This window comes from Piscinibacter defluvii, assembly GCF_004011805.1.
GTDB lineage: Bacteria > Pseudomonadota > Gammaproteobacteria > Burkholderiales > Burkholderiaceae_C > Piscinibacter > Piscinibacter defluvii.
The window spans coordinates 113,512-169,596 of sequence record NZ_ML137196.1 but is presented as its reverse complement, the minus strand read 5'-3'; the positions used below and the strand labels follow the sequence as shown (position 1 = coordinate 169,596).

The 56,085-nt window shown below is 70.9% G+C and carries 53 protein-coding genes (2 of these 53 cut by a window edge); 49 read left to right on the top strand and 4 right to left on the bottom strand.

All coding sequences use genetic code 11. The annotated features are described in order from the left end of the window. The 9 genes in view from D9C15_RS00755 to D9C15_RS00715 are tightly spaced (at most 32 nt apart) and all read left to right on the top strand, a layout consistent with a single transcriptional unit that may run on beyond the window. Positions 1–721 carry the 3' portion of an isovaleryl-CoA dehydrogenase gene (locus D9C15_RS00755; protein WP_127995518.1) on the top strand. It extends 458 nt beyond the left edge of the window, so only the last 721 of its 1,179 coding nucleotides appear in the window; its start codon lies beyond the left edge, outside the window; the stop codon is at positions 719–721. Between the two features lie 23 nt (positions 722–744). Then, positions 745–1,428: a carbonate dehydratase gene (gene can / locus D9C15_RS00750; RefSeq protein WP_127995517.1), complete on the top strand. Its 684-nt coding sequence runs from the start codon at positions 745–747 to the stop codon at positions 1,426–1,428. Next, the gene (gene aceK / locus D9C15_RS00745) at positions 1,425–3,215 is read left to right on the top strand and encodes a bifunctional isocitrate dehydrogenase kinase/phosphatase (RefSeq protein ID WP_127995516.1); all 1,791 of its coding nucleotides are present in this window, start codon (positions 1,425–1,427) and stop codon (positions 3,213–3,215) included. Before can ends, aceK begins: the two co-directional genes overlap by 4 nt. A gap of 7 nt (positions 3,216–3,222) precedes the next feature. Then, positions 3,223–3,714 (top strand): hypothetical protein, encoded by a 492-nt coding sequence (locus D9C15_RS00740; protein WP_127995515.1) that lies wholly within the window; start codon positions 3,223–3,225, stop codon positions 3,712–3,714. 18 nt (positions 3,715–3,732) lie between these two features. Beyond that, a complete protein-coding gene (locus D9C15_RS00735) occupies positions 3,733–4,911 on the top strand; it encodes an acetyl-CoA C-acyltransferase (RefSeq protein ID WP_127995514.1) in 1,179 nt (392 codons plus the stop codon). After that, on the top strand, positions 4,908–5,573 hold the full coding sequence (locus D9C15_RS00730; RefSeq protein ID WP_127995513.1) for an SDR family oxidoreductase: 666 nt from the start codon (positions 4,908–4,910) through the stop codon (positions 5,571–5,573). Before D9C15_RS00735 ends, D9C15_RS00730 begins: the two co-directional genes overlap by 4 nt. A gap of 4 nt (positions 5,574–5,577) precedes the next feature. Further along, positions 5,578–6,717 (top strand): acyl-CoA dehydrogenase family protein, encoded by a 1,140-nt coding sequence (locus D9C15_RS00725; RefSeq protein ID WP_127995512.1) that lies wholly within the window; start codon positions 5,578–5,580, stop codon positions 6,715–6,717. Between the two features lie 32 nt (positions 6,718–6,749). Further along, positions 6,750–8,165: a Trk system potassium transporter TrkA gene (trkA, locus tag D9C15_RS00720; protein ID WP_127995511.1), complete on the top strand. Its 1,416-nt coding sequence runs from the start codon at positions 6,750–6,752 to the stop codon at positions 8,163–8,165. Continuing rightward, positions 8,165–9,622, top strand: coding sequence for a TrkH family potassium uptake protein (locus tag D9C15_RS00715; RefSeq protein ID WP_127995510.1), 1,458 nt, complete (start codon positions 8,165–8,167; stop codon positions 9,620–9,622). The genes trkA and D9C15_RS00715 overlap by 1 nt, the downstream gene beginning before the upstream one ends. Here D9C15_RS00715 and D9C15_RS00710 read toward each other — a convergent pair. Continuing rightward, positions 9,617–11,146, bottom strand: a complete 1,530-nt coding sequence (locus D9C15_RS00710; RefSeq protein ID WP_127995509.1) for a CoA-transferase — start codon at positions 11,144–11,146, stop codon at positions 9,617–9,619. The two genes, D9C15_RS00715 and D9C15_RS00710, sit on opposite strands and share 6 nt — an antisense overlap. Positions 11,147–11,261: 115 nt before the next feature. On the opposite strand from D9C15_RS00710, the gene D9C15_RS00705 reads away from it, so the two are divergent. The 19 genes from D9C15_RS00705 (at position 11,262) to D9C15_RS00615 (ending at position 30,102) form a co-directional block, all read left to right on the top strand. Further along, positions 11,262–12,395 (top strand): acyl-CoA dehydrogenase family protein, encoded by a 1,134-nt coding sequence (locus tag D9C15_RS00705; protein ID WP_127995508.1) that lies wholly within the window; start codon positions 11,262–11,264, stop codon positions 12,393–12,395. Continuing rightward, positions 12,392–13,174 carry a 3-ketoacyl-ACP reductase gene (locus D9C15_RS00700; RefSeq protein WP_127995507.1) on the top strand — a complete coding sequence of 261 codons (783 nt, stop codon included), beginning with the start codon at positions 12,392–12,394 and terminating at the stop codon, positions 13,172–13,174. The genes D9C15_RS00705 and D9C15_RS00700 overlap by 4 nt, the downstream gene beginning before the upstream one ends. Before the next feature lie 10 nt (positions 13,175–13,184). Beyond that, positions 13,185–14,030: a sugar phosphate isomerase/epimerase family protein gene (locus D9C15_RS00695; RefSeq protein ID WP_127995506.1), complete on the top strand. Its 846-nt coding sequence runs from the start codon at positions 13,185–13,187 to the stop codon at positions 14,028–14,030. A gap of 108 nt (positions 14,031–14,138) precedes the next feature. Continuing rightward, entirely contained in the window at positions 14,139–15,302 is a 1,164-nt protein-coding gene (locus tag D9C15_RS00690) for a dihydrodipicolinate synthase family protein (protein WP_127995505.1), read from the top strand. Positions 15,303–15,313: 11 nt separating this feature from the next. Then, positions 15,314–16,069, top strand: a complete 756-nt coding sequence (locus D9C15_RS00685; RefSeq protein ID WP_127995504.1) for an enoyl-CoA hydratase/isomerase family protein — start codon at positions 15,314–15,316, stop codon at positions 16,067–16,069. 18 nt (positions 16,070–16,087) lie between these two features. Then, positions 16,088–17,575, top strand: a complete 1,488-nt coding sequence (locus D9C15_RS00680; protein ID WP_240668242.1) for an aldehyde dehydrogenase family protein — start codon at positions 16,088–16,090, stop codon at positions 17,573–17,575. Position 17,576: 1 nt separating this feature from the next. Continuing rightward, entirely contained in the window at positions 17,577–19,178 is a 1,602-nt protein-coding gene (locus tag D9C15_RS00675; RefSeq protein ID WP_127995503.1) for a GMC family oxidoreductase, read from the top strand. Further along, positions 19,175–19,477 (top strand): Dabb family protein, encoded by a 303-nt coding sequence (locus D9C15_RS00670; RefSeq protein WP_127995502.1) that lies wholly within the window; start codon positions 19,175–19,177, stop codon positions 19,475–19,477. Before D9C15_RS00675 ends, D9C15_RS00670 begins: the two co-directional genes overlap by 4 nt. Next, a complete protein-coding gene (locus D9C15_RS00665; protein WP_205854698.1) occupies positions 19,474–20,508 on the top strand; it encodes a zinc-dependent alcohol dehydrogenase in 1,035 nt (344 codons plus the stop codon). The genes D9C15_RS00670 and D9C15_RS00665 overlap by 4 nt, the downstream gene beginning before the upstream one ends. A 13-nt stretch (positions 20,509–20,521) precedes the next feature. Then, on the top strand, positions 20,522–21,340 hold the full coding sequence (locus D9C15_RS00660) for an aldo/keto reductase (protein WP_127995501.1): 819 nt from the start codon (positions 20,522–20,524) through the stop codon (positions 21,338–21,340). A gap of 19 nt (positions 21,341–21,359) precedes the next feature. Next, positions 21,360–22,385 carry an aldo/keto reductase gene (locus D9C15_RS00655; RefSeq protein ID WP_127995500.1) on the top strand — a complete coding sequence of 342 codons (1,026 nt, stop codon included), beginning with the start codon at positions 21,360–21,362 and terminating at the stop codon, positions 22,383–22,385. 151 nt (positions 22,386–22,536) lie between these two features. After that, positions 22,537–23,640, top strand: coding sequence for a sugar ABC transporter substrate-binding protein (locus tag D9C15_RS00650; RefSeq protein WP_127995499.1), 1,104 nt, complete (start codon positions 22,537–22,539; stop codon positions 23,638–23,640). A gap of 22 nt (positions 23,641–23,662) precedes the next feature. Continuing rightward, complete coding sequence (locus tag D9C15_RS00645) at positions 23,663–24,691, top strand: ABC transporter permease (protein WP_127995498.1); 1,029 nt, start codon at positions 23,663–23,665, stop codon at positions 24,689–24,691. A gap of 7 nt (positions 24,692–24,698) precedes the next feature. Then, on the top strand, positions 24,699–26,201 hold the full coding sequence (locus D9C15_RS00640; protein WP_127995497.1) for a sugar ABC transporter ATP-binding protein: 1,503 nt from the start codon (positions 24,699–24,701) through the stop codon (positions 26,199–26,201). Positions 26,202–26,214: 13 nt separating this feature from the next. Further along, the gene (locus D9C15_RS00635) at positions 26,215–27,156 is read left to right on the top strand and encodes an ABC transporter permease (RefSeq protein WP_127995496.1); all 942 of its coding nucleotides are present in this window, start codon (positions 26,215–26,217) and stop codon (positions 27,154–27,156) included. A gap of 16 nt (positions 27,157–27,172) precedes the next feature. Further along, positions 27,173–27,922: an electron transfer flavoprotein subunit beta/FixA family protein gene (locus tag D9C15_RS00630; RefSeq protein WP_127995495.1), complete on the top strand. Its 750-nt coding sequence runs from the start codon at positions 27,173–27,175 to the stop codon at positions 27,920–27,922. Positions 27,923–28,015: 93 nt separating this feature from the next. After that, on the top strand, positions 28,016–28,957 hold the full coding sequence (locus D9C15_RS00625) for an electron transfer flavoprotein subunit alpha/FixB family protein (protein WP_127995494.1): 942 nt from the start codon (positions 28,016–28,018) through the stop codon (positions 28,955–28,957). An 8-nt stretch (positions 28,958–28,965) separates the two neighbouring features. Continuing rightward, the gene (locus D9C15_RS00620; RefSeq protein WP_240668241.1) at positions 28,966–29,391 is read left to right on the top strand and encodes a MaoC family dehydratase; all 426 of its coding nucleotides are present in this window, start codon (positions 28,966–28,968) and stop codon (positions 29,389–29,391) included. Positions 29,392–29,448: 57 nt separating this feature from the next. Further along, on the top strand, positions 29,449–30,102 hold the full coding sequence (locus tag D9C15_RS00615; protein WP_127995492.1) for a TetR/AcrR family transcriptional regulator: 654 nt from the start codon (positions 29,449–29,451) through the stop codon (positions 30,100–30,102). 30 nt (positions 30,103–30,132) lie between these two features. Here D9C15_RS00615 and D9C15_RS00610 read toward each other — a convergent pair whose 3' ends face one another. Next, positions 30,133–30,750, bottom strand: coding sequence for an energy-coupling factor ABC transporter permease (locus D9C15_RS00610; RefSeq protein WP_127995491.1), 618 nt, complete (start codon positions 30,748–30,750; stop codon positions 30,133–30,135). 115 nt (positions 30,751–30,865) lie between these two features. Here D9C15_RS00610 and D9C15_RS00605 point away from each other — a divergent pair, with 115 nt between their 5' ends. Further along, positions 30,866–31,477, top strand: coding sequence for a 2-hydroxychromene-2-carboxylate isomerase (locus D9C15_RS00605; protein ID WP_127995490.1), 612 nt, complete (start codon positions 30,866–30,868; stop codon positions 31,475–31,477). Beyond that, positions 31,477–32,034: a DinB family protein gene (locus tag D9C15_RS00600; protein WP_127995489.1), complete on the top strand. Its 558-nt coding sequence runs from the start codon at positions 31,477–31,479 to the stop codon at positions 32,032–32,034. The genes D9C15_RS00605 and D9C15_RS00600 overlap by 1 nt, the downstream gene beginning before the upstream one ends. On the opposite strand, the gene D9C15_RS00595 is transcribed toward D9C15_RS00600, so the two are convergent. Continuing rightward, on the bottom strand, positions 32,022–33,032 hold the full coding sequence (locus D9C15_RS00595; RefSeq protein WP_240668240.1) for an AraC family transcriptional regulator: 1,011 nt from the start codon (positions 33,030–33,032) through the stop codon (positions 32,022–32,024). The two genes, D9C15_RS00600 and D9C15_RS00595, sit on opposite strands and share 13 nt — an antisense overlap. 133 nt (positions 33,033–33,165) lie before the next feature. On the opposite strand from D9C15_RS00595, the gene D9C15_RS00590 reads away from it, so the two are divergent. From D9C15_RS00590 to D9C15_RS00570, 5 genes are read left to right on the top strand one after another with little or no spacing between them, the layout of a single operon-like run. After that, positions 33,166–34,788, top strand: coding sequence for a carboxyl transferase domain-containing protein (locus D9C15_RS00590; RefSeq protein WP_127995488.1), 1,623 nt, complete (start codon positions 33,166–33,168; stop codon positions 34,786–34,788). A gap of 5 nt (positions 34,789–34,793) precedes the next feature. Continuing rightward, positions 34,794–35,927, top strand: a complete 1,134-nt coding sequence (locus D9C15_RS00585) for an acyl-CoA dehydrogenase family protein (protein WP_127995487.1) — start codon at positions 34,794–34,796, stop codon at positions 35,925–35,927. A 7-nt stretch (positions 35,928–35,934) separates the two neighbouring features. Continuing rightward, positions 35,935–36,723: an enoyl-CoA hydratase/isomerase family protein gene (locus tag D9C15_RS00580; RefSeq protein ID WP_127995486.1), complete on the top strand. Its 789-nt coding sequence runs from the start codon at positions 35,935–35,937 to the stop codon at positions 36,721–36,723. Then, complete coding sequence (locus D9C15_RS00575; protein WP_127995485.1) at positions 36,720–37,337, top strand: DUF4126 domain-containing protein; 618 nt, start codon at positions 36,720–36,722, stop codon at positions 37,335–37,337. Before D9C15_RS00580 ends, D9C15_RS00575 begins: the two co-directional genes overlap by 4 nt. 7 nt (positions 37,338–37,344) lie before the next feature. Continuing rightward, positions 37,345–39,348, top strand: coding sequence for an acetyl/propionyl/methylcrotonyl-CoA carboxylase subunit alpha (locus D9C15_RS00570; RefSeq protein WP_127995484.1), 2,004 nt, complete (start codon positions 37,345–37,347; stop codon positions 39,346–39,348). 13 nt (positions 39,349–39,361) lie between these two features. On the opposite strand, the gene D9C15_RS00565 is transcribed toward D9C15_RS00570, so the two are convergent. Beyond that, positions 39,362–39,727: a hypothetical protein gene (locus D9C15_RS00565; protein WP_127995483.1), complete on the bottom strand. Its 366-nt coding sequence runs from the start codon at positions 39,725–39,727 to the stop codon at positions 39,362–39,364. Between the two features lie 107 nt (positions 39,728–39,834). Here D9C15_RS00565 and D9C15_RS00560 point away from each other — a divergent pair, with 107 nt between their 5' ends. From D9C15_RS00560 to D9C15_RS00495, 14 genes are all read left to right on the top strand, one after another. After that, positions 39,835–40,749, top strand: coding sequence for a hydroxymethylglutaryl-CoA lyase (locus D9C15_RS00560; protein WP_127995482.1), 915 nt, complete (start codon positions 39,835–39,837; stop codon positions 40,747–40,749). Beyond that, positions 40,746–41,243, top strand: coding sequence for a YbaK/EbsC family protein (locus D9C15_RS00555; protein ID WP_127995481.1), 498 nt, complete (start codon positions 40,746–40,748; stop codon positions 41,241–41,243). The genes D9C15_RS00560 and D9C15_RS00555 overlap by 4 nt, the downstream gene beginning before the upstream one ends. Beyond that, positions 41,240–41,434 (top strand): DUF1289 domain-containing protein, encoded by a 195-nt coding sequence (locus D9C15_RS00550; protein ID WP_127995480.1) that lies wholly within the window; start codon positions 41,240–41,242, stop codon positions 41,432–41,434. The genes D9C15_RS00555 and D9C15_RS00550 overlap by 4 nt, the downstream gene beginning before the upstream one ends. After that, the gene (locus D9C15_RS00545; protein WP_127995479.1) at positions 41,431–42,075 is read left to right on the top strand and encodes a 2-hydroxychromene-2-carboxylate isomerase; all 645 of its coding nucleotides are present in this window, start codon (positions 41,431–41,433) and stop codon (positions 42,073–42,075) included. The genes D9C15_RS00550 and D9C15_RS00545 overlap by 4 nt, the downstream gene beginning before the upstream one ends. 206 nt (positions 42,076–42,281) lie before the next feature. Beyond that, entirely contained in the window at positions 42,282–42,590 is a 309-nt protein-coding gene (locus D9C15_RS00540; protein ID WP_127995478.1) for a DUF485 domain-containing protein, read from the top strand. Beyond that, the gene (locus D9C15_RS00535) at positions 42,587–44,308 is read left to right on the top strand and encodes a cation acetate symporter (RefSeq protein WP_127995477.1); all 1,722 of its coding nucleotides are present in this window, start codon (positions 42,587–42,589) and stop codon (positions 44,306–44,308) included. Before D9C15_RS00540 ends, D9C15_RS00535 begins: the two co-directional genes overlap by 4 nt. 79 nt (positions 44,309–44,387) lie before the next feature. Further along, entirely contained in the window at positions 44,388–45,827 is a 1,440-nt protein-coding gene (locus D9C15_RS00530) for a putative nucleotidyltransferase substrate binding domain-containing protein (RefSeq protein WP_240668239.1), read from the top strand. A gap of 4 nt (positions 45,828–45,831) precedes the next feature. After that, entirely contained in the window at positions 45,832–46,047 is a 216-nt protein-coding gene (locus D9C15_RS00525; protein WP_127995476.1) for a hypothetical protein, read from the top strand. A 4-nt stretch (positions 46,048–46,051) separates the two neighbouring features. Then, positions 46,052–48,694, top strand: a complete 2,643-nt coding sequence (locus tag D9C15_RS00520) for a sensor histidine kinase (protein WP_127995475.1) — start codon at positions 46,052–46,054, stop codon at positions 48,692–48,694. Next, complete coding sequence (locus D9C15_RS00515) at positions 48,691–49,059, top strand: response regulator transcription factor (RefSeq protein ID WP_127995474.1); 369 nt, start codon at positions 48,691–48,693, stop codon at positions 49,057–49,059. The genes D9C15_RS00520 and D9C15_RS00515 overlap by 4 nt, the downstream gene beginning before the upstream one ends. Continuing rightward, the gene (locus tag D9C15_RS00510) at positions 49,056–51,251 is read left to right on the top strand and encodes a 3'-5' exonuclease (protein WP_127995473.1); all 2,196 of its coding nucleotides are present in this window, start codon (positions 49,056–49,058) and stop codon (positions 51,249–51,251) included. Before D9C15_RS00515 ends, D9C15_RS00510 begins: the two co-directional genes overlap by 4 nt. Positions 51,252–51,269: 18 nt before the next feature. Further along, the gene (locus D9C15_RS00505; RefSeq protein WP_127995472.1) at positions 51,270–52,457 is read left to right on the top strand and encodes a polysaccharide pyruvyl transferase family protein; all 1,188 of its coding nucleotides are present in this window, start codon (positions 51,270–51,272) and stop codon (positions 52,455–52,457) included. 145 nt (positions 52,458–52,602) lie between these two features. Continuing rightward, on the top strand, positions 52,603–54,279 hold the full coding sequence (locus D9C15_RS00500) for an MFS transporter (RefSeq protein ID WP_127995471.1): 1,677 nt from the start codon (positions 52,603–52,605) through the stop codon (positions 54,277–54,279). A gap of 87 nt (positions 54,280–54,366) precedes the next feature. Beyond that, positions 54,367–56,085, top strand: the 5' portion of a protein-coding gene (locus D9C15_RS00495; protein WP_164886605.1) for a TonB-dependent receptor. Its footprint extends 837 nt past the window's final position; the window shows 1,719 of its 2,556 coding nt (coding positions 1–1,719); the start codon lies at positions 54,367–54,369; the stop codon falls past the right edge of the window.

The window sequence follows — 56,085 nt, the reverse complement described above, 5'->3', positions numbered from 1 at the left end:
CGTGCTCAACGGCACGAAGATGTGGATCACCAACGGCCCGGACGCCGACACGCTGGTGGTCTACGCCAAGACCGAGCCCGAGCTGGGTGCACGAGGCGTCACGGCGTTCCTGATCGAGAAGGGCATGAAGGGCTTCTCCATCGCCCAGAAGCTCGACAAGCTCGGCATGCGCGGCTCGCACACCGGCGAGCTGGTGTTCCGGGACGTCGAGGTGCCGGCCGAGAACGTCCTGGGCACGCTGAACGGCGGCGCCAAGGTGCTGATGTCCGGACTGGACTACGAGCGCGCCGTGCTCGCCGCCGGGCCGATCGGCATCATGCAGGCGGTGATGGACAACGTGGTGCCCTACATCCACGAGCGCAAGCAGTTCGGCCAGAGCATCGGCGAGTTCCAGCTCATCCAGGGCAAGGTGGCCGACATGTACACCGTGCTGCAGGCCGCGCGCGCGTTCTGCTACACCGTGGGCAAGAACCTCGACCAGCTCGGCGCCGAGCACGTGCGCCAGGTGCGCAAGGACTGCGCCAGCGTCATCCTCTGGTGTGCCGAGAAGGCGACCTGGATGGCCGGCGAGGGCATCCAGGTGTTCGGCGGCAACGGCTACATCAACGAGTACCCGCTCGGCCGGCTGTGGCGCGACGCCAAGCTCTATGAAATCGGTGCCGGCACGAGCGAGATCCGCCGCATGCTGATCGGGCGGGAGCTGTTCGCCGAGACGATGTGACCGGGGCTGCGTAAACTGCCCGCATGAGCACGAACCTGGACGAACTCTTCGAGAGCAACCGCCGCTGGGCGGCCGAGACCGAGCGCCGCTCGCCCGGCTTCTTCACCAAGCTGCTGGCCCAGCAGGCGCCGCAGTACCTGTGGATAGGCTGCGCCGACAGCCGCGTGCCGGCCAACGAGATCCTCGGCCTGCTGCCGGGCGACGTGTTCGTGCACCGCAACGTGGCCAACGTCGTCGTGCATTCCGACCTGAATGCGCTGTCGGTGATCCAGTTCGCGATCGACATGCTGAAGGTGCAGCACATCATGGTCGTCGGGCACTATGGCTGCGGCGGCGTGCGCGCCGCGATGATGGGCCTGCGCATCGGCCTGGCGGACAACTGGATCCGCCACGTGCAGGACGTGCGCCACAAGCACCGCGCCTGGCTCGACGGCATGGCCGACGAGGAGCTGCGCCTGAAGGCGCTGTGCGAGCTCAACGTGCTCGAACAGTCGCTCAACGTCTGCGAATCCACCGTCGTGCAGGACGCCTGGGCGCGCGGCCAGTCGGTGGTGGTGCACGGCTGGGTGTACGGCCTGCACAACGGCCTGATCGAGGACCTGAGGATGACCGTGGCCGACGCCGCCGGCGTGGCCGCCGCCTACGGCCTGGCGCTCGGTGCGGTGAAGACGCGCTACGACGCGATCCGCAAGAACGGCAAGCCATGACCAGCTTCCCCCAGCGCCTGACCGACGCCCGCGGCTTCGACATCGCCCAGGCGCTGCTCGAGGGATTCAACCGCCACTACCGGCTGTTCCGCGAGACCAGCGCCGCCGCCAAGAAGCGCTTCGAGCAGGCCGACTGGCACGGCCAGCAGCAGGCGCAGCGCGAGCGCATCGAGTACTACGACAAGCGCGTCGAGGAGGCCGCGGAGCGCCTGCAGCGCGAGTTCCAGGCCGCGAGCCTGACGATGGACGTCTGGCAGCAGGTCAAGCTGCACTACATCGGCCTGCTGGTGAACCACCACCAGCCCGAGCTGGCCGAGACCTTCTTCAACTCGGTGACCACGAAGATCCTGCACCGCAGCTACTTCAACAACGACTTCATCTTCGTGCGCCCGGCGGTCTCCACCGAGTACATCGAGAACGACGAGCCGGCCGCGCTGCCGACCTACCGCGCCTACTACCCGACCAAGGAGACGCTGCGCGAGACGCTGCTGCGCGTGATCGACAACTTCCAGCTCGAGCGCGAGTTCGAGGACCTGGGGCGCGACGTCGACTACGTGCTCGCCGCGGTGATCAGCAAGCTCGGCGAGTTCCGCATGCGCGCGAACTTCCAGCTGCAGGTGCTCTCCTCGCTCTTCTACCGCAACAAGGGCGCCTACGCGGTGGGCAAGATCATCAACGGCTTCAACGAGCTGCCGTTTGCGCTGCCCATCCTGCACACGCCGCGCGGCCAGCTCGCCATCGACGCGGCCCTGTTCGGCGAGGACGACCTGCTGATGCTGTTCAGCTTCGCGCGCGCCTACTTCATGGTCGACATGGAGGTGCCCTCGGCCTGCGTGCAGTTCCTGCGCTCGATGATGCCGCGCAAGCCCAAGAGCGAGCTGTACAACGCGATCGGGCTGCAGAAGCAGGGCAAGAACATCTTCTACCGCGACTTCCTCTACCACCTGCGCCACAGCAGCGACAAGTTCCGCACCGCGCCCGGCATCAAGGGCATGGTGATGCTGGTGTTCGACCTGCCGAGCTTTCCCTACGTCTTCAAGGTCATCAAGGACTTCTACCCGGCGCCCAAGGAGACCACGCGCGAGCACATCCAGAGCCGCTACCTGCTCGTCAAGCAGCACGACCGCGTCGGCCGCATGGCCGACACGCTGGAGTACAGCAACGTGGCCTTCCCGCGCGGGCGCTTCGAGAACGACCTGGTGGCCGAACTGAAGCACCACTGCCCGAGCCTGGTGGAGGAGGACGGCGACACGCTGGTGATCCGCCACCTCTACATCGAGCGGCGCATGATCCCGCTGAACATCTACCTCCAGGAGGCCTCGCCGCGGCAGATGGAGCATGCCGTCGTCGAGTACGGCAACGCCATCAAGGACCTGGTGCGCGCCAACATCTTCCCGGGCGACATGCTGTGGAAGAACTTCGGCGTCACGCGCCACGGCAAGGTGGTGTTCTACGACTACGACGAGATCGAGTACCTGACCGACTGCAACTTCCGCCGCGTGCCCACGCCGCGCACCGAGGAGGAGGAGATGTCGGGCGAGGTCTGGTACCACGTCGGGCCGCACGACGTGTTCCCCGAGACCTTCGGCCCCTTCCTGCTCGGCGACACGCGGGTGCGCGAGGTGTTCATGCGGCACCACGCCGACCTGCTGGACGTGGCCTTCTGGCAGGGCCACAAGGAGCGCATCCAGGCCGGCCACGTGCACGACGTCTTCCCCTACGAGCAGCACCGGCGCTTCCGCCGGCCCCACCAGGACGCGGCCGAGGCGGCCGAGGTCGGCATGTGAGGTGCGCGTGGGCTGGAAGGACGCCTTCGAGTTCGCCAGCTACGTGGTCACCGTGGTCGGCCTGCCGTTCGCCGTCTGGGTGTTCTTCAGCGAGCAGCGCAAGGAGCGCGAGAACGAGGAGGAGGAGGCCTACCAGCACCTGTCCGACGCGTACGGGCAGTTCCTCCAGACGGTGCTTGCCAACGCCGACCTGCAATTGCGCACCAACGCCGCGCTGCCCAACCCGACGTCCGAGCAGAACGAACGCATGCTGGTCATCTTCGACATGCTGATCTCGCTGTTCGAGCGTGCCTACCTCGTGGCCCACAAGGCGCACATGACGCCCACCGAGCAGCGCCGCTGGAACTCGTGGGACGACTACATGCGCGAATGGTGCCGGCGCGACGACTTCTACAACGCCCTGCCGCTGCTGCTGCGCGGCGAGGATCCCGAGTTCCAGAACTACATCAAGCGTGTCGCGCAGGAGGAGCGCGGCAGCCCCGTCCTCACTGCCACCTGAATCCGCAAGGAGATTGCCATGTCCGAATCCATCGTCATCGCCTCCGCCGCCCGCACGCCGATCGGCGGCCTGCTGGGCGACTTCTCCAACCTCGCCGCCTGGGAGCTGGGCGCGGTGGCGATCAAGGCCGCGGTCGAGCGCGCCGGCGTGCCGGGCGACGCCGTCGACGAGGTGCTGCTCGGCAACTGCCTGATGGCGGGCCAGGGCCAAGCGCCGGCACGCCAGGCGCTGCGCCGTGCCGGCCTGCCGGACTCGGCCGGCGCGGTGACCCTGTCCAAGATGTGCGGCTCGGGCATGCGCGCGATGATGTTCGCGCACGACATGCTGCTGGCCGGCAGCGCCAACGTGATGGTGGCCGGCGGCATGGAGAGCATGACCAACGCGCCGCACCTGATGTTCGCGCGCAAGGGCATCAAGTACGGCGCCAGCGCCGTGTACGACCACATGGCGCTCGATGGCCTGGAAGACGCCTACGAGCGCGGCAAGGCGATGGGCGTGTTCGCCGAGCAGTGCGTTGCCAAGTACGGCTTCTCGCGCGAGGCGATGGACCAGTTCGCGATCGCCTCGACCACACGTTCGAAGACAGCCAACGAGGACGGCAGCTTCGAGTGGGAGATGGCGCCGGTCACGCTGCCGGGCAAGGCTGGCGACACGGTCGTGAAGTTCGACGAGCAGCCCTTCAAGGCCAAGCTCGACAAGATCCCCGGGCTGAAGCCGGCCTTCAAGAAGGACGGCGCGATCACCGCGGCCACCTCGTCGAGCATCTCCGACGGCGCCGCGGCGCTGGTGCTGATGCGCGAGTCCACCGCGAAGCAGATGGGCGCCCGGCCGGTGGCCCGCATCGTGGCGCACTCGGTGCATGCGCAGGCGCCGGACTGGTTCACCACCGCGCCGGTGGGGGCGATCGAGAAGGTACTGAAGAAGAGCGGCTGGGGTGTGAAGGACGTCGACCTGTGGGAGGTCAACGAGGCCTTCGCCGCGGTGACCATGGCCGCGATGGCCGAGTTCAAGCTGGCGCACGAGATCGTCAACGTGCATGGCGGCGCCTGCGCGCTCGGCCACCCCATCGGCGCGAGCGGCGCGCGCATCGTCGTCACGCTGCTCGGCGCGCTGCGCAAGCGGGGCGGGAGGAAGGGCGTCGCGGCGCTGTGCATCGGCGGCGGCGAGGCCACCGCGCTGGCCGTCGAGTTGCTGTGAGCCATGTTCTCGTGATCGGCGCCTCGCGCGGCATCGGCCACGAGTTCGTGCGCCAGTACCGCGCCGCGGGCTGGCAGGTCACCGCCACCGCACGCGACCCCGCCGGCCTCGAGGCGCTGAAGGCGATGGGCGCCACGGCGCTGGCGCTCGACGTGGCGGACATGGAGCATGCCTCGCGCCTGGCCTGGCAGCTCGACGGCGCGGCGCTCGACGTGGTGGTGCATGCCGCCGGCGTGCTGCTGCGCACGCCCGGCATGGAGCCGCCCACCGACGAGCAGTTCGACGCGACCATGCATGCCAACGTGCTCGGGCCGATGCGCGTGCTGCCGCAGCTGGCCGACGCACTCGCGCCCGGTGCGACGCTGGCGGTGCTGTCCTCGCGCATGGGCTCGATCGGCGGGCGCAGCAGTTCCAGCAGCTGGCTCTACCGCGCCTCCAAGGCGGCGGTCAACTCGGTGCTGAAGGACCTGTCGCTCGCCTGGGCCGGCAAGGCGATCTGCGTTGCCTTCCACCCCGGCTGGGTGCAGACCGCGATGGGCGGCCCCGGCGCCGACCTGACGCCCGAGCGCAGCGTGTCCGACATGCGCGGCGTGATCGCGCGGCTGACGGCTGCCGACAACGGCCGCTTCCTCAACCACGACGGATCGCCCATCGATTGGTAGCCCCATGCTTCTCAGCGACGACCACCTCGCCGTGCAGGACGCCGTGCGCGCGTTCGTGCAGGACCGCATCGCGCCGAACGCGGCGCGCTGGGACAAGGAACACCACTTCCCCGCCGCCGAGCTGAAGGGCCTGGCCGAGCTCGGCTGCTACGGCGTGGCGGTGCCGCCCGAGTACGGCGGCGCCGGGCTGGACTACCTGGCGCTCGCGATCCTCCTCGAGGAGATCGCCGCCGGCGACGGCGGCACCTCGACGGTGGTGAGCGTCAACAACTGCCCGGTCTGCTCGATCCTGCTGGCCTGGGGCAGCGAGGCGCAGAAGCAGCGCTGGCTCGCGCCGCTGGCGCGCGGCGAGCTGCTCGGCGCCTTCTGCCTGACCGAGCCGCATGTCGGTTCGCAGGCCGACGGGCTGAAGACCACCGCGGTGCGCGATGGCGACGAGTACGTGCTCGACGGCGTCAAGCAGTTCATCACCAGCGGCAAGTACGGCGACGTGGCGATCGTGATGGCCGTCACCGACAAGGCGGCCGGCAAACGCGGCATCAGCGCCTTCGTCGTGCCGACCAGCACCCCGGGCTATACCGTCGCGCGGCTCGAGGAGAAGATGGGCCAGCACAGCAGCGACACCGCGCAGATCCTGTTCGAGCGCTGCCGCGTGCCGGCGGCGAACCGGATCGGCGAGGAGGGCCAGGGCCTGAAGATCGCGCTCTCCGGCCTGGAGGGCGGGCGCATCGGCATCGCCTCGCAGAGCGTGGGCATGGCGCGCGCGGCCTTCGAGGTGGCGATGGCCTATGCGAAGGAGCGTGTCGCCTTCGGCCAGCCCATCTTCGAGCACCAGGCGGTGCAGTTCCGCCTGGCCGAGATGGCGACGCAGATCGAGGCGGCACGCCAGCTGATCCACCATGCCGCGAGCCTGAAGGACGCCGGCCGGCCCTGCCTGAAGGAGGCCGCGATGGCCAAGCTGTTCGCCTCCGAGATGGCCGAGCGCGTCTGCAGCGCGGCGATCCAGACGCTCGGCGGCTACGGCTACGTGGCCGATTTCCCGCTCGAGCGCATCTACCGCGACGTGCGGGTGTGCCAGATCTACGAAGGCACCTCGGACGTGCAGAAGATCCTGATCGGGCGAGCCTTGGCGCAGCACCCGTAGATCTCACCGCGCGGCGCTAAGATCTTCGCCGCATGAACATCATCATCCTCGGCGCCGGGCGTGTCGGCGAGAGCGTGGCGGAGAGCCTGGTGTCGGAGAAGAACGACATCACGGTGATCGACACCAGCCCGCAGCGCCTGGCCGAGCTGCAGGACCGGCTGGACCTGCGCGGCGTCACCGGCAACGGCATCCAGCCCTCGGTGCTCGAGGCCGCCGGCGCGCGCGATGCCGACATGCTGATCGCCTGCGCGCCGCTGGACGAGACCAACCTCGTGGTCTGCAAGGTGGCGCACGAGGTGTTCGGCATCCCGACCACGATCGCGCGCATCCGCTCGCCGGAGTTCCCGGACGGCGGTGCGCTGATGGCGCGCACCGGCTTCGCGGTCGACCACGTGATCTGCCCGGAGGAGTCGCTGACCAGCTACATCCGCAAGCTGATCGAGTATCCCGAGGCGCTGCAGGTGCTCGAGTTCGCCGACGGCGCGGTCAGCCTGATCGCGGTGCGGGCGGTCTCGGGCGGGCCGATGGTGCGCCACGTGATCAGCGAGCTGCCGCAGCTCGTGCCGGGCGTGGAGATGCGCTTCGTCGCGATCTACCGCACCGACGAGCTGGGCCAGGACCACCAGGTGGTGTGCGACGGCACCACGCGCATCGAGCCGGGCGACGAGGTGTTCGTGCTGGCCGCCACGCGCGACATCCGCCGCGTGCTCGACGCGCTGCGCCGGCGCGACGAGCCGGTGCGCCGCGTGATGATCGCCGGCGGCGGCAAGGTCGGGCTGCGCCTGGCGCGCGAGATCGAGGGCGAGTGCCGCGTCAAGGTGATCGAGGCCAGCGCGCCGCGCTGCGAGTACCTGACCACGCAGCTGAAGACCGAGTCGCTCGTGCTGCAGGGCGACAGCACCGACGAGGAGCTGCTCGAGGAAGAGAACGTGCAGGACACCGACCTCTTCCTCTCGCTGACCAGCGACGACGAGGACAACATCATGGCCTGCCTGCTGGCCAAGCGCATGGGCGCGCGCCGCGTGCTCGCGCTGATCAACCGGCGCGCCTATGCCGACCTGGTGCAGGGCACGCAGATCGACATCGCGCTCTCGCCCGCGCAGACGGTGATCGGCGAGCTGCTCGCGCACGTGCGGCGCGGCGACGTCGAGGCGGTCTACAGCCTGCGCCGCGGGGCGGCCGAGGCGCTCGAGGCGGTGGCGCACGGCGACCGGCGCTCGTCCAAGGTGGTGGGCCGGCGCATCGACGAGCTGCCGCTGCCTGCCGGCGCGCAGATCGGCGCGATCGTGCGCACCGTGCAGGGCGCCGAGGCGCCCCCTCGCGTCATCATCCCGCACCACGACACGGTGATCGAGAGCGACGACCACGTGATCGTCTTCCTGCCGCGCAAGCGCATGGTGCGCGAGGTGGAGAAGCTGTTCCAGGTCGGCGCGACCTTCCTGTTCTGATGAACTCGCCGCTGGCTGTCGTCGCGCTGGTCGGCCGCATGGTGGTGCTGTTCGCGCTGCTGATGCTGGTGCCGCTCGCCTTCGCGCTGGTGCAGCGCGACGCGGCGCGACACGCCTTCCTGGTGGGCACCGGCGTGACGCTGGTCGCCGGGGCGGTGATGAGCCTGGCCACGCGGCGCTTCCGGCGCGAGCTGCAGGCGCGCGACGGCTTCGTGCTGGTCGGGCTGACCTGGCTGCTGCTGCCGGCCTTCGGCGCCGTGCCGCTGCTGCTGGCGTTGCCCGGGCTCTCGGTGACGGACGCCTACTTCGAGGCCATGTCCGGCTTCACCGCCACCGGCGCCACCGTGCTGGCGGGGCTGGACGACCTGCCGCTCTCGGTCAACGTGTGGCGCTGCTTCATGATGCTGGTGGGCGGGCTCGGCATCATCGTGCTGGCGGTGGCGATCCTGCCGCTGCTGGGCGTGGGCGGCACGCAGCTCTTCAAGGCCGAGACGCCCGGCCCGATGAAGGACAACAAGCTGACGCCGCGCATCGCCGAGACGGCGCGCGGGCTGTGGACGGTCTACTTCATCGTCTCGGTGCTGTGCTTCTTCGCCTACCGCGCCGCCGGCATGGGCTGGGCCGACGCCTTCATGCACATGTGCTCGACCATGGGCCTGGGCGGCTTCTCGTCGCACGACCTGAGCTTCGGCTACTGGAACTCGCCGGCCATCGAGGCGGTGGCGATCTTCTTCATGCTGATCTCGGGCGTCAGCTTCGCGCTCTACTTCGTCGCCTGGCGGCAGCGCTCGCTGCGCGTGCTGTGGCGCGACGTGGAGGTGCGCGCCTACGTGCTGGCGGTGGGCGGCTCGATCGCGCTGATCGCCGGCTACCTGCTGGCGCACGGCGTCTACGACGACGGCCTGGCGGCGCTGCGCCACACCGCTTTCCACGTGGTCTCGCTGGCCACCACCACCGGCTACGCCTCGCACGACTACGCGCAGTGGCCGCTGTTCGCACCGCTGCTGATGATCCTGCTCGGCTGCTTCGCCACCTGCGCGGGCTCCACCGGCGGCGGCATCAAAATGGTCCGCATGCTGCTGCTGCTCAAGCAGTCGCACCGCGAGCTGGTGCGCATCGTGCACCCGAGCGTGGTCAACCCGGTGGTGATCGGCGGCAACGCGGTGAGCCCGCGCGTGCTGCAGAGCGTGATCGCCTACATGATGGTCTACGGCGCCACCTTGGTGGCGCTGACCATGCTGCTGCTGTTCAGCGGGCTCGAGCCGGTGACTGCCTTCACCGCGGTGATCGCCTGCGTCAACAACATCGGGCCGGGGCTCGGCGAGGTCGGCCCGGCGGTCAACTACGGGGCGCTGAACGACTTCCAGACCTGGGTCTGCACCTTCGGCATGCTGCTCGGGCGGCTCGAGCTGCTGGCGGTGCTGGTGCTGTTCACGCCGCAGTTCTGGCGCTCATGACTCAGGCGCTCGGCGCAACGCCGCCTGCAGCCGCTCGTCCACGGCCACCGGGAAGGCGAGGCGCTCCAGCACGTCGCGCCGCGGGTCGATGCCCGGGGCCACCTCCATCAGCGTCAGCCCGGCCGGGCGCAGCTCGAACACCGCGCGCTCGGTGACGTAGACCACCTTCTGCCGCTCGGCGCGCGCGCGCTCGCCGCTGAAGGTGATGTGGCGCACCTGCGGCACGATCTTCGGCACCGAGCCCGGTCGCACGATCTGCACGCGGCCGTCGCGTTGCGCCACTTCCAGGCCCTTGGCCTCGAAGGCGCCGCAGAACACCACCTTCTTGGCGCGCTGCGTGATGTCGACGAAGCCGCCCGGCCCGACGATGTTCTCGCCCAGCCAGGAGACGTTGACGTTGCCCTGCGCGTCCATCTCGCCCATGCCGAGGAAGGCGATGTCCACGCCGCCGCCGCTGAAGAAGTCGAACTGCTCGGTGGACTTGACGATCGCGCTCGGCCAGCGCGTGGCGCCGAACAAGTGGCCGCCGAGCAGCTCGCCGTTGTGCGGGCCCTGCTCGATCGTCGTCCAGCCGATCTCGAGCCCTTCGGCGCGCGCCACGGCCGGGATGCCGTCCGGCACGCCGAAGCCGAAGTTGACGCACCGGTCGGGCTCGAGCTCCTGCGCCGCGCGGCGTGCGATCAGGTAGCGCAGGCCCTCGGGCAGCACGGGCGCGTCACGCTCGGCCGGTGCGGCCTCGCGCCCGGCGATGCTGGCGTCGTAGCCGGCGCCGGTGGTCTGGCATTGCGCCTCGTGCAGGCAGACGAAGTCCACCAGCACGCCGGGCACCGACACGTCGCGCGCCGGCACGATCGGCGCGTCGAGCCGGTCGCGCACCTGGGCGAACACCTCGCCGCCGCCGTTGTGCGCCGCCATCGCGGCGGCGAAGGCGTCCATGTCGGCCGGCTCCTCGCGGCTCGTCAGGTTGCCCAGCGGGTCGCAGGCCGTGCCGCGGATCAGCGCGAAGTCGACCTGGATCGGCTTGTACCAGAGCAGTTCCCGGCCGCCGAGCGTGATCACCTCGACCAGGTCGTCGGTGGCGCGCTCGTTGCACTTGCCGCCGCCGTGGCGCGGGTCGGCGAAGGTGTGCAGCCCGATGTGGGTGACGAGGCCGTGCCGCCCGGCGCCGGCCTCGCGCAGCAGGGTCTGGATCGGCCCGGCCGGCAGCGTGTAGGCCTCGATCGCGTTGCGCCGCGCCAGCGCCTGCATGCGCCTGGACCAGGTCCAGTGCCCGCCGATCACGCGCTTGACCATGCCCTCGTGCGCGAAGCGGCTGACGCCCGATTCCACCCCGTCGCCGATGCCCAGGCCGTGCACCAGCGTCAGGTCACGCGGGTGGCCGGTGGCCAGGAAGCGCCGCTCGATCGCCGCGGCGACGTGGTCGGCCTCCTGCAGCCCGCCGCCCGAGCCGCTGAGCACCACCGTCGCACCATCGAACACCCGGGCCGCCATCGCGTCGGCGTCCATCCATCGAACCTGTCTCATCGCGATCCTCTGTCGAAAGTCCTTGCCGAACCCGCCGGCCTTGTCCTATCATAATAACTAACCAGTTACATACGATTCGGGTTCTCCCTCGGATCGGTTCACCAAGGAGACAAACGTGGAGCTGTCCACCGAACACCGGCAGGTCGCCGACATGGCGCGCCGCTTTGCCGACGACCTGGTCCGCCCCGAGGCCGAGCGGCTCGACCGCGAGGAGGTCTTCGCCGGCGACATCTACCGAGCGATGGGCGAGAACGGCCTGTTCGGCATCACCGTGCCGGAGGCGCTCGGCGGCGCGGGGCTGGACTGCCTGGCCTACAGCATCGTGATGGAGGAGCTGAGCCGCGGCTACGCATCGATCGCCGACCAGTGCGGCCTGGTCGAACTGGTGACGACGCTGCTGGTGCAGCACGGCAGCCCGGCGCAGCAGGACCGCTGGATCGGCCCGATCGTGCGCGCCGAGAAACGCGCCGCCTACTGCATCACCGAGGCCGGCGCCGGATCGGACGTCTCCGGCATCAAGACCACCGCGGTGAAGCAGGGCAGCGGCTGGCGCCTGAACGGCGCCAAGCTGTGGATCCACAACGCTCCGGTGGCCGACGTGGGCTTCGTGCTCGCGCGCACCGACCCGGCCGCCGGCAAGCGCGGCATGAGCATCTTCGTGGTGGACTGCGCGCTGCCCGGCGTGACCCGCGGGCCCAAGGAGCACAAGCTCGGCCAGCGCTCCTCGCAGGTCGGCGAGCTGAACTTCGAGAACGTCGAGCTCGGCCCCGAGGCGCTGCTCGGCACCGAGGGCCGCGGCTTCCACATGATGATGAGCGTGCTCGAGAAGGGACGCGTGGGCATCGCCTCCCTGGCGGTGGGCATCCTGCAGGCGGCGCTCGAGGCCTCGCTCGAGCAGGCCAGGATCCGCAGGCAGTTCGGCCAGGCGATCGCCGAATTCCAGGCCATCCAGTTCATGCTCGCCGACATGGCCAAGGACACCGAGGCCGCGCGGCTGCTGGTGCGCTCGGCGGCCGGCAAGATCGACGCCAGGCTCGACGCCACCGCCGCCGCCTCGATGGCCAAGTGCTTCGCCGGCGACGCCGCCGTGCTGCACACCGGCAATGCGATCCAGATCTTCGGCGGCAGCGGCTACATCCGCGGCTACGAGGTCGAGCGGCTCTACCGCGACGCGAAGATCACGCAGATCTACGAGGGCACGAACCAGATCCAGCGCGTCATCATCGCGCGCAAGCTGCTCTCGGCATGAGCATGGGCACGACCGCACCCGTCGCCCTCGTCACCGGCGCCTCGCGCGGCATCGGCCGCGCCACCGCGCTGGCGCTGGCGGCCGAAGGTTTCGACATCGCCGCGCTGGCGCTGGGAGACACCGATCGGCTCGCCACGCTGGCCGGCGAACTCGACCGCCTCGGCCGCCGCTGCCTCGCGCTCGACGCCGACATCGGCGACACGGCGCGCCACGCGGCCCTCGTCGCGCAGGTGCGCGCGGCGCTCGGCCCGATCGCCTGCCTCGTCAACAACGCCGGCGTCTCGGTGCTGCAGCGTGGCGACCTGCTCGAGGTGAGCGAAGCCAGCTACGACCGCTGCTTCGACATCAACACCCGCGGCACCTTCTTCCTGACGCAGGCGGTGGCGCGCTCGATGCTCGGCGATCCGGCGCCGGAAGGCCGGCACCGCAGCATCGTGTTCGTCACCTCGTCGAACGCGGTGGCGGCCACGGTCGAACGCGGCGAGTACTGCATGTCCAAGACCGCGCTGTCGATGGCTGCGCGGCTGTACGCCATGCGCCTAGCGAAGCACGGGATCGGCGTGTACGAGGTGCAACCCGGCCTGATCCTGACCGAGATGACGGCACCCTCCAAGCCCAAGTACGACGCGCTGATCGCACAGGGCATGACGCTCGACCCGCGCTGGGGCCAGCCGGAGGACGTGGCGCGGGTCGTGCGCACCATGGCCGCCGGCCTGCTGCCCTATACCGTGGCGCAGGACGTGCGCGTCGACGGCGGGCTGCTGATGCAGCGCTTCTGAGAGGCCGGCCATGCGCACCCTGACGGGCCGGCTCGACCGGTGCTGCATCAACACCGCGACGCTCGGCCACCGCGAGCCGATCGAGCGCATCGCCGAGCGCGTGGCGCGGGCCGGCTTCGGCTTCGTCACGCCGTGGCGGCGCGAGATCGACGAGGCGCATCCGCAGCGCGCCGCCGCGGCGATCCGCGCCGCGGGACTGAAGCTCGGCGGCTACTGCCGCACGACCTACTTCAGCGCCGACGACGCGGCCGGCCGGCGCGCCGCGCTCGACGACAACCGCCGCGCGATCGAGGTCGCGGCCGAGCTCGGTGCGCCGCTGCTGGTGGCAGTGGTCGGCGGCCTCGCGCCGAACTCCACCGACCTGCGCGGCGACCGCCAGGCCATCCTCGACGGCATCGCGGCGCTGCGGCCGACGCTGCGCGCGTGCGGTGTGACGCTCGCGCTCGAGCCGCTGCACCCGTTCTACGCGGCCGACCGCAGCCTGCTCAGCACGCTGGCGCAGGCGGTCGACTGGTGCGAGGCGCTGGACGACGGCGGGCCGAGTTGCATCGGCATCGCGCTGGATGCCTACCACGTCTGGTGGGACCCGGCGCTCGACACCTCGATCGCCCGGGCCGGCCCGCACCTCGCCGCCTTCCACGTCTGCGACTGGCGGCGCGAAACGCGCGACCCGCTGCTCGACCGCGGGATGATGGGCGACGGCGTGATCGACCTGCGCGGCCTGCGCGCCGCGGTCGAGGCCACTGGCTTCAGCGGCCCGGTGGAGGTGGAGATCTTCTCGCGCGACGACTGGTGGCAGCGCGACCCCGACGAGGTGCTCGCGACCTGCGCCGAGCGCCTGCAGCGCTGCTGCTGACGGGCACCGGGCACACGACGTTCGCGACGCAACACGGGCTAGGGTTTGACCTCCTCGCGCATCAAGTAACTGTTCATATACTTCATTCCACTTCTCCGGAGCCCCACCATGCCGAGCCTGCTGCTGCCGACCCCCGATGGACGCACCGCGTCGTACCGGCTCGTCGGCACGCCCTGGCCCGCCGCGCGGCCGGCCGTGCCCTTCAACCGCGTGGTGTTCTCGGCCGCGCACGTGGTGGCCGACCCGTTTGCCGACGGCGACCCGTCGGCCGGCGGGGCGATCGACTGGGACGGCACGCTCGCCTACCGGCGCTACCTGGCCGACCTGGGCCTGGGCATCGCCGAGGCGATGGACACGGCGCAGCGTGGCATGGGCCTCTCCTGGCCGCAGGCGCTCGAGCTGATCCGCCGCACGCGCGAGGCGCTCGCCGGCAGCGGCGTGCCGGTGTTCAACGGCTGCGGCACCGACCACCTCGACCCGGCCGAGGTGACCACGCTCGACGACGTGGTGGCCGCCTACCTCGAGCAGGTCGACGCGATCCAGGCCGCGGGCGGCCGGCTGATCGTGATGGCCAGCCGCGCGCTCGCCCGCATCGCGCGCACGCCGGACGACTACCTCGCGGTCTACCGCCGCGTCCTGGCCCGCGCCGAGCAGCCGGTGGTGCTGCACTGGCTGGGCGACATGTTCGACCCGGCGCTGGCCGGCTACTGGGGCACGAGCGACCTCGACGCCGCGCGCGACGTGGCGCTGGCGGTGATCGCCGAATCCACCCGCAAGGTCGACGGCATCAAGATCTCGCTGCTCGACAAGGATCGCGAGATCGACATGCGCCAGCGCCTGCCGGCCGCCGTGAAGATGTACACCGGCGACGACTTCAACTACCCGGAGCTGATCGCGGGTGACGCCCAGGGCTTCTCGCATGCGCTGCTGGGCATCTTCGACGCCATCGCGCCGGCGGCCTCGGCCGCGCTCGCCGAGCTGGCGCAAGGCCGCCGCGAGCGTTTCCTCGAGATCCTGGCACCCACGGTGCCGCTGTCGCGCCGCATCTTCGGCGCGCCGACGCGCTTCTACAAGACCGGCGTGGTGTTCCTCGCCTACCTGAACGGCCACCAGCGCCACTTCACGATGCTCGGCGGCCACCAGGCGATGCGCGCGCTGCCCTACTTCGTCGACGTGTTCCGCCTCGCCGACCTGGCCGGCCTGCTGCGCGACCCGGAGCTGGCCACGCTGCGCATGAAGCGTTTCCTGCAGCTCCACGGCGTCGAAGCCTGAGGCCAGCGCCCATGGGCACGATCAAGCTCGCGCGGCGCGGCCAGGTGCTCGAGGCCACCCTCGAGCACCCCGGCAAGGCGAATGCGATCGACCGGGCGATGCTCGCCAAGCTCGACGAGCTGGTCGAGCGCGTGCAGGCCGACAGCGGCATCCGCGTGCTGGTGCTGCGCGGCACGCCCGGCGGAAGCTTCTCGGCGGGCGCCGACGTGCGCGACTGGGCGCCGCTCAGCCCGGAGGAGTTCGGGCGCGACTGGATCGCGCAGGGCAACCGCATCTTCCGCCGCTTCGAGCAGCTGCGCTGTCCGACCGTCGCGGCCATCGAGGGCGCGTGCTTCGGTGGCGGGCTGGAGCTGGCCTTGTGCGCCGACCTGCGCCTCGCGTCCGAGCCGGCACGTTTCCGCTTCCCCGAAACCGGCATCGGCGCGATCCCCGGCTGGGAAGGCGGGCCGCGCCTGGCACGGATCGCCGGCCGCGGGCGCGCCCTCGAGGCGGTGCTGACCGGGCGCGAGCTCGACGCCGCCACGGCCTTGCAGTGGGGCCTGGTCAACGCGGTGCACCCGGCGGAGCGTTTCGCCGCAGCGCTGGCGGCGCTGGTCGAGCAGCTCTGCGCGGTCTCGCCGCGCGCGGCGGCGCTCGCCAAGCAGGCGATCGTCGGCGAGCACGAATCCGAATCCTTCCACGCCCGGGCCGGGCGCGAGATCAAGGCCAGCGCCGACGCCGAGACCGGCCTGCGCGCCTTCTTCGACAAGCGCCCGGCGCGCTTCTGAACCCTTCTCGGAGACACCATGACCGCCGCCACCTTGCCCCGCGAGCCGCGCCGCTTCCGCATGTACATCGACGGCCGCTTCACCGACGGCAGCGGCACGGCGGTGATGACCCGCTCGAGCCCCGGCCACGGCGTGCCGGTGGCGCAATGGCCGTCGGGCAGCGCCGAGGACGCGCAGGCCGCGATCGGCGCCGCACGCGCGGCCTTCGACCGCGGCCCCTGGCCGCGCCTGTCGGCCGGAGAACGCGCGAAGGTCCTGTTCAAGGTGGCCGACCTGATCGAGCGGCATGCCGACGAGCTCGGCCTGATCGAATGCCTCGAGACCGGCAAGCCGATCACTCAGGCGCGCGGCGAGATCCGCGGCGCGGTCGACGTCTGGCGCTTCGCCGCCGGCGCGGCGCGCTCGATGGCCGGCGAGACGCTCAACAACCTCGGCGAGCGCGTGCTGGCGCTGGTGCTGCGCGAGCCGATCGGCGTGATCGGCGTGATCACGCCGTGGAACTTCCCGTTCTTCATCCTGGCCGAGCGGCTGCCGTTCATCCTGGCGGCCGGCTGCACCGCGGTCGTCAAGCCGGCCGAGGCGACCAGCGGCACCACGCTGCGCCTGGCCGAACTGCTGCACGAGGCCGGGCTGCCGCAAGGCGTGGTCAACGTGGTCAGCGGGCGCGGTTCGGTGGTGGGCCAGGTGCTGCTGGACAGCGACCGGGTCGACATGGTGTCGGTCACCGGTTCCACCGCCACCGGCCGCAAGGCAATCGCGGCCTCGGCCGGCAACATCAAGAAGCTCGGGCTCGAACTCGGCGGCAAGAACCCGCACCTCGTGTTCGCCGACGCGAACCTGGACGACGCCGCCGACGGCGTGGCCTTCGGCATGGCCTTCAACGCCGGCCAATGCTGCGTGGGCGGCAGCCGGCTCGTGGTGCAGCGATCGGTGATGGACGCCTTCGTGGCCAGGCTCGCGGAAAAGCTGCAGCGCGTGCGCGTCGGCGACCCGCTGGACGAGCGCACCCAGGTCGGCGCGCTGTTCGACGGCGCGCACATGGACAAGGTGCTCTCGTACATCGACGGCGGCGTGAAGGCCGGCGCGCGCCTGGTCTGCGGCGGCGGCCGCACCGGCTCGCGCGAGGGCTTCTTCGTCGCGCCCACGCTGCTCACCGACGTGCCCGCCGGCACGCCGCTGCTGCGCGAGGAGATCTTCGGCCCGGTGCTGGCGGTGCTGCCCTTCGACAGCGACGAGGAGGCGGTGGCGATCGCCAACGACACCGAGTTCGGCCTCTCCGCCTCGATCTGGACGAGCGACCTGACGCGGGCGCTGCGCGCGATGCGCGAGGTGCAGGCCGGCCGCGTGTGGGTCAACACCACGCTGGACAACGGGCCGGAGACGCCGCTGGGCGGCATGAAGCAGTCCGGCCTGGGCCGTGACGCCGGGCTCGCGGGCATCGAGGAGTACACCGAGGTGAAGACCGCGCACATCAACCTGCAGCCTCGGACCCACTGGGTGAGCTGACATGGCCGCCGAACACGACTACATCGTCGTCGGCGGCGGCTCGGCCGGCTGTGCGCTGGCCGCGCGGCTCTCGGAAGACCCGCAGCGCCGCGTGCTGCTGCTCGAGGCCGGCCCGGAAGACACGAACCGCTTCATCCACCTGCCGGTGGGCTTCGCGAAGATGACCTCGGGCCCGCTGACCTGGGGCCTGAAGACCGCGCCGCAGAAACACGCGATGAACCGCGAGATCGTCTATGCGCAGGCGCGTGTGCTGGGCGGCGGCGGCTCGATCAACGCGCAGGTCTACACGCGCGGCTGCCCGGAGGACTACGACGCCTGGGCCAGCGAGTTCGGCTGTACCGGCTGGAGCTTCGCCGACGTGCAGCCGCTCTTCCTGCGCTCCGAGGACAACGACACCCTGGCCGGCGAGACGCACGGCATCGGCGGGCCGCTGGGTGTCTCGTCGCTGGCGCCGCAGCCGCTCACGCGGGCCTTCGCCCAGGCCTGCCAGCAGCTCGGCATGCCCTACAACCCGGACTTCAACAGTGGCCGCCAGGCCGGCGCCGGCGCCTACCAGACCACCATCCGTGGCGCCAGGCGCTGCTCCGCGGCCGTGGGCTACCTGCGCCCGGCGCTGGCGCGCAGGAACCTGACGCTGAAGACCGGCGCGCAGATCAGCCGCATCGTGGTGGAGAAGGGCCGTGCGGTCGGCGTCGAGATGCTGGACAACGGCCGGCCGGTGCTGATGCGCGCGGCGCGCGAGGTGCTGGTCACCGCCGGCGCCATCGGCTCGCCCTGGCTGATGCTGCGCTCGGGCCTCGGCCCGGCCGACGAGTTGCGCGCGCTCGGCATCGCCGTCGCGGCGGACCTGCCCGAGGTGGGCAGGAACCTGCACGACCATTTCGGCATCGACATCGTCTACGAACTGAGCGGCCCGCACAGTTTCGACAAGTACAACAAGCCGCACTGGATGGCCTGGGCCGGCCTGGAGTACGCGCTGTTCCGGAAGGGCCCGGTCGCCTCCAACATCGTCGAGGGCGGCGCCTTCTGGTACGCCGACAAGACGGCGAAGACGCCCGACCTGCAGTTCCACTTCCTGGTCGGCGCCGGCGTCGAGGAGGGCGTGCCGAAGATCGAGAGCGGCTCGGGCGCGACGATGAACTCGTACACCTTGCGCCCGCGTGCCCGCGGCTCGGTGACGCTGCGCTCGGCCGACCCGGCGGTGCTGCCGGTGGTGGACCCGAACTTCCTCGGCGACCCCTACGACCTGAAGACCTCGACCGAAGGCCTGCGCCTGAGCCGCGAGATCTTCGCCCAGTCGGCGCTCGCGAAGTACGTGCGCAAGGAGCACTTCCCCGGCGGCCAGGTCACGACGCAGGCCGAGCTGGAGCTGTACGCGCGCCAGTACGGCCGCACCTCCTACCACCCGGTGGGCACCTGCCGCATGGGCGGCGACGCACGCTCGGTGGTCGACCCGCAGCTGCGCGTGCGCGGCGTCGAGGGTCTGCGCATCTGCGACAGCTCGGTGATGCCGCGGCTCGTCAGTTCCAACACCAACGCGCCCTCGATCATGATTGCGGAGAAGGCCTCCGATCTGGTGCGGGCCTCGGAGACCACGCGATGATCAGACACCTCGTGCTGCTGCGCTTCACCGAGGCCGCGAACGACGCGAAACGCGCCGAACTCGCCGCCGACTTCGCCTCGCTGGCGTCGCAGATCGCATTCATCCGCGGGCTGGAGTGGGGCGTCAACGTCAGCCCCGAGGGCCTGGACAAGGGCTTCACGCACGGCTTCGTCGTGAGCTTCGCCAGTGCCACCGACCGCGACGCCTACCTGCCGCACCCGGCGCACCAGGCCTTCGTCGAGCGGCTCAAGCCCTGGCTGGCCGACGTGCTGGTGCTGGACTACGAGGTGGGTGCGTGAAGGACACCATGCGCGCCGCCGTGCTCACCCGGCCCGGCCGCTTCGAGCTGCGCGAGGTGCCGGTGCCGGCGCTCTCGGCCAGCGACGTGCTGATCCGCGTCGAGCGCTGCGGCCTGTGCGGCACCGACATCCACATCTTCAAGGGCCACTACTCGGCCGACAGGCTGCCGCTGATCCCGGGTCACGAGTTCTCGGGCCATGTCGCGGCGCTTGGCGCTCAGGTGCATGGGCTGCAGATCGGCCAGCCGGTCACCGCCGACATCAACCTCGGCTGCGGCCAGTGCTTCTACTGCCGCAAGAACGAGGTCCTGAACTGCCGGGCGATGGTGCAGCTGGGCATCCATGTCGATGGCGGGCTGGCCGAGTACGTGCGCGTGCCGGCGCGCCACGTGGTGCCGGTGCCCGACGGCACGCCGGTGGAACTCGCCGCATTGACCGAGCCGGTGTCGTGCATCGTGCGGGCCGTCAAGCGCAGCCGGCTGCGGCTGGGCGAATCCGTGCTGATCCTCGGGGCCGGGCCGATCGGCAACCTGCACCTGCAGCTGGCGCGTCAGTGCGGCGCGGCGCCCCTGATCGTGTCCGAGCCGAACCCGGGCCGCGCGGCCTGGGCGCGTGCGAGCGGCGCCGACCTCGTCGTCGAGGACCCGGCGACGCTGCGCGAGCGCGTGCTCGCGCTGACCGACGGCCGCGGTGCCGACCTGGTGATCGAATCGGTGGGTGCGCCGGCGCTGTACGAACTGGCCTTCGAGCTGGTGCGCCCGGGCGGCCGCGTGCTCGCCTTCGGCCTGGCCGAGCCGGGTGTGCAGGCGCACTACGAGCCCTTCCAGGTGGTGCTCAAGGAGCTCGGCCTGCAGGGCAGCGTGGCCGGCATGGGCGACGACATGCACGAGGCGATGACGCTGATCGCGCACCGCCGCGTGCTGCTCGGGCCCTTCGTCGAGACCGTCTTCCCGCTGGCGCGCATCGCCGAGGCGATGGACGCCTTCGTCTCGGACAGGCGCATCAACAAGGTCCAGATCGCCATCCACTGAACCGAGGATCGTGATGAACATCTACTTCCAGAAGAGCCACCAGCGTTCGTTCGGCACCTTCCCGCTCAAGGGCGACGAGCTGAAGGCCGCGCTGCGCACTGCGCTGGACGTCGGCTACCGTGCCATCGACACCGCGCAGATGTACGGCAACGAGGCCGAAGTCGGCGAGGTGCTGCGGGACTGCACCGTGCCGCGCAACGAGCTGTGCATCACCACCAAGGTGCACCCGGACGTGTTCGCGCCCGAGCGCTTCCTGCCCTCGGTGCAGGAGAGCCTGAAGAAGCTGAGGCTCGACCAGGTGGACGTGCTGCTGCTGCACTGGCCGCCCGTCGACGGCGACGTGGTGCCCTCGCTCAAGCTGCTGGAGCAGGCGCAGACGCTGGGGTTCACGAAGCATGTGGGCGTCAGCAACTACACCGCCGCGATGATGCGCACGGCGCGCGACACGGTCTCGGTGCCGATCGTCACGAACCAGGTGGAGTTCCACCCGCTGCTGGACCAGTCGACGCTGCTCGCGGCGGCCACGGAGACCGGCATCCCGCTGTCGAGCTACTGCTCGGTGGCGCGCGGCGAGGTGTTCAAGCACACGCTGTTCGGCGAGATCGGGGCCGGCTACGGCAAGAGCGCCGCGCAGGTGGTGCTGCGCTGGATCCTGCAGAAGGGCGTGCCGATCAACACCATGTCGACCAAGGCGGCCAACATCCGCGCCAACTTCGAGGTGATGGACTTCACCTTGTCGAGCGTCGACATGGACCGCATCGATGCGCTGAACGCCACCGGCTACCGCATCGTCGACAAGCACCTGGTGCCCTGGGCACCGGTGTGGGACTGAACCCGTCACGGAGACCACCATGCTCGTGAACCAGAAACGCAAGTTCGGCCGCGTCGACCTCGAGGTCACGGCGTTCGGCTTCGGCACCGCACCGATCGGCAACATCTTCACGCCCATTCCCGAGGACGAGGCGCAGGGCATGATCCAGGCGTCGTGGGACGCCGGGGTGCGCTACTTCGACACCGCGCCGATGTACGGCCATGGCCTGGCCGAGCTGCGCACCGGCCATGGCCTGCGCTGGAAGAAGCGCGACGACTACGTGCTGTCGTCCAAGGTTGGCCGCCTGCTGACACCCGCCCCGCGCGCGAGCATCGACTTCGCGCCCTGGGCCGATGCCGCCCCGTTCACGATGCGCTTCGACTACAGCTACGACGGCACGATGCGTTCGTTCGAGGACTCGCTGCAGCGCCTGGGCCTGGAGCGCATGGACATCTGCTTCATCCACGACATCGACCGCTTCACCCGCGGCAACGATCAGCCGGCGGTGTTCGAGCAGGCGATGGACGGCTGCTGGCGCGCGCTCGAGAAGCTGCGCAGCGAGAAGCTGGTGAAGGCGATCGGCGTCGGCGTCAACGAATGGGAGGTGTGCCACGAGGCCCTGAAGCGGCGCGACTTCGACTGCTTCCTGCTCGCCGGCCGCTACACGCTGCTCGAGCAGGATTCGCTCGACGAGTTCCTGCCGCTGTGCGAGCAGCGCGGCGCGGCGGTGGTGATCGGCGGCGGCTTCAACTCCGGCATCCTCGCCACCGGCGCGAAGCCCGGCGCGAAGTACAACTACGCGCCGGCGCCGCAGGCCATCCTCGACAAGGTGGCGAAGATCGAGGCCGTCTGCGCCGACTACCGTGTGCCGCTGCCGGCCGCCGCGTTGCAGTTCGTCGTGGCGCACCCGGCGATCCCGTCCTTCATCGCCGGCACGCGCACGGTGGCGCAGCTGCAGCAGAACCTCGCCTGGTTCAACCACCCGATCCCGGCCGACTTCTGGGCCGAACTGAAGCGCCGCGGCCTGCTGCGCGAGGACGCGCCCGTCCCGCTCGCCGCGGCCTGAGTCGGCCGATTACGGACTAACCCTGTGGCGCAGGGCGAGTCCACCTCCTAAAGTAAATAACTAGCTAGTTACGACAGCGACCACGCGAGACCCGTAACGACGCGACGCCCACCCCCGCGACGATGGGGGCGTTCCCACCACCGGAGCACCTATGTCCTTCATCAAGACCTTCATCGACCAGGAGACGGCCCGCCGCCGCGACTTCCTGCTGGCCAGCGCCTACGGCCTCGTGGGCGCCGGCGCCGCCGGGCTCGGCCTGCCGGCCTTCGCGCAGGCCAACCTGCCGGTGGCCTGGAGCTACCGCGACCGCAACAACCCCTACTGGCATGCCATCGTGTCGGGCGGCGAATCCTTCCTCGAGAGCCTGGGGCGCAAGAAGGGCGAGCTGATCCACCTGCTGAACAACGGCAGCTCGGAGAAGTCGCTCGCCGACATCAAGGCGCTGCTGTCCAAGACCGGCGGCAAGGTCGCGATCGCCTGCGACGCCAACGACGCGCCGAACTGCCGGCCGGTGGTCGAGTCGGTGCAGAAGGCGGGCGGCTACATCTCGACGATCTGGAACAAGGAAGACAGCCTGCACCCCTGGGACTTCGGCGACCACTGGGTCTCGCACATGAGCTGGTCCGACGAGGGTCCGGCCGAGCAGACCGCGCGCATCCTGTTCAACGCGATGGGCGGCAAGGGTGCGATCGTGGGCGTCGGCGGCATCGCGGCCAACAACCCGGCCATCGAGCGCCGCAACGGCATGATGAAGGCGCTCAAGGACTTCCCCGGCATCGAGCTGCTCGACTACCAGCCCGCCGACTGGGCCACGCAGAAGGCCAACCAGGTGATGCAAGGTTTCCTGACGCGCTTCGGCAAGAAGATCACCGGCGTGTTCTGCGCCAACGACTCGATGGCCTACGGCGTGCTCGAGGCGCTGAAGGCCGACGGCCGCAAGCTGCCGGTGGTGGCCTACGACGGCAACCCCGAGGCGACCGACCTGGTGATCAAGGGCGACCTGCTCGCCACCTGCTTCACCAACCCGCACTGGGGCGGCGGCATCACCGCGGCGCTGGCCTACCACGCAGCCATCGGCAGCTTCAAGCCGAGCAAGGAACCGAAGGAGCACCGCGAGTTCTACGGCCCGACCATCCTGGTGACGGCCAAGGACGCGGCCGCCTTCAAGGCCAAGTACATCAGCGCCACGCCGAAGTACGACTGGAAGGACTTCTGGGGTCCGAGCCCCGGCGGCATCAAGTACAAGACGGCGTGACGGGACCACGGCGGTGATCACCATGCAACCCGCACCCGCCCTGCCGCCGCTGCGCCCGCTGGGCGCGGCGGCCGGCCCCGCCGCACCTCGGCGCGCGCCGCTGGCCGAGCGCCTGAGCCGCTGGGCGCCCACGCTGGTGCTGGTGGCGCTGGTGCTCGCCTTCTCGGCGGCCAACCCGCGCTTCCTGGACCTGAACAACTTCGCGCGCATCAGCATCGCCGCCGTGCCGGCGCTGATGGTGGCGATCGGCGTCACCTTCATCATCATCATGGGGTCGATCGACCTCTCGATGGAGGGCACGATCTCCACCACCGCGGTGCTGTTCGCGCTGGCGTTCAACCTGCTCGGCGGAAGCCTGCTGGGCTGGGGCTGGGTCGCGATTCCCCTGGCCCTGCTGGCCGGCGCGGCCATCGGCCTGGTCAACGGGCTGGTGCACGTGAAGCTGAAGATCCCGAGCTTCATGGCGAGCCTGGCGATCGGCTTCGTCGGCATGGGCCTGTCGGTGGTGCTGACCAGCGGCGACATCGTGCGCGTCAACGACGATGTGTTCCGCGCGCTGCTGTTCATGCGCGTCTTCGACTTCCCGCTCATGCTCTACGTCGCGCTGGGGCTGGTGCTGGTGGCCTGGTTCATCCAGCGCAACACCACGCTCGGGCGCAACTTCTACGCCGTGGGCGGCGGCGAGGACCTGGCGCATGCCTCCGGCCTGAACGTCAAGCGCGTGCGCGTGCTCGGCTTCGTGCTGGCCGGCGTGTTCTACGCGCTCGGCGCCATCTTCGCGGTGGCGCGCGGCGGCATGGCCGAATCGCTGACCGGCACCAACTACATGTTCCTGACCGTCACCGCGGTGGTCGTCGGCGGCACCTCGCTGATGGGCGGCAACGGCGGCGTCTGGAACACCGTGGTCGGCGTGCTGATCGTCAACGTGATCAACAACGGCATGGTCGTGATCGGCCTGCCGAACTACGTGCAGGACGGCGTGCTCGGCGTGCTGGTCATCCTGGCCGTGGTGCTGTCGACCAGCCGGCGGCGTGCCGGGCTGGTGAAGTGAGGTCGCCATGCTCGAATTCCGCAAGGTCGAGAAGACGTTCACCGGCGTGCGCGCCCTCAAGGGCATCGACTTCCGCGTCGAGCGCGGCGAGATCGTCGGCCTGGTCGGCGAGAACGGCGCCGGCAAGTCGACCCTGATGAAGGTGATCTACGGCGCCTACCAGCACGACGGCGGCGAGCTGCTGATCAACGACCGGCCGACCCGCTTCGGCAGCCCGCGCGAGGCGATGCAGCAGGGCATCGGCATGGTGTTCCAGGAGCAGTCGCTGATCCCGAACCTGTCGGTGATGGAGAACATCTTCCTCGGCTTCGAGCAGCAGTTCGTCAGCTTCGGCGTGATCCGCTGGAAGAAGATGGCCGAGGCCGCGCGCCGCCAGCTCGCCAAGGTGCACCTGGACGTGGACCCGTACGAGACCACCGGCAAGCTGTCGTTCGCGCAGCGCCAGATGGTCGAACTGGCGAAGGTGCTGACGCTCGAGGAACGGGTCGACGGCCACCTCGTCATCCTGCTCGACGAGCCCACCTCGGTGCTGGCCAAGGAAGAGGTGGCGCTGCTGTTCAGGCTGGTGCGCGAACTGCGCTCGCGCGCCTCGTTCATCTTCGTCTCGCACCGGCTCGACGAGGTGATCGAGATCTCCGACCGCATCTACGTGCTGAAGGACGGCGAGGTGGTCGACGTCGTGAAGGGCGGCGACGCCCAGGTCGAGGCCATCCAGCACAAGATGGTCGGCCGCGAGATCAGCAAGCAGTACTACCGCGAAGAGAAGCAGCACCCGCCGCGCGACGAGGTGCTGCTCGAGGCCGACGGGCTGACGCAGCACGGCCACTACCAGGACATCACGCTGAAGCTGCGCCGCGGCGAGGTGCTGGCGCTGGTGGGTGTCGAGGGCTCCGGCGGCGAGCCGATCATGCGCACGATCTTCGGGCTGGAGAAGCCCGACGCGGGCACGCTGACGGTCAAGGGCCGGCCGGTGACGCGCCATTCGGCCGCCGACGCGGTGGCGCGCGGCATCGGCTACATCCCGCGCGAGCGCAAGGTCGAGGGCATCGTTGCTGGCATGTCGGTGGCCGAGAACATCACGCTTTCGCAGACGGGGCGCTACAGCCGCGGTGGTGTGCTGCGTGTCGGCGCCGAGAAGGTGCTGGCCAAGGAATGGATCGATCGCCTGGAGATCAAGGCCCCCGGCGTGGACGCCAGCGCGGGCAAGCTCTCCGGCGGCAACCAGCAGAAGGTCGTCATCTCCAAGTGGCGCAGCGGCGGCTCGGACATCATCCTGCTCGACCACCCGACGCGCGGCGTCGACGTCGGCGCCAAGGAGAACATCTACGAGGTGATCCGCGAGATGTGCGCCGACGGCTGCGGCGTGCTGCTGATGGCCGACACGCTGGAGGAGGCGATCGGCCTCGCCCACACCATCGCGGTGCTGAAGGACGGCCGCATCCAGCAGTGGTTCGAGGGGCGGCCGGGCGCCAAGCCGACGCTCTACGACCTCGTGCACCACATGACCTGAAGGAGACGAGGCGATGACCATCGACCGCATCCGACCGCACCTGCCCTGGATCACGCTCGTCGTGCTGACGCTCGCCGTCAGCGTGATCAACCCGGTCTTCCTGCAGCCGGCGAGCCTGGTGCAGATGACCGCCGACGTGGCGACCCTGTTCGTGCTCGCGCTCGGCATCACGCTGGTGATCTACATCGGCGGCATCGACCTCTCGGCGCAGTCGGTGGCCAACATGACCACGGTGCTGGCCACGCTCGCGCTGCCGAAGTTCGGCATGTGGATGGCGCCGGCGGTGCTGGGTGTCGGCGCGACGCTCGGCTTCGCGTCGGGCTACGCGTCGACGCGGCTCAAGGTGCCCTCGTTCATCGCGACCCTCGCGGTCGGCGGGGTGGCGCTCTCGCTCGGCCAGTACGCCTCGGGCCAGCAGGCGGTGTTCATGGACGCCGAACTGCGCGACCAGGTGTTCGGCTGGGTCACCGGCAGCACGGCCGGCGTGCCGCACGAGATCTTCATCGCCGGCGCGCTGCTGGCGGTGCTGCTGTTCATCGAGCGCCGCACCACGCTCGGCCGCGCGCTGAAGGCGATCGGTGCCGGCGAGCCGGCCGCGGTGGCCTCGGGTCTGCGGGTGGATCGCTACAAGATCGCGGTCTACACGATCTCCGGGCTGATCGCGGCGTTTGCCGGGCTGATGTTCGCGGTCAAGCTGGCCGGCGGGGCGCCCAACATTGCGGAAGGTTTCCTGCTGCCGGCGATCGTCGCGGTGCTGATCGGCGGCACGCCGCTGACCGGCGGCGTCGGCGGCGTGCTGAACACGCTGATCGGCGCGCTGATCGTCGCGGTGATCCGCACCGCGATGGTCTACCTCGAGGTGCCGGCCACGGCGCAGCAGATCGTGTTCGGCGTCGTGCTGATCGTCGCGATCGCGCTGACGATCGACCGCAGCAAGCTGGCGATGGTCAAGTGAACTCTCTGGAGAACGGATGAAGGTGCTGGTGGCTGTGAAGCGCGTGCTCGACTACAACGTCAAGCCGCGCGTGAAGGCGGACGGTTCGGGCGTGGAGCTGGCCGGCGTGAAGATGAGCATGAACCCCTTCGACGAGATCGCCGTGGAAGAGGCGGTGCGGCTGAAGGAGAAGGGCGTGGCCACGGAGATCATCGCGGTCTCCTGCGGCGTCACCCAGTGCCAGGAGACCCTGCGCACCGCGATGGCCATCGGCGCCGACCGCGCCATCCTGGTCGAGACCAGCGAGGAACTGCAGCCCCTGGCCGTGGCCAAGCTGCTGCACGCGCTGGTGAAGAAGGAACAGCCCGGCCTCGTGATCCTGGGCAAGCAGGCCATCGACGACGACTGCAACCAGACCGGCCAGATGCTGGCCGCACTCGCCGAGCTGCCGCAAGCCACCTTCGCCAGCAAGGTCGAGGTGGCCGACGGCCAGGCCCAGGTCACGCGCGAGGTCGACGGCGGCCTCGAGACCCTCTCGATCAGCCTGCCGGCGGTGATCACCACCGACCTGCGCCTGAACGAACCGCGCTACGTGACCCTGCCCAACATCATGAAGGCCAAGAAGAAGCCGCTGGAGACGCTCAAGCCGGCCGACCTGGGTGTGGACGTCGCCCCGCGCCTGAAGACGCTGAAGGTGAGCGAGCCGCCCAAGCGCGGCGCGGGAGTGAAGGTGCCGGACGTCGCCACCCTCGTGGCGAAGCTGAAGAACGAAGCCAAGGTGATCTGAGCGTAAGGCGGACGCTCCGCGCCGCCCTACGTCGTCTCGTTCGACCGGACGCGGGTGCGCCGGTCAACTCGCCGGAATGATTGGAACCCTCGGATGTGCCTCCTCGTCATCGCAGAACACGACCACGGCGCCTTGAAGGGCGCGACCCTCAACACCGTCACCGCCGCGGCGGCCATCGGCGGCGACATCCACGTGCTGGTGGCCGGCCAGAACGCCGCCGGCGCCGCGCAGGCTGCCAGCACCCTGCAGGGCGTGACCAAGGTGCTGCATGCCGACGGCGCGAGCCTCGCGGAGCAGCTTGCCGAGAACGTCGCCGCGCAGGTGCTCGCGCTTGCGGGTGATTCGGCGAAGAACTACAGCCACGTCCTCTTCCCCGCCACCGCGCACGGCAAGAACGTCGCGCCGCGCGTGGCCGCGAAGCTGGACGTCGCGCAGGTCAGCGAGGTCTCCAAGGTGATCTCGCCCGACACCTTCGAGCGCCCGATCTACGCCGGCAACGCCATCGCCACCGTGCAGAGCACCGACGCGATCAAGGTGATCACCGTGCGCGCCACCGGCTTCGACGCCGCGGGGCCGGGCGGCTCGGCGGCCATCGAGACGATCGAGGCCGTCGCCGACAGCGGCAAGAGCCGCTACCTCGGCAGCGAGATCGCCAAGAGCGACCGGCCCGAGCTGACCGCAGCCAAGATCATCGTCAGCGGCGGCCGGGCGATGGGCAGCAGCGAGAAGTTCAACGAGGTGCTCACGCCGCTGGCCGACAAGCTCGGCGCGGCGCTGGGCGCCAGCCGCGCCGCGGTGGACGCGGGTTATGCCCCGAACGACTGGCAGGTCGGCCAGACCGGCAAGATCGTCGCGCCGCAGCTGTACGTGGCCTGCGGCATCAGCGGGGCGATCCAGCACCTGGCCGGCATGAAGGACTCCAAGGTGATCGTGGCGATCAACAAGGACCCGGAGGCCCCGATCTTCAGCGTCGCGGACTACGGCCTCGAGGCCGATCTGTTCGAGGCGGTGCCAGGCCTGTCCGCGGCGTTGTGAGCGAGCCGTTGCGCCTGGCCGACCTGACGCCCGGGCGGGCCTGGGAGACACCGGGCATCGTCGTCACCGAAGCGCATGTGGTGGCCTTTGCCGGACTCTCGGGCGACTTCTTTGCGCTGCACATGGACGACGAGTTCGCGCGGGCCCAGGGCTTCGAGGGCCGGGTGGCCCATGGCCTGCTCGGCCTCGCGCTGGTCGACGGCCTGAAGAACCGCGCCACGACCCAGCTCGACGCGATCGCCTCGCTCGAGTGGCGCTGGCGCTTCGTCGCGCCCATCCTCGTCGGCGACCGCATCCAGGCCCGCATCGAGGTGCTCGAGGCCCGCGCGAGTTCGCGGCCCGGCCGCGGCGTGGTCAGGCTCGCGCTGACGGTGCACAACCAGCGCGGCCAGCCGGTGCAGGAGGGCGTCAACACGCTGCTGGTGCGTGCCTGAGGCGTGCCGCGCCACTGCCGCTAACATCGCCCCAAACAACGACCGCGGCAGGAGATCATGGGCGAGAAGATGCCGTTCCGGGCACGCAACCCGGAAGCGACCAAGGCCGACATCCTGGCCGCCGCGCGCATCGAGTTCGCGAAGGCAGGCCTGTCTGGCGCGCGCGTCGACAAGATCGCCGAGCAGTCGGGCGCCAACAAGCGGATGATCTACCACTACTTCGGCGGCAAGGAGCAGCTGTTTGCCGCCGTCGTGGAAGACGCCTACACCAACATCCGCAGCCAGGAGCGCGGCCTCGGCCTGGACGACGTGCCGCCGGTGGAGGCGATGAAGCGGCTGGTGGAGTTCACCTGGCGCTACTACCTCGAGAACCCCGAGTTCATCACGCTGGTCAACAGCGAGAACCTGCACCAGGCGCGCCACATCGCCGGCAACAAGCAGCTGCGTAAGCTGCAGAAGGCCTATGTGGACACGGTCGAGGGCATCCTGAAGCGCGGCGAGGCCGAGGGCGTGTTCCGCCCCGGCATCGACGCCGTGCAGCTGTGCATCACGATCGCCGCGATCGGCTTCTACTACCTGAACAACCGCCACACCGGCGGCGTGCTGTTCGCGCTGAACTTCACCAGCCGCGAGGCCCTCGCGGCCCGGCTGAAGTTCAACATCGACACGGTGCTGCGCCTGGTGCTGGCCCACCCGGACCGGGACGCCTGAGCGGATGCCGACGCGGATGCCCGGACGGGCTCAGCGCCCCTCGAGGTAGCGCGCGTCCGACCAGCTGGCCAGCCACTCGGGCCGGAAGGCCACGAAGATGGCCGTCAGCATGCCGGTGGCAAAGGCCTCGCCCCAGGCCATCAACCAGTGGCCGATCAGCAGCGTATCCAGCTCGGTGCCGGGCGGCAGCGGCGTGGCGAACGAGGCCAGCGTGCCGGCCGCCATCATGGCCAGCGCGGTGACGATGAAGCCGCGCCCGAGGATGAACACGAACGGGTGGCGCGGCAGCCAGCGGCGTGTCGCCAGGCCGAGCAGCAGCGCCAGGCTGGCCACGGCGACGCCGTTCCAGGCCAGCAGGTTCAGCGCGGTGGCCCAGGGCAGCCCGGCGAACCAGCTGCCCAGCAGCGCGATCGGCACCAGGCTCAGCACCGCCAGCGGCCAGCCGAACATCAGCACCAGCAGCCCGGCGCCTGACAGCTGCAGCGCCACCCCGCCGGGCAGCGCGCGCTGCGAGGCCCACAGCCAGGGCAGCAGCACCAGGCAGGCCAGCCAGGCGTTGAGCGGAAAGCCCGCGCCGAACTGACGCCACGGCCGCAGCGCGGCCGACACGACCAGCGCCACGAGCACGATTGCCAGGTCCAGTCCCATGCGGCGATGCTAGGCCGGCAAGGCGCAGCGGGGCATGATCTGCGCCAATCCTGCCGGGCCGGTGCGGGTAAGCGCCGAGGGGGCGGGGCGGTGCAGGCGCGCTACGCTATGCCACATGAACCTGCCCGGCCGCGCGATCGACTTCTGGTTCGACTTCTCGTCGCCCTACTCCTACGTCGCCTCGGAATGGATCGACGCGCTCGCGGCGCGCCATGCCCGCACCGTGCACTGGAAGGCCATCCTGCTGGGCGTGACCTTCCAGGCCGCCGAGCTGAGATCGCCGGTGTCGCACCCGATCAAGCGCGAGTACTCGCTGCACGATTTCGAACGCTCGGCGCGTTTTGCCGGCGTGCCGGTGACGATGCCGGAGAAGTTCCCGATCCCGACGCAGAACGCGGCGCGCGTGTTCTGGTGGCTGAACGAGCGTGACGCCGAGCAGGCCAAGGCCTGGGCGCGCGCCGGCCTGCGCGCGTACTTCACGCGCGGCGTGGACCTGAGCGACCCGGCCGCCCTGCGCGCGCTGGCCGCCGAGTCGGGGCTGGACGCGGCGGCGGCCGAAGCAGCCTGGAACGACCCGGCCTGGAAGCTGCGCCTGAAGGCCGAGAACGAGGCCGCCATCGCGGCGGGTGTGTTCGGTGCGCCGTTCTTCATGATCGACGGCGAGCCCTTCTGGGGCAACGACCGCCGGCCGCAGATCGAACGCTGGCTCGAGAAGGGGCCGTTCTGATGCGCGTGGCCGACCAGCTGCGCATCCAGGCCCATGCCAACCGGCTCGCCAACCGGCGCCTGCACGAGGCGATGGCGGCGCTGACCGACGCCGAATTCCACGCCCCGCGCACCAGCTTCTTCCCGAGCCTGGCGCAGACGCTGAACCATCTGCTGGCGGTCGACCTGTACTACATCGGCGCGCTGTACGGCGATGCCGGGCTGGTGGCGAGCTACCGCGCCTTCGTGCCGGCCGCGACGCTGGCGGAGCTGGCCGCGCGGCAGCGCGAGAGCGACGAGCGGCTGATCCGCTTCTGCGCCACGCTCGACGATGCCGGCTGCGACGCGATGGTCGACATGGACCGCGGCACGCATGTGCAGCGCGACCGCGCCGGCCACGTGCTGGTCCACCTGTTCATGCACCAGACCCATCACCGCGGCCAGGCGCACGCGATGCTGGCCGGCACCGCGGTGGCGCCGCCGCAGCTCGACGAGTTCCTGATGCCCAGCGACGCGTCGTTCCGCGTCGCCGACATGGCGGCGCTGGGCTGGAACGAAACCGAGGTCTACGGCGCCTGACTGGCGCGTCGCCACTGCTCGGGCGTCTGCCCGGTCCACTGGCGGAAGGCGCGCGCAAAGCTCTTCGGGCTGCCGAAGCCGGCCTCGGCAGCCACCTGCTTGATGGGGCGCTGCGTGCGCGCGAGCAGCGCCAGCGCGGTGTCGCGCCGCACCTCGTCCTTCAGCGCCTGCAGCGGCCGGCCCTCGTCGCGCAGCTGGCGGTGCAAGGTGCGCACCGACACATGCAGCGCCTCGGCCAGGGCCGGCGCGGTGAGCACGCCGCCGCGCAGGAGTTCGCGCACGCGCTGGGCGAGCAGGCGGTCGCGCCGGTAGGGGCGCACGGTCAGCGGCAGGGCGCGCTGCAGCATCGTGCGCAGCGCGCGTTCGTCGCGGCGCAGCGGCAGGGCCAGGTAGTCGGCATCGAACACCAGCGCGGCGCGCGCCGCGCCGAATCGCACCGGGCCGGGGAACATGGCCGGGTAGGCGTCGGCGTGCGGCGGCGCAGGGAACGGGAAGGCCGCCTCGCGCAGCGGGATGCGTGAATCGATCGCCCAGCAGGCGAAGCCGTGCACCGAGCGCAGCAGCGTGACCAGCGCGATCTCGCGGTGCTCGCCCAGCGGCGCGCGCTCGTCGATCGCCAGCTTCGCCGCATCGCCGGCCGGCTCGAGCGACAGCAGCACGTCGTCGACCAGCAGGCGGTGGTGGCGGCACCAGCGCTTGAGCGCCACGCCCAGGTCCGGCGCGGTGATCGAGGCGCGGCACAGCATGCCGTAGCTGCCCCAGGGCAGGCGGCGGGAGAACCAGCCGAGCGCCTCGTCGTCGAGCTCCTGCATCGCGCGGGCGGAGAAGGTCTCCATCTGCAGCGCGTCGATGCGGGCGTCGGTGCGCTTCAGTTGCGCTGGCGTGATCCGTGCCTCCTGCAGGGCCCCGGACGGATCCCGCCCGGCCGCGCGGTAGGCCGCCACCATCGCGCGGATGAAGGCCATCGGCGTGAGCGCGGGCAGGCGGGCGGCGGGCATGCCCGAGTCTGGCGCGTGCTGGCATGATTTGCAACCTCGCTGGCGCCCGGCGCGCCGGCCCGGCGCCTATGCTGCAGGCCTCGTGCGCGCCCGGATGGCGCAGCCACCCGCCTTCGCCCACACTGCCCGCACCATGCCTGCGATCACCACCAAGCTGAACCCGCGTGCCGAGGACTTCAAGGCCAACGCCGCCGCGATGCGTGCGCTGGTCGACGACCTGAACGCCAGGCTCGCGCAGATCGCCCAGGGCGGCGGCGAGGCGGCGCGCGCCAAGCACGTGGCGCGCGGCAAGCTGCTGCCGCGCGAGCGCGTCGCGATGCTGCTCGACCCGGACACGCCCTTCCTCGAGATCGCGCCGCTCGCGGCGCTGGGCATGTACAAGGAAAAGGGCGGCGTCGACGCGGCGCCGGGCGCCGGACTGATCGCCGGCATCGGCCGCGTGTCCGGCCTCGAGTGCCTGATCGTCTGCAACGACGCCACCGTCAAGGGCGGCACCTACTACCCGATGACGGTGAAGAAGCACCTGCGCGCGCAGGAGATCGCGCAGCAGAACCGCCTGCCGTGCATCTACCTGGTCGACAGCGGCGGCGCCAACCTGCCGAACCAGGACGAGGTGTTCCCCGACCGCGAGCACTTCGGCCGCATCTTCTTCAACCAGGCCAACATGAGCGCCCAGGGCATCCCGCAGATCGCGGTGGTGATGGGCTCCTGCACCGCCGGCGGCGCCTACGTGCCGGCGATGAGCGACGAGTCGATCATCGTCAAGGAGCAGGGCACGATCTTCCTCGGCGGTCCGCCGCTGGTGAAGGCGGCCATCGGCGAGGTGGTCAGCGCGGAAGACCTGGGCGGCGGCGACGTGCACACCCGGCTCTCGGGCGTGGCCGACCACCTGGCGCAGGACGACACGCACGCGCTCGCGCTGGCGCGCCGCGCGGTGGCGCACCTGAACCGCAGCAAGCCGCAGCCGCTAAAGCTGCAGCCGCCGCGTGCGCCGCTGTACGACGCGGCCGAGCTGCACGGCATCATCCCGACCGACCCGCGCAAGCCCTACGACGTGCGCGAGATCATCGCGCGGCTGGTGGACGGCAGCGAGTTCGACGAGTTCAAGGCGCGCTACGGCACCACGCTCGTCACCGGCTTCGCGCACCTCGAGGGCATGCCGGTGGGCATCGTCGCCAACAACGGCGTGCTGTTCAGCGAGAGTGCGCTGAAGGGCGCGCACTTCATCGAGCTGTGCGGCCAGCGCAAGGTGCCGCTGATCTTCCTGCAGAACATCACCGGCTTCATGGTCGGCCGCAAGTACGAGAGCGAGGGCATCGCCAAGCACGGCGCGAAGATGGTGACGGCGGTCTCGACCGTCAACGTGCCCAAGTTCACCGTGATCATCGGCGGCAGCTTCGGCGCCGGCAACTATGGCATGTGCGGCCGCGCCTACTCGCCGCGCTTCCTGTGGATGTGGCCGAACGCGCGCATCTCGGTGATGGGCGGCGAGCAGGCCGCCAGCGTGCTGGCCACCGTCAAGCGCGACGGCATCGAGGCCAAGGGCGGCGCCTGGAGCGCCGAGGAAGAAGCCGCGTTCAAGAAGCCGATCCTCGAGCAGTTCGAGCACCAGGCGCACCCGTACTACGCCAGCGCCCGGCTGTGGGACGACGGCGTGATCGACCCGGCCGACACGCGCCGCGTGCTCGCGCTGGCGATCAGCGCCAGCCTGAACGCGACTATCCCCGAGCCGCGCTTCGGCGTGTTCCGCATGTGACGGTGATGGACAACGCCTACCTCACGCCCGAGCACGAGCTGCTGAGCGAGCAGGTCGCGCGTTTCCTCGCGCGCGAGGTCGAGCCGCACGGCGAGCGCTGGGAGCGCGAGGGCCGGGTGCCGCGGGACGTGCTGCGCAAGCTCGGCGACGCCGGGCTGCTCGGGCTGATGTACGAGAGCGGTCATGGCGGGGCGGAGGCCGACGCGCTGACCAACCTCGTGTTCGCCGAGGCCCTCTCGCAATCCACCTTCGCCGGCTTCGTGATCACCGTGCTCGTGCACACCGACATGGCGAGCCCGCACCTGCACCACGCCGGCACCCCGGCGCAGAAGGCGCGCTGGATGCCGGGCATCACCGCGGGCCGCACGATCACCGCGGTGGCGATCACCGAACCCGGCGCGGGCTCGGACGTGGCCGGGCTGCAGACCCGCGCACGCCGCGACGGCGACCAGTGGGTGATCGACGGCAGCAAGCTCTTCATCACCAACGGCGTGCACGCGGACCTCTACTTCGTCGCCGCACGCACCGGCACCGGCCGGCACGACATCTCGATGTTCGCGGTCGAGAAGGGCACGCCGGGCTTCACGGTCGGCCGCCAGCTCGACAAGACCGGCTGGCTCTCGTCCGACACCGCCGAGCTGGTGTTCGACGGCTGCCGCCTCCCGGTCGACCAGCTGCTCGGCGAGGAGCACCGCGGGTTCCGCGCGGTGATGAAGAACTTCCAGACCGAGCGCATCGCGCTCGGCGCGATGGCCGTGGGCCACTGCATGCAGGCGCTCGCCCTGACGCTGCAGTACGTGAAGGACCGGCGCGCCTTCGGCGGCCCGCTGTTCGACAAGCAGGTGGTGCGGCAGCGCCTGGCGATGCTCGACGCCAAGGTGCGCGCCGCGCGCCAGTACCTCTACCATTGCGCGTGGATGGTGACGCAGGGCAGGGACGTGGTGCAGGACGTCTCGCTGCTCAAGGCGCTCACCGGCGAACTGGTCAACGAGGTCGTGCAGGCCTGCCAGCAGTTCCACGGCGGCATGGGCTACATGCGCGGCACGGCGATCGAGCGGCTCTGGCGCGACGCGCGCATCCTGGCGATCGGCGGCGGCGCGAGCGAGGTGATGCTCGACGAAGCAGCCAAGCGCTACTGAGGTCCGCATGACAACCACCCTCGACATCCAGCGCAGCGGCCCGGTCGCGCGCGTGTTCCTCAACCGGCCCGAGGTGCGCAACGCGTTCAACGATGGCGTGATCGCCGAGCTGACCGAGGCCTTCGCCGCGCTCGGCACCGACGCCACGCTGCGCTGCATCGTGCTCGGCGGCCACGGCAAGGCCTTCTGTGCCGGCGCCGACCTATCCTGGATGCGCGCGATGGCCGGCTATGCGTGGGAGGAGAACCGCGCCGACGCGCAGCGCCTCGCCGACATGCTGTGGACGATCTGGCGCTGTCCGGTGCCCGTGGTCGGCCGCATCCATGGCGACTGCTACGCCGGCGGCGTCGGCCTCGCGGCGGTGTGCGACCTGCTGGTGGCGAGCGAGGCCGCGGGCTTCTGCCTCAGCGAGGCGAAACTCGGGCTGCTGCCGGCGACCATTGGGCCCTACGTCGTCAAGGCGATGGGCGAGCAGCAGGCGCGGCGCTGGTTCCTCACGGCCGAGCGCTTCGACGCGGCGCGGGCGCAGGCGATGGGCTTCGTGCACGAGGTGGTCGAGTCCGAGGCGCTGGACGCCAAGGTCGATGAGCTGGTGGCAACGCTCGTGGCCAATGGCCCGATGGCCGTGCGCGCCTGCAAGCGCCTGGTGCAGGACCTGGCCGGCCGCCCCATCGACGATGCTCTGCGTGCCGACACCGCGCGCCGCATCGCCGACATCCGCGCCAGCGACGAAGGCCGCGAAGGCGTGCAGGCCTTTCTCGCCAAGCGCACGCCGGCCTGGCGCGAACCGCAATGAACCCGGTGCCGCTCGACACCACGCAGTTGCTGGCGATTGCCGCGGCGCTCGGCTGGGCGAGCGGGCTGCGGCTGTACCTCGTCGTGTTCGTCACCGGCCTGGCGGGTTACCTCGGCTGGGTCGAGCTGCCGCACGGGCTGAAGCTGCTGCAGCAGCCGACGCTGCTCGGTGCCAGTGGCTTCCTGCTCGCGGTCGAGTTCTTCGCCGACAAGATCCCGGGCGTCGACACGCTGTGGGACGTGCTGCACACCGTCATCCGCATTCCCGCCGGCGCGGCACTCGCGGCGGCCGTGTTCGGCGGCGACCACGCCACCTGGGCCGCGGCGGCGGCGCTGCTGGGCGGCACGCTGGCGGCCACCAGCCATGTGGCCAAGGCCACCACGCGCGCAGCGGCCAACACCTCCCCCGAGCCGTTCTCCAACATCGGGCTCTCGCTGCTCGGCGACGCCGGCGTGCCGCTGGCGCTGTGGCTGTCGTGGCAGCACCCGCTGGTGTTCTTCGCGGTGCTGCTGGTGGCGCTGGCGCTGATGGTGGCGCTGATCGTCGTGCTCGGAAAGTTCCTGCGTGCGCTGCTGCGCCGCGTCGCCGGCTGGATGCGGCCGCGTTCCGCCTGAGGTCCTCATGTTCCAGAAGATCCTGATCGCCAACCGCGGTGAAATCGCCTGCCGCGTGGCCGCCACCGCACGCCGGCTCGGCATCCGTACCGTGGCCGTGTATTCCGATGCCGATGCACAGGCGCAGCACGTTCAGGCCTGCGACGAGGCGGTGCGCCTCGGCCCGCCCGCGCCGCGCGAGAGCTACCTGCGCGGCGAGCTGATCATCGAGGCGGCGAAGGCCACCGGTGCGCAGGCCATCCACCCCGGCTACGGCTTCCTGAGCGAGAACGAGGAGTTCGCGCAGGCCTGTGCCGATGCCGGGCTGGTGTTCATCGGCCCGCCGCCGTCGGCCATCAAGGCGATGGGCCTGAAGGCCGAATCCAAGCAGCTGATGGACAAGGCCGGCGTGCCGCTGGTGCCCGGCTACCACGGCGCCGATCAGGACCCGGCGCTGCTCGCGCGCGAGGCCGCGCGCATCGGCTACCCGGTGCTGATCAAGGCCAGCGCGGGCGGCGGCGGCAAGGGCATGCGCATCGTCACCAAGGCCGACGAGTTCGACGCCGCGCTCGCCTCCTGCCAGCGCGAGGCGCGCAACAGCTTCGGCGACGATGCGGTGCTGATCGAGCGCTACGTCACGCGGCCGCGGCACATCGAGATCCAGGTGTTCGCCGACACGCGCGGCGCCTGCGTCTACCTGTTCGAGCGCGACTGCTCGGTGCAGCGCCGGCACCAGAAGGTGCTGGAGGAGTCGCCCGCGCCCGGGCTCTCGGAGGCGCGTCGCGCCGAGATGGGCGCCGCGGCGGTGGCGGCGGCGCAGGCGGTGGGGTATGTCGGCGCAGGCACGGTCGAGTTCATCGCCGAGCCCACGCTTGATGGCGACCTGCGCTTCTTCTTCATGGAGATGAACACACGGCTGCAGGTCGAGCACCCGGTGACCGAGGCGATCACCGGGCTCGACCTGGTCGAGTGGCAGCTGCGCGTGGCGGCCGGCGAGCCGCTGCCGCTCGCCCAGCACGAGATCCCGCGCCGCGGCCATGCGATCGAGGCACGCCTGTGCGCCGAGAACCCGGACGCGCAGTTCCTGCCGGCCACCGGCCGGCTCGACGTGTTCCGCACCCCGCCGGGCGCGGCCGCGTTCGAGCTCGCCGACGTCCGGCTCGACGCCGGCGTGCGCGAGGGCGACAGCATCTCGCCGCACTACGACTCGATGATCGCCAAGCTGATCGTGCACGGCGCGGACCGCGCGCAGGCGCTGGCCCGGCTCGATGCCGCGCTGGCGCAGGTGCACATCGTCGGGCTGCACAACAACGTGGCCTTCCTGCGCCGGGTGCTGAAGAGCCGCTCGTTCGCGCAGGCCGACCTCGACACCGCGCTGATCGAGCGCGAGCGCGCCGTGCTGTTCGATGCGCCGCCGCTGCCGCTGGAGATCGCGGCGGCCGGCGCGGTGGCCCATGCGCTGGCCAGCGAGGCGCAGGGGCAGGATGCGGACCCCTGGTCGCGCCGCGACGCCTGGCGGCTGCACGGCGCCGCGCTGCGCCGCTTCGACCTCGAGGTGCACGGCCGGCACGAGGTGTTCATGCTCGAACGTTCGCACCGCGGCGAGCAGGTGCTGGTGCACGGCGCGCAGCGCTGGCCCTATGCCTGCGCGGCCCGTGGCGGTGCGCGCCACGAGGTCACGCTCGGCTCACGCCGCTGGGCGCTGGCGGTCTACGCGGTGGGCGAACGGCTGGGCGTGTTCACGGCCGAGGGGGCGGCGCTGCTGACGCATGTCGACCCGATCGCACACGCCGGCGAAGGCGCCGGCGAGGGCGGGCGGCTCGCCGCGCCGATGCCCGGCAAGGTGATCGCCCTGCTGGCGCGGCCCGGCGAGGCGGTCAAGCAGGGCCAGCCGCTGGCGGTGATGGAGGCGATGAAGATGGAGCACACGCTGGCCGCGCCGCGCGACGGCACGGTGGCCGAGCTGCTCTATGCGGTGGGCGACCAGGTGCTCGAGGGCGAGGAACTGCTGCGCCTGGTGCCGATCGAGTGAGGTTCCGGTGAGCTCAGTGCGGCTTCGTCGGCGCGGCGCGCTTCAGCCAGCTCGACGGGTTCAGCCAGCTGGTGGAGCCGGCGCTGGTCTCGTCCAGCCCGAGCGGGCGCGACACGCCGAAGCCGGTGGTGTTGCTGGCCCAGGCCGCGTCCTGCGGCGCGGGCTTGGCGGCGGCGCGGCTGTCGGCACGGTCGGCGTGGCGCAGGCGGCGCGCCAGCGTGGCCAGCTCCGGGTCGCCCGAGGCCTCGCAGACGAACATCGCCTCGCGTGCGTCGGCCCCGCCCTTCATGAGGCTTCCGATCTCCACGTCCTCGCCGTACTGGCGCAGCAGCGCAAAATGGATGCGGGTGGCGATGCGCAGGCGGGTACTGATGTCCACAATCGGTCCTTCCGTGTGTTTGTATCTTCCTGTATCAGGCTCGGTAACACCATCCCTACGTGAGGGGAAGCGGCAGTGCCGCGCGACTTCGAGGCGAGACTTTTTTCATGATTCCGTCGTCCGTGATCCTCGTCGACGTCGGCCCGCGTGACGGGTTGCAGAACGAGAAGCAGCCGGTCAGCGCTGCGCACAAGATCGAACTTGTGCATCGCCTGCAGGACGCCGGCCTGCGCGAGATCGAGGTCACCAGCTTCGTCAGCCCGAAGTGGGTGCCGCAGATGGCCGACAACGCCGAAGTGATGGCCGGCATCCGGCGCCGTCCCGGCGTGCGCTACTCGGTGCTGACGCCCAACCTGAAGGGCCTCGAGGCGGCCCTGCCGACCCGGCCGGACGAGATCGTCGTGTTCGGCGCGGCGAGCGAGGCCTTCAGCCAGCGCAACATCAACTGCTCGATCGCCGAGTCGGTGGACCGCTTCGCGCCGGTGGTGCAGCAGGCCAGGGCTGCCGGCATCAAGGTGCGCGCCGCGATCTCCTGCGCGCTCGGCTGCCCCTACCAGGGCGAGGTCGGCGCCGACGAGGTGGAGAAGGTGGTCGTGCTGATGAAGGGCATCGGCGTCGAGCACTGCGGCATCGCCGACACCATCGGCGTTGGCACGCCGAGGCGCGTGCAGGCCGCGATGGAGCGCGCCCTGAAGCACTTCCCGCTCGCCGAGGTCAGCGGCCACTTCCACGACACCTACGGCCAGGCCCTGGCCAACATCTACGCCTGCCTGGAAATGGGCATCCACGTGTTCGATGCCAGCGTGGCCGGCCTGGGCGGCTGCCCGTACGCGAAGGGTGCGACCGGCAACGTGGCCACCGAGGACGTGCTGTTCATGCTGAACGGCCTGGGCATCGACACCGGCATCGACCTGGACAAGCTGGTCGATGCGGGGGCATTCATCTCCGGCGTGCTCGGCCGCCCGCCGGTCTCGCGGGCCGGCAAGGCACTGCTGAGCAAACGCGATAAGGCGGCGGCATGAGCTCGGTGATGGAGGACCGACCCGAGGGCTTCCGCCGCGTCGTGCAGGCGCTCGCCGAACGCGGCCACCCGCATGCGCCGGTGTGGCTGGAGGTGGCGGCGCGCACCTCGCAGGAGGCGGCCGATGCGCTCGGCGTCTCGGTGGGCCAGATCGCCAAGAGCGTGATCTTCCGCCGCAAGGCCGACGAGGCGGCGGTGCTGGTCGTCACCTCGGGCGACCGGCGGGTCGACGAGAAGAAGGTCGCCGCCCAGGTGGGCGCGATCGGCCGGGCCGATGCGGACTTCGTCAAGGCACGCACCGGCTTCACGATCGGCGGCGTCTCGCCGCTCGCCCATGCCACGCCGCCGGTCACGCTGATCGATCGCGAGCTGTTCCGCTTCGGCGAGATCTGGGCTGCGGCCGGCCACCCGAACGGCGTGTTCCGCCTCAGCCCGGCGCAGCTCGAGGCGCTCACCGGCGCGCCGGTGGCGGACGTGGTGCAAGTGCAGGCATGAGCAGCCCGGTCCCATCCCCCTGCGTCAACGTGTGCCGCATGAACCTGCGCACCGGCTGGTGCGAGGGCTGCCTGCGCACCATCGACGAGATCGCCGCCTGGTCCACGCTCGACGACCAGGCCAAGCGCGCCGTCTGGGCGCTGCTGCCGGCCCGGCGCGAGGCCGTCGCTGCGCAAGGCCCGTCGGAATGAAGCAGCTGCAGTTCTGGTTCGACCCGGTCTCGCCCTATGCCTGCCTCGCGTTCGAGCAGCTGCCGCAGGCGCTCGAGGGCCTGTCCTACAGCGTCGACTACCGGCCGGTGCTGTTCGCCGGGCTGCTGAAGCACTGGGGCCAGAAGGGGCCGGCGGAGATCGAGCCCAAGCGCGCCTGGACGTTCCGCGAGGTCGCCTGGCAGGCGCATGTGCTGGGCATCCCGATGCAGACGCCGGCACAGCACCCGTTCAACCCGCTGGCGCTGCTGCGCCTGCTGGTGGCCTGCGCGCCGGAAGGCGGCACGCCGAACCGGCTCGCCTGCGAGACCGTGCTGCGGCACGTGTGGCGCGGCGAAGGGGCCGATGCCAACGAGCCGGCGCGGCTGCAGGCGCTGCGCGAGGCGCTCGCGCCGGCGCGTGATCCGGACGGCGAGCCGGTCAAGCAGGCGCTGAAGGACGCCACCGCCGCGGCGCTGGCGCGTGGCGTGTTCGGCGTGCCGACCGTCGAGGTCGACGGCCGGCTCTTCTGGGGCCTCGATGCGCTGCCCATGCTCGCTGCCTACCTGCGCGGCGACGCCTGGTTCGACGGCCCCGCCTGGGACGCCGCCGGCGCGCCGCGGCCGGGTGTCCGGCGCGGCTGACCGCCGGACTCAGGGAAAACCATAGTGTCGCGCCCGGGAGGGCCGACGAAGCTGGTTTCACGAGGGGCGGAGGGCCCGCGTGTCAGCTTCGGTTCAGCCCCGCGTCAGCCCCTGTTGGCCAGCCGTCAGAGCTTGGTCAGACGTTTCTTCGACCATGCGGTCAAGGTCCCGTCGGGGCCCGCGACTCAACGTGAGGAGACTGCGTCATGGAAGACGATCTGGTGCGGCGCATAGCCAGCCACCCGAAGTACCAGGAACTGAAAGCCAAGCGCTCCAGCTTCGGCTGGTGGCTCACGCTGGCGATGATGGTCGTGTACTACGGCTTCATCCTGCTGGTGGCCTTCAACAAGGAATTCCTGTCGACCAAGCTCGGTGCCGGCGTCATGACGGTCGGCATCCCGATCGGCTTCGGCGTCATCGTGTTCACGGTCGTCATCACGACCATCTACGTGCTGCGCGCGAACAGCCAGTACGACGACCTGACCGACGCGGTCAAGAAGGCGGTGCTGAAATGAGCGGCTCGTTCGTCACCACCCGGCGCGTGCTCACGCTGCTCGCGCTGTTCGGCGTCTCGTTCGCGGCCTGGTCCGCCGGCGCCGACCTCGGCCAGGCGCAGAAGCAGGCCACCAACTGGACGGCCATCGGCATGTTCGGCGTGTTCGTGCTGGCCACGCTCTACATCACCAAGTGGGCCGCGGCCAAGACCAAGTCGGCGGCCGACTTCTACACCGCCGGCGGCGGCATCACCGGCTTCCAGAACGGCCTGGCGATCGCGGGCGACTACATGTCCGCGGCCTCCTTCCTCGGCATCTCCGCCGCGGTGATGGCCTCCGGCTTCGACGGCCTGATCTACTCGATCGGCTTCCTGGTCGGCTGGCCCGTCATCACCTTCCTGATGGCCGAGCGGCTGCGCAACCTGGGCAAGTTCACCTTCGCCGACGTGGCCGCGTTCCGCTTCGACCAGAAGCCGGTGCGCATCTTCGCCGCCTCGGGCACGCTGGTCGTCGTCGCGTTCTACCTGATCGCGCAGATGGTCGGCGCGGGCCAGCTCATCAAGCTGCTGTTCGGCCTGGAGTACTGGATGGCGGTGGTGATCGTCGGCGCGCTGATGATGGTCTACGTGCTGTTCGGCGGCATGACGGCCACCACCTGGGTGCAGATCATCAAGGCCTGCCTGCTGCTCGGCGGCGCCACCTTCATGGCCTTCATGGTGCTGTGGAACTTCGGCTTCAGCCCGGAGGCGATGTTCGCCAAGGCGGTCGAGATCAAGGCCGGCCTGGCGACGGGCAAGACGGCCGAGGAGGCCGCCAAGATCGGCCAGTCGATCATGGGCCCGGGCAACTTCGTGAAGGACCCGATCTCGGCGATCAGCTTCGGCATGGCGCTGATGTTCGGCACCGCCGGCCTGCCGCACATCCTGATGCGCTTCTTCACCGTGCCCTCGGCCAAGGAAGCCCGCAAGTCGGTGATGTGGGCCACCGGCTGGATCGGCTACTTCTACCTGCTGACCTTCATCATCGGCTTCGGCGCGATCACCTTCGTGCTGACCAACCCGCAGTTCCTCGACGCCAAGGGCGGTCTGCTGGGCGGCGGCAACATGGCGGCCATCCACCTCGCCAACGCGGTGGGCGGCAACGTGTTCCTCGGCTTCATCTCGGCGGTGGCCTTCGCGACCATCCTCGCGGTGGTGGCCGGCCTGACGCTGTCGGGCGCCTCGGCGGTCTCGCACGACCTCTACGCCACGGTCATCAAGCAGGGCAAGGCCGACAGCGCCTCGGAGCTGAAGGTCTCGCGCCTGACCACGGTCGCGCTGGGTGTCATCGCGGTGGGCCTGGGCATCGCGTTCGAGAAGCAGAACATCGCCTTCATGGTGTCGCTGGCCTTCGCGATCGCGGCCTCGGCCAACTTCCCGGTGCTCTTCATGAGCGTGCTGTGGAAGGACTGCACCACCAAGGGCGCGGTGATCGGCGGCTTCCTCGGGCTGATCTCCTCGGTCGCGCTGACCGTGGTCTCGCCCTCGGTGTGGGAGGCGACGCTGGGCAACCCGAAGGGCTCGGCGCTGTTCCCCTACACCTCGCCGGCGCTGTTCTCGATGACCATCGGCTTCATCGGCATCTGGCTGTTCTCGATCCTCGACCGCGGCGCGCGCGCCAAGGTCGACCGTGACGGCTTCCTGGCCCAGCAGGTGCGCTCGGAGACGGGCATCGGCGCGGCGGGGGCCTCGGGCCACTGAACGGCTAGAGATTCCTCAATCCCCACGACGGGACGGCTGGCACACTGCCGCCGTCCCGTTCGTGTTTCCGCGCTCTCCCATGCCGAACCGCGCCTCCGACAGCCAGCGCGAGATGCTCTCGCTGGTCACTGCCCGCGTCCGCGACGCCTATGTGCGCAAGCCGCACTACGTCGACGGGGCGCTCGACGTGGTGTCGGTGTGCCGCGAGCTGGCCGCGCACGGCCTGACGCACACGCTGGTGCGCGACGTGGACGAACACGGCGAGCGCCTGGGCATCTTCACCACCACCGACCTGCGCGACGCGCTGCTGCGCGACGTGCCGCCGGCCGCGCTGCCGGTGCGCGAGGTGGCGCGCTTCGCGCTGATCGAGATCGACGCCGACGCCGACCTGTTCGAGGCGCTCTGGCTGATGGTGCGCCACCGCGTGCACCGCCTGCTGGTGCGCGACGGCGCGCAGGTGCTGGGCGTGCTCGGCCAGCTCGACCTGGTGAGCTTCGTCGCCAACCACTCGCACATCGTCGCGCTGCAGATCGACGAGGCGGCCAGCGTCGCCGAACTGCAGGCCGCGGCGCAGCGCATCGAGTCCATGGTCACGCTGCTGCACGACGGCGGCATCAAGGTCGAGCGCGTGGCGCGCCTGGTGGGCGAGCTGAACCGGCGCCTGTTCGCGCGGCTCTGGCAGCTCGAGGCGCCGCCCGAGTTGATCGCCAACGCCTGCCTGCTGGTGATGGGCAGCGAGGGGCGCGGCGAGCAGATCCTCAAGACCGACCAGGACAACGCGCTGATCCTGCGCGACGGCTACGAGTGTGCGGACCTCGACGCGATCGCCGGCCGCTTCAACGCGGCGCTGATCGACTGCGGCTGGCCGCCCTGCCCGGGCGGCATCATGGTGGTCAACCGCGCCTGGCGCGCGCCGGTGGCGCGCTTCCGCAGCACGCTGCGCGACTGGGTCTACGGCAGCGACCCGCAGGGCGTGATGCAGCTGGCCATCTTCCTCGACGCCGCAGCGGTGGCCGGCGACGCCACGCTGCTGGAGGCGCTGCGCGAGCACCTGGACCAGGTCCTCGCCGGCAGCGACGCGTTCTACGCCCGCTTCGCCGCCGCGGCCGACCAGTTCGAGGAGCCGGTCAGCTGGTGGAGCCGCCTGACCGCGCGCGCCGACGAGCAGCCGCTGGACCTGAAGAAGCTCGGCAGCTTCCCCATCGTGCACGGCGTGCGCGCGCTGGCGCTGCGCCAGGGTCTGCGCGAGACCGGCACCGCGGCGCGCCTGGCCAGGCTGCGCGAGGCCGGAACGCTCGACGCGCCGCTGGCCGCCGACCTGCTCGAGGCGCTGCACTACCTGATGGGCCTGAGGCTGCGCCACCAGCTGCGCCAGCGGGCCGGCGGGCAGGAGGCCTCGAACCTGGTGCGCCCGTCCGACCTGAGCACTATGGACCGCGACCAGCTCAAGGACGCGCTGGCCATCGTCAAGCGCTTCCGCGCGCTGCTGCGCACGCGCTTCCGCCTCGACACGCTGTGAGGTGATGAACGAATCGAAGCGGCACCAGCGCCTGCTCGCCCTCTTCGCGGCGGGCTGGCTGCTGCTGAACTTCCCGCTGCTGACCTTGTGGGACCGCGGCGTGACGCTGTGGGGCCTGCCGCTGCTGCCGCTGGCGGTGTTCGGCGGCTGGGCGGTGCTGATCGGCGCGGCGGCCTGGGTCGCCGAGGCCGGCCGCGACACCGACGAGGAGGAGCCCTAGGCCGATGCTCTCCACCCCGTTGGTGCTGACCGCGAGCTTCGCCTACCTGCTGCTGCTGTTCGGCGTGGCGCACTGGGCCGACCGGCGCTCCCGCGCCGGCCGCTCGGTGATCGGCAACGCCTGGGTCTACACGCTTTCGCTGGGCGTCTACTGCACCGCCTGGACCTACTTCGGCAGCGTCGGCCGCGCCGCCAGCTCGGGCCTGTGGTTCCTGCCGATCTACCTCGGCCCGACGCTGGCCATGCTGCTGGCCTGGAGCGTGCTGCGCAAGATGGTGCGCATCGCGCACACCGGCCGCATCACCTCGATCGCCGATTTCGTGGCCAGCCGCTACGGCAAGAGCCGGCTGCTCGCCGCGCTCGTCACCATGATCGCGCTGGTCGGCATCCTGCCCTACGTGGCGCTGCAGCTGAAGGCGATCGCCTCCGGCCTGGCCCTGCTCACCGGGGCCGGCGCCGAGGCGCATGCGCCCTGGTGGCGCGACAGCACGCTCTACATCGCGCTGGTGCTGGCCGGCTTCACGGTGGCCTTCGGGGCGCGCCACCTCGACAGCTCGGAGCGCCACGAGGGCATGGTCGCGGCGGTGGCCTTCGAGTCGGTGGTCAAGCTGCTCGCCTTCGTCGCGGTCGGCGTGTTCGTCTGCTGGGGCCTGTTCGACGGCGTGCGCGACGTGTTCGAGCGTGCCGCCGCGTTGCCCGCGCTGCAGCCCTTGATGGGGCTGGGTGGGGAGTACCGCTTCGCCGGCGGGCAATGGGCCGCGCTGACGCTGCTGGCGATGCTCTCGGTGATCTTCCTGCCGCGCCAGTTCCAGGTGATGGTGGTCGAGAACGTCGACGAGCGCCACCTCAAGCGCGCCAGCTGGGCCTTTCCGCTCTACCTGCTGCTGATCAACCTGTTCGTGCTGCCGATCGCGCTGGGCGGGCTGCTGCACTTCGGCGCCGGCCAGGCCAACCCCGAGACCTTCGTGATCTCGCTGCCGCTGTCCGCGCAGCAGCCGGCGCTCGCGCTGGTCGCCTTCATCGGCGGGCTGTCGGCCGCCACCGGCATGATCATCGTCGAGGCGATCGCGATCTCCACCATGGTCAGCAACGACCTGGTGATGCCGCTGCTGCTGCGCTTCCGCCACGGCGCGCGCGACCTGAGCGCGCTGCCGCTGGCGGTGCGGCGCAGCGTGATCGTGATGCTGCTGCTGCTGGGGTACCTCTACTTCCGCATCGCGGGCGAGGCCTACGCCCTCGTCAGCATCGGGCTGATCAGCTTCGCCGCGGTGGCGCAGTTCGCGCCGGCGCTGCTGGGCGGCATGTACTGGAAGGGCGGCACACGCGCCGGGGCGCTGGCCGGCCTGGCGGCCGGCTTCGCGCTGTGGGTCTGGACGCTGATGCTGCCGTCGATCGCCAAGTCCGGCTGGATGGATGCGGGTTTCCTCCAGCACGGCCCGTTCGGCTGGAGCCTGCTCAGGCCCGAACAGCTGTTCGGCCTGAGCGGGCTGGACAACCTGACGCATGCGCTGCTGTGGAGCCTGCTGGCCAACACCGGCTTGTACGTGCTGGTGTCGCTGGTCGGCACGCCCTCGGCGCGCGAGGCGGCGCAGGCGCTGCGTTTCGTCGAGGTGTTCCGGGGTACCGCCGCCGCGCGCACCTGGCGCAGCCCGGCCAGCCTGGCCCAGCTGCGCCTGCTGGCAGCGCGTTTCCTCGGTGCGGAGGCGGCCCAGCGCCTGTTCGCCGATGCGGCGCGGCGCGGCGTGCCCGAGAGCGAGCTGGTGCCGCACGTGGAGAACGCGCTGGCCGGCGCGATCGGCAGCGCCTCGGCGCACGTGGTGGTGGCCGCGGTGGCTGAGGAGGAGCCGCTGGCGCGCGCCGACATCCTCGGCATGCTCGACGAGGCCTCGCAGGTGCGCGCGCTGAACCGCCGCCTGGAGGACCTGGACCGCCAGAAGGACGACTTCGTCTCCTCGGTCTCGCACGAGCTGCGCACGCCCTTGACCTCGATCCGCGCCTTCGCCGAGCTGATGCGCGACGATCCGCAGATGGAGCCCGAGCAGCGCCAGCAGTTCCTCGGCCTGGTGGTCAGCGAGACCGAGCGCCTGTCGCGCCTGGTGAACCAGGTGCTGGACATGGCGAAGATCGAATCCGGCCACGCCGAGTGGCGCCACGAGCCGGTGGACCTGCGCGAGCTGGTGGCGCGCGCGGTGCAGACCACGGCCGAGGCCTTCCGCGAGCGCGGCGCGGTGGTCGAGCTGCAGCAGCCCGACACCTTGCCGGTGCTGCACGGCGACAGCGACCGGCTGCTGCAGGTGCTGCTGAACCTGCTGTCCAACGCGGTGAAGTTCGTGCCGGCCGGGCGCGGCCGGGTGCTCGTCTCGCTGGCCGCCGACGAGCGCGCCGTGCGGGTCGAGGTGCAGGACAACGGGCCGGGCGTGCCGGCGGCGCAGCAGCAGCTGGTGTTCGAGAAGTTCCGCCAGGGCGGCGAGGCGACGAACCGCCCGCAGGGCACCGGGCTCGGCCTGCCGATCAGCCGGCAGATCGTCGAGCACCACGGCGGCCGGATGTGGCTGCGCTCGACGCCGGGGCAGGGCGCCTGCTTCGGCTTCGAGCTGCCGGTCACGAGCGCAGCGATGACAACGACGACGACGGAGACGAGACCATGAGCAAGCATGTCCTCATCGCGGACGACGAGCCGAACATCGTCATCTCGCTGGAGTTCCTGATGAAGCGCGAGGGCCACCGGGTCAGCATCGCGCGCGACGGGGACGCGGCGCTGGCGATGGTCCGCGAACTGAAGCCGGACCTGGTGCTGCTGGACGTGATGATGCCGGGCAAGAGCGGCTTCGACGTGTGCCAGGCGGTGCGCTCGGACGAGGCGCTGGCGGGAGTGAAGATCCTGATGCTGAGCGCGAAGGGGCGCGACACCGATGTCGCCAAGGGCTCGGCGCTGGGGGCCGACGCCTACATGACCAAGCCCTTCTCGACCAAGGAGCTGGCCGAGAAGGTGCGCGAGCTGCTCGGCGCATGAAGCTCGACCGGCGCGAACTGATCGCCGCGCTGCTGCCCGGCGCGGTACTGGCGTTCTGGGCGGTCGCCGGCGGCTTTCTCTTCGCCGCCACGCTCGAGCCGCCCGAACGCGCCGCCCTCGGCGCGATGCTGGAACCCCGCGCGGCCTTGCTGCTGCTCGGCTGGCTGCTCCTGTCCGGCGCGCTCGGCGCACTCTCGCGCCGGGCCTACCTGCGCTGGGTCGCCTCCGCGGCGCGCCTGGCCGAGGAGGCGAAGGTGCTGCTCGCCACCGACGTGCAGCGCACGCTCGAACCGCAGGGCAGCGCCGAGACCCAGGCGCTCACGCAGGTGGTCAACCAGTTCGCGGCGCAACGCGACACCCTGCGCGCCGACATCGCCGCGCAGGTGAAGGAGGCCAGCCGCGGCGTCGAGCAGGAGCGCAACCGCCTGGCGGCGCTGATGGCCGAGCTGACGCAGAGTGTCGTCGTGTGCAACCTCGACGGCCGCGTGCTGCTCTACAACGCCCGCGCGCGCACGCAGTTCCGCGCCCTGTCGCACGCGCCGAGCGTGGCCGACGGCGCCGAGCTGATCGGCCTGGGCCGCTCGATCTACGCGGTGTTCGACCGCGCCCTCGTGGCCCATGCACTCGAGAGCGTGCAGCAGCGCCTGCAGCGCGGCGCGGCGCACCCGTCGGCGCAGTTCGTCACCGGCACGCGCGCCGGCCAGCTGCTGCGCGTGCAGATGGCCCCGGTGCGCAGCATCGACGTGGACGGCGCGGCTTCGCGCGCCGGCGACACCGCGCCCGGCGCGGTGGCGCTGAACGGCTTCGTGCTGATGCTCGAGAACATCACGCGCGACTTCGCCGCCGAGTCCGAGCGCGACCGGCTGCTGCAGGGCCTCACCGAGGGCAGCCGCGCCTCGCTCGGCAACCTGCAGGCAGCAGTCGAAATGCTCGACTACGAGGACCTCGACACCCCGACGCGCGAGCGCTTTCTCGGTGTCATCCGCGAGGAAGTGCAGACCATGAGCCGGCGCATCCGCGAGCTGGCCAGCCACACCGCGCAGACCATGAAGACGCGCTGGCCGCTGGAGGACATGCTGGGCGCCGACCTGGTGGCCGCGGCGGCGCGGCGCATCGAGAACCTGTACGGCTGCCGCGTCGCCACCAGCGAGGTCGACGCCGCGCTGTGGCTCAAGGTCGACAGCTTCTCGCTGCTGCAGGCGCTGCTCTACCTCGCCGGCCGGCTGGTGGAGGAGTACGAGATCAAGGTGCTGCAGCTGCGCCTGGCCGAGGCCGGCGGCCGCGCCCGGCTCGACCTGGTGTGGGCCGGCCCGTCGATGAGCACCGAGACCGTGGTCGGCTGGGAGACCGACGCGATGCGCGTGGGCGCCGACACGCTCGCGCTGACCGTGCGCGACGTGGTCGAGCGCCACGACGGCGCGTTCTGGTTCGAGCGCGAGCGGGTGCGCCACGAGTCCTTCTTCCGCCTGCTGCTGCCGCTGGCCGAGGCCGGCGAGCAGCTCGACGCGGCGATGGTGGTGCGCAGCGAGAGCCGCCCCGAGGTGTACGACTTCGACCTGTTCCGCGCCACCGAGCAGGCGCGCGAGCTGGCCGACCGGCGCCTCGCCGAGCTGGCCTACACCGTGTTCGACACCGAGACCACCGGGCTGCAGCCCTCCGAGGGCGACGAGATCATCCAGGTCGGCGCGACGCGCATCGTCGCCGGCAAGCTGCGCCGCGAGGACTGCTTCGAGCAGCTCGTCGACCCGCAGCGCGACATCCCGGCCGCCGGCATCCCGATCCACGGCATCACGCCGGAGATGGTGCAGGGCGCGCCGACCATCGACACGGTGCTCCCGGCCTTCCATGCCTTCGCGCAGGACACCGTGCTGGTGGCACACAACGCCGCCTTCGACATGCGCTTCCTCGAGCTCAAGCGCGAGCGCACCGGCCTGGCGTTCGACCAGCCGGTGCTCGACACGCTGCTGCTGTCGGCCGTGGTGCACCCGCAGCAGGAGTCGCACCGGCTCGAGGCGATCGCCGAGCGGCTCGGCGTGCCGGTGCTGGGCCGTCACACCGCGCTCGGCGACGCGATGGTCACGGCCGAGGTGTTCCTGAAGCTGATCCCGCTGCTGGCCGAACGCGGCATCCACACCCTCGGCCAGGCACGCGACGCGGCGCAGCAGACCTACTACGCCCGCGTGTCCTACTGACGAGCGGTGAGGGCGTCCATGGCCGGGCGCATCGTCCTGTTCGGCGCCTTCGACCGCCACAACCTGGGCGACCTGCTGCTGCCGCACGTGCTGGCGCGCTGTCTCGGCGACCGGCCGTTGCACTTCGCGGGACTGGCCGCGCGCGACCTGCGCCGCGTCGGCGGCCACCGCGTCGAGGCGCTGGCCGACCTCGCCCCCGGCTGGCAGCCCGAGGATGGCCTGCTGTGTGTGGGCGGCGAACTGCTGACCTGCACCGCCGAACAGGCCGCGGTGATGCTCCAGCCGCCCGAAGGCCTGCAGGCCACGCTGGCCTGGCTCGCGGCACAGGGCCGCGAGCGGCGCGCCTGGGTGCGGCGCGTGGTCGGCAGCGCGTCGCCGGCACCGTATGCGGTGGTGGCGCCGCCGCTGCCGCACACGGCCCGGGTGCACTTCCACGCCGTCGGCGGGCACGACCTGGCCCGCGCACCGGCCGCCTTGCGCCGCGCGGTGCTGGCGCAGCTGGCGCGTGCGCAGTCCCTCAGCGTGCGCGACACGGCGACGCAGCAGGCGCTGCGCTCGGCCGGCCTCGACGCGCCGCTCGTGCCCGATGCCGCGCTGCTGGTGGCCGAGTGCTGCGCCGCGGACCTGCGCGCCGCGGCCGGCACCGTGCCGCAGGGCGGCATCGCGCTGCAGCTGAGCGCCGAGTTCGGCGACGACGCGACGCTCGACGCCGTCGCCGCGCCGCTGGGCCGCCTGGTGGCACGCACCGGCTGGCCGGTCCACCTGTTCTGTGCCGGCCGCGCGCCCTGGCACGACGACCCGCAGCTGCTGCAGCGGCTCGCGCAGCGGCTGCCGGCGGGTGCCTCGCGCCAGGTCGACACGGCCGATGTCTGGGCGCTGTGCGCGCTGATTGCCGGCAGCGCGCTGGTGCTCGCCAGCAGCCTGCACGCGCGCCTGGTGGCGATGGCCTGCGGCCGGCCGCGGCTGAACCTGGTCGCGCCCACGGCGGCCCGGCGGCCGACCAAGGCCGAGGCGGTGGCCGGCACCTGGGAGCTGCCGGGCTTGCCGCTCGCCGCGGTGCCGGCGGACCTGGACGCCGCCGCGCGGCTCGCGCTGCAGGCCGATCCCGCCCGGCTCGACGCGCATGCGCGTGCGCTCGCCGGCCAGGCGCGGGCGGGCGTCGGCGCGCTGGTCGTGGCCTTGCGCGCGCCTCCTCGGTTTCCCTGAGTTTTCGCATCGCGCAAGCGCGACTGCGGGTTGCCCCTGAGTTTGTCAGCCTGTGTTGGGGCCGCGTCAGTCGACGGTCAGAGCCGGCCCGGACAGTGGCGCCACGGGCCGCGACCCCGCGGCCGAACCGCATCCTGGAGAGATCATGGCAACGACCACCATCGGTCGCACCGCCGCGGCACCGGCGCCGATGTCCGGCGAGGAGAAGAAGGTCATCTTCGCCTCGTCGCTCGGCACGGTGTTCGAGTGGTACGACTTCTACCTCTACGGCTCGCTGGCCGCGATCATCGCGAAGCAGTTCTTCGCCGGGCTCGATGCCGGCTCGGCCTTCATCTTCGCGCTGCTCGCCTTCGCCGCCGGCTTCATCGTGCGGCCGTTCGGCGCGCTGGTGTTCGGCCGCCTCGGCGACATGATCGGCCGCAAGTACACCTTCCTGGTGACCATCCTGATCATGGGCCTGTCGACCTTCATCGTCGGCGTGCTGCCCAACTACGCGGCGATCGGCGTGGCCGCGCCGGTGATCCTGATCATCCTGCGCCTGCTGCAGGGACTGGCGCTGGGCGGCGAGTACGGCGGTGCGGCCACCTACGTGGCCGAGCACGCGCCGCACGGCAAGCGCGGTGCCTACACCTCGTGGATCCAGACCACCGCCACGCTCGGCCTGTTCCTGTCGCTGATGGTCATCCTCGGCACCCGCACGGTGGTCGGCGAGCAGGCCTTCGCCGACTGGGGCTGGCGCGTGCCCTTCCTGGTGTCGATCTTCCTGCTCGGCGTCAGCGTCTGGATCCGCCTGTCGATGAACGAGTCGCCCGCCTTCCGGAAGATGAAGGAGGAGGGCAAGACCTCGAAGGCGCCGCTGTCCGAGTCCTTCGGCCAGTGGAAGAACCTGAAGATCGTGATCCTCGCCCTGATCGGCCTGACCGCCGGCCAGGCGGTGGTCTGGTACACGGGCCAGTTCTACGCGCTGTTCTTCCTGACCCAGGCGCTCAAGGTCGACGGGGCGACGGCGAACATCATGATCGCGATCGCGCTGCTGATCGGCACGCCGTTCTTCATCGTGTTCGGCATCCTGTCCGACAAGATCGGCCGCAAGCCCATCATCATGGCCGGCTGCCTGCTCGCGGCGCTGGCCTACTTCCCGCTCTTCAAGGCGCTGACCGAGGCCGCCAACCCGGACCTCGCCGCCGCGCAGGCGAAGAACAAGGTGGTGGTGCATGCCGACCCGGCCGAGTGCTCGTTCCAGTTCAACCCGACCGGTACGGCCAAGTTCACCAGCTCGTGCGACATCGCCAAGCAGGTGCTCGCGGCCGGCTCGGTGAGCTACGAGAACGTCGCCGCCGCGCCCGGCACCGCGGCCAGCATCACGGTGGGCGAGACGGTGATCCAGAGCTACGCGGCCAAGGGCCTCGCGCCCGACGAGGCGAGGAAGAAGGACACCGAGTTCAAGAAGGCCGTCGCCGACACGCTGAAGGCCGCCGGCTACCCCGCCAAGGCCGACCCGGCGAAGATGAACCAGCCGCTGATCGTCGCGATCCTGGTGGTGCTGGTGATCTTCGTGACCATGGTCTACGGCCCGATCGCGGCCATGCTGGTCGAGCTGTTCCCGACGCGCATCCGCTACACCTCGATGAGCCTGCCGTACCACATCGGCAACGGCTGGTTCGGCGGCCTGCTGCCGACCACCGCCTTCGCGATCGTGGCGCAGACCGGCAACATGTACAACGGCCTGTGGTACCCGATCATCATCGCGTCGCTCACCTTCGTCGTCGGCATGCTGTTCGTGCGCGAGACCAAGGACGTGGACATCTACGCCAACGACTGATTCATCTCAACGCTTGCAGGGCCGGCGAGGGTTTTCGAGCCTTCGCCGGCCTTGACGCTGCAGCGCGAGCGGCGCGACGATGGTCGCGTGAAGCCGGCGATTGCCTTGTCGTGCTGCTTGTGGCTTGCCCCCGCGGCATGCGCTGCGGCCGAGCCGCTCGACGCGGTCGTGGTCACGGGCACGCGGCGCAGCCTCGAGTCGGCGCAGGCGCGCAAGCGCGATGCGCCGGGCATCGTCGACGCGGTCGTCTCCGACGAGATCCACAAGCTGCCCGACCTGAGCGTGGCCGACACGCTGCAGCGCGTGACCGGCGTGCAGCTCACGCGCGACCGCGGCGAGGGTGCGCTGGCCGCGGTGCGCGGCCTGCTGCAGGTGGAGACCACGCTCAACGGGCGCGAGATCTTCACCGCCGGCAGCGGCCGCCTGATGGATTATTCGGACATCGCGGCCGAGGCGTTGGCCGGCATCGACGTGCACAAGACCAGCTCGGCCGAGCGCATCGAGGGCGGCCTGGGCGGCAGCATCGACCTGCGCACGCGGCGGCCGTTCGACTTCGCCGGTGACGCCGGCGTGTTCTCGCTGCGCTGGATGCGCGGCCACCTGGCCGATCGCGACGCCGGAGCGGCCTCGCTGCTGGTGAGCCGGCGCGGCCGCGCCGGCAGCGGCGAACTCGGGCTGCTCGTCAACCTGGCGCTGCAGGACCGCTGGTGGCGCGAGGACCAGAAGAGCACCGGCACGCCGGTGCGGCACGCCGATCCCGAGGGCGGCAGCTTCCTCGCGCCGGGCAGCAGCTCTGAGACCACCAGCATCGGCCGGCGGCGCCGCAGCGCAGCCGGCGCGCTGCTGCAGTGGCGCCCGGCCGACGGGCTCGAGCTGTTCGCCGAGGCCCACTTCGCCGAACTCGAGACGCGCCAGGACTCGCACCAGATCAATCTCAGCGCGCCGGCCGGCAGCGCGTTCGAAGCCGGCAGCCTGGCGCGCTTCGCCGGCAGCGACGATGCCCGCCGCGTGACCTGGCTGAACGCGCCGGTGTCGCTGCTGAACTTCGCGCGCGATACGGTGGACCGTACCCGCCAGCTGGCCCTCGGCGGCCGCTGGGCCGGCGCCCAGTGGCAGCTCGATGCCGACCTGAGCCACACCAGCAGCTTCAACCACCTGTTCTTCTCCGGGCCCTTCCTGGCCGCCAGCGCCGCGCGCTTCACGCACGACCTGTCCGGGCGCGTGCCGTCCACCGCGGTCGACGGCACCGACCTGGGCGACCCGGCCGCCTGGCGCTACACCGGCCTGGCCTACCGCACCCGCCCGTTCCGCGGCGAGCTGCAGGCGCTGCGCGTGGACTTCGCGCGCCTGCTGGACGGCGGGGTGCTCGAACGTGTCGAGTTCGGCTGGCGGCATGCCCGGCGGCGTGCCGACAACGCGCCCGGGCTGGCCTTCGGCGACGTCGCGCTCGCGGGACCGGCGGGCGACATGCTGCCGGGGCGCCTGCAGCCCAACCCGTACACCGACTTCCTCGACGGCCGCGCAGGCAGCGTCACCGACCACCTGATCGGCGTGCTGGGCGATGCGCGCGACCCGGCCGGGCTGCGCGCCGCCTTCGGCGTCACCACGCCGCTGCCGGGCGGCGGCGGGCCGCTCTCCGTGTGGCGCATCCGCGAGGACAGCGATGCGCTGTACCTGCAGCTGCCCTGGCGCGCCGGCGCCGCGCTCGACGGCCAGGCGGGCCTGCGCGTGGTGCAGACGCGCCGCACCACCGACAGCGCGCAGGCCGTGGGGAGCGGCGCGCCCGAGCCGATCCGCGGGCAGGTC

Bases quoted from the DNA above. Each gene is read 5' to 3' on its own strand.
- D9C15_RS00605 (WP_127995490.1), top strand. From the start codon at position 30,866: ATGAACCTGCCCGGCCGCGCGATCGACTTCTGGTTCGACTTCTCGTCG.
- D9C15_RS00525 (WP_127995476.1), top strand. From the start codon at position 45,832: ATGAACGAATCGAAGCGGCACCAGCGCCTGCTCGCCCTCTTCGCGGCG.
- D9C15_RS00680 (WP_240668242.1), top strand. From the start codon at position 16,088: ATGACCGCCGCCACCTTGCCCCGCGAGCCGCGCCGCTTCCGCATGTAC.
- D9C15_RS00630 (WP_127995495.1), top strand. From the start codon at position 27,173: ATGAAGGTGCTGGTGGCTGTGAAGCGCGTGCTCGACTACAACGTCAAG.
- D9C15_RS00635 (WP_127995496.1), top strand. From the start codon at position 26,215: ATGACCATCGACCGCATCCGACCGCACCTGCCCTGGATCACGCTCGTC.
- D9C15_RS00580 (WP_127995486.1), top strand. From the start codon at position 35,935: ATGACAACCACCCTCGACATCCAGCGCAGCGGCCCGGTCGCGCGCGTG.
- D9C15_RS00515 (WP_127995474.1), top strand. From the start codon at position 48,691: ATGAGCAAGCATGTCCTCATCGCGGACGACGAGCCGAACATCGTCATC.
- D9C15_RS00700 (WP_127995507.1), top strand. From the start codon at position 12,392: ATGAGCATGGGCACGACCGCACCCGTCGCCCTCGTCACCGGCGCCTCG.
- D9C15_RS00670 (WP_127995502.1), top strand. From the start codon at position 19,175: ATGATCAGACACCTCGTGCTGCTGCGCTTCACCGAGGCCGCGAACGAC.
- D9C15_RS00725 (WP_127995512.1), top strand. From the start codon at position 5,578: ATGCTTCTCAGCGACGACCACCTCGCCGTGCAGGACGCCGTGCGCGCG.
- D9C15_RS00690 (WP_127995505.1), top strand. From the start codon at position 14,139: ATGCCGAGCCTGCTGCTGCCGACCCCCGATGGACGCACCGCGTCGTAC.
- D9C15_RS00645 (WP_127995498.1), top strand. From the start codon at position 23,663: ATGCAACCCGCACCCGCCCTGCCGCCGCTGCGCCCGCTGGGCGCGGCG.
- D9C15_RS00535 (WP_127995477.1), top strand. From the start codon at position 42,587: ATGAGCGGCTCGTTCGTCACCACCCGGCGCGTGCTCACGCTGCTCGCG.
- D9C15_RS00555 (WP_127995481.1), top strand. From the start codon at position 40,746: ATGAGCTCGGTGATGGAGGACCGACCCGAGGGCTTCCGCCGCGTCGTG.
- D9C15_RS00570 (WP_127995484.1), top strand. From the start codon at position 37,345: ATGTTCCAGAAGATCCTGATCGCCAACCGCGGTGAAATCGCCTGCCGC.
- aceK (WP_127995516.1), top strand. From the start codon at position 1,425: ATGACCAGCTTCCCCCAGCGCCTGACCGACGCCCGCGGCTTCGACATC.
- D9C15_RS00540 (WP_127995478.1), top strand. From the start codon at position 42,282: ATGGAAGACGATCTGGTGCGGCGCATAGCCAGCCACCCGAAGTACCAG.
- D9C15_RS00505 (WP_127995472.1), top strand. From the start codon at position 51,270: ATGGCCGGGCGCATCGTCCTGTTCGGCGCCTTCGACCGCCACAACCTG.
- D9C15_RS00695 (WP_127995506.1), top strand. From the start codon at position 13,185: ATGCGCACCCTGACGGGCCGGCTCGACCGGTGCTGCATCAACACCGCG.
- D9C15_RS00735 (WP_127995514.1), top strand. From the start codon at position 3,733: ATGTCCGAATCCATCGTCATCGCCTCCGCCGCCCGCACGCCGATCGGC.
- D9C15_RS00510 (WP_127995473.1), top strand. From the start codon at position 49,056: ATGAAGCTCGACCGGCGCGAACTGATCGCCGCGCTGCTGCCCGGCGCG.
- D9C15_RS00660 (WP_127995501.1), top strand. From the start codon at position 20,522: ATGAACATCTACTTCCAGAAGAGCCACCAGCGTTCGTTCGGCACCTTC.
- D9C15_RS00585 (WP_127995487.1), top strand. From the start codon at position 34,794: ATGGACAACGCCTACCTCACGCCCGAGCACGAGCTGCTGAGCGAGCAG.
- D9C15_RS00575 (WP_127995485.1), top strand. From the start codon at position 36,720: ATGAACCCGGTGCCGCTCGACACCACGCAGTTGCTGGCGATTGCCGCG.
- D9C15_RS00615 (WP_127995492.1), top strand. From the start codon at position 29,449: ATGGGCGAGAAGATGCCGTTCCGGGCACGCAACCCGGAAGCGACCAAG.
- D9C15_RS00610 (WP_127995491.1), bottom strand. From the start codon at position 30,750: ATGGGACTGGACCTGGCAATCGTGCTCGTGGCGCTGGTCGTGTCGGCC.
- D9C15_RS00520 (WP_127995475.1), top strand. From the start codon at position 46,052: ATGCTCTCCACCCCGTTGGTGCTGACCGCGAGCTTCGCCTACCTGCTG.
- D9C15_RS00650 (WP_127995499.1), top strand. From the start codon at position 22,537: ATGTCCTTCATCAAGACCTTCATCGACCAGGAGACGGCCCGCCGCCGC.
- D9C15_RS00685 (WP_127995504.1), top strand. From the start codon at position 15,314: ATGGGCACGATCAAGCTCGCGCGGCGCGGCCAGGTGCTCGAGGCCACC.
- D9C15_RS00550 (WP_127995480.1), top strand. From the start codon at position 41,240: ATGAGCAGCCCGGTCCCATCCCCCTGCGTCAACGTGTGCCGCATGAAC.
- D9C15_RS00675 (WP_127995503.1), top strand. From the start codon at position 17,577: ATGGCCGCCGAACACGACTACATCGTCGTCGGCGGCGGCTCGGCCGGC.
- trkA (WP_127995511.1), top strand. From the start codon at position 6,750: ATGAACATCATCATCCTCGGCGCCGGGCGTGTCGGCGAGAGCGTGGCG.
- D9C15_RS00595 (WP_240668240.1), bottom strand. From the start codon at position 33,032: ATGCCCGCCGCCCGCCTGCCCGCGCTCACGCCGATGGCCTTCATCCGC.
- D9C15_RS00590 (WP_127995488.1), top strand. From the start codon at position 33,166: ATGCCTGCGATCACCACCAAGCTGAACCCGCGTGCCGAGGACTTCAAG.
- D9C15_RS00600 (WP_127995489.1), top strand. From the start codon at position 31,477: ATGCGCGTGGCCGACCAGCTGCGCATCCAGGCCCATGCCAACCGGCTC.
- D9C15_RS00625 (WP_127995494.1), top strand. From the start codon at position 28,016: ATGTGCCTCCTCGTCATCGCAGAACACGACCACGGCGCCTTGAAGGGC.
- D9C15_RS00710 (WP_127995509.1), bottom strand. From the start codon at position 11,146: ATGAGACAGGTTCGATGGATGGACGCCGACGCGATGGCGGCCCGGGTG.
- D9C15_RS00545 (WP_127995479.1), top strand. From the start codon at position 41,431: ATGAAGCAGCTGCAGTTCTGGTTCGACCCGGTCTCGCCCTATGCCTGC.
- D9C15_RS00560 (WP_127995482.1), top strand. From the start codon at position 39,835: ATGATTCCGTCGTCCGTGATCCTCGTCGACGTCGGCCCGCGTGACGGG.
- D9C15_RS00640 (WP_127995497.1), top strand. From the start codon at position 24,699: ATGCTCGAATTCCGCAAGGTCGAGAAGACGTTCACCGGCGTGCGCGCC.
- D9C15_RS00530 (WP_240668239.1), top strand. From the start codon at position 44,388: ATGCCGAACCGCGCCTCCGACAGCCAGCGCGAGATGCTCTCGCTGGTC.
- D9C15_RS00715 (WP_127995510.1), top strand. From the start codon at position 8,165: ATGAACTCGCCGCTGGCTGTCGTCGCGCTGGTCGGCCGCATGGTGGTG.
- D9C15_RS00500 (WP_127995471.1), top strand. From the start codon at position 52,603: ATGGCAACGACCACCATCGGTCGCACCGCCGCGGCACCGGCGCCGATG.
- D9C15_RS00655 (WP_127995500.1), top strand. From the start codon at position 21,360: ATGCTCGTGAACCAGAAACGCAAGTTCGGCCGCGTCGACCTCGAGGTC.
- can (WP_127995517.1), top strand. From the start codon at position 745: ATGAGCACGAACCTGGACGAACTCTTCGAGAGCAACCGCCGCTGGGCG.